Here is a 57,671-nt window from a genome sequence, read left to right as displayed (position 1 = left end):
GCAGGGCAGGGTCCCCTGTCTCTTCGTGCATGGCGTCGGCGACATCGCACAGCACGTCCAGGCCGATGAAATCCGATAGGGCGAGTGGCCCGAGGGGCAGGCCGCAACCCAGCACCATGGCGTCGTCGACGACCTGTGCAGAGGCGTATCCGGCGTCGAGCATTCGCGCGGCGGAGAGCAGGTAGGGAATGAGCAGGGCGTTGACGACGAAGCCGGGGCGGTCCCCGACCACGAACGCCCGCTTCCCGAGGACGTCCTGCACGAACCGCTCGATCGAGGCTGTCACGCCCAACGCCGTGGCGTCGGTGGGGATGACTTCGACCAGCGGCATCTTCGGTACGGGGTTGAAGAAGTGCAGGCCGAGGAAGCGTGCGGGATCGGCTAGTGACGACGCGAGTTGCGTGATGGGAATTGATGATGTGTTGGTCGCAATGACGGTGGAAGCGGAGGTATGTTCCTCGATCGTGCGCAATACTGTGCTTTTGAGCCTGGCGCTCTCGGGGACGGCCTCAATCAGTAGGTCGCACTTTGTCAGGCCGGTAATGTCATCGACAGTTCGCAGCCGCTCGCCGACCGGCCCCAGTGCTGAGAGGATGCGTTCCTCGGCGGCCGTCCGGGTGGCCGCCGAAGTGTCGCACAGTATGACGGTGCAGCCGCCACGCAGGGCGCTTTCGGCGATGCCGCGGCCCATGGTGCCGGCGCCGACGATTCCGATCCTTGAGAAGTCTGCGGGGAAAGAGTGCGGGTTCATGCTTCGTACCTCCGGATGAGGGCGGCCAGGGCCTGACCGCCGCCGATGCATAGGGTGATGACCGCGTATTCGTGGTCGCGGCGGATCAGATCTTTGGCTGCGCGCAGCGTGAGGATGGCGCCGGTGGCCCCGACGGGGTGGCCCAGGGCGATCGCTCCGCCGTAGGGGTTGGTGCGTTCGGGATCCAGCTTTGCGTCCCGGATGACGGCTATCGCCTGGGCGGCGAAGGCCTCGTTGAGTTCGATAACGCCGACGTCCGAGGGGTTCATGCCGGTTTCCTCGAACAGCCGCTCCAGCGCCAGGGTGGGTGCGTACCCCATGAGGTCCGGTTCCATCGCGGCCACAACCATGTGCTCCAGGGTGGCCAGAGCGCCGAGGCCGCGCTTGCGGACCGTGGACTGCCGGGCCAGGACCAGGGCGGCAGCGCCGTCATTGATGCCTGAGGCGTTGCCGGCGGTCACAGAGCCTCCGTCCTCAAAGACCGGGGACAGCCGGGCCAGCTGGTCCACTGTGGTGCCTGGGCGCGGGTGCTCGTCAGCCGAGACGATAATGGCCCGCCGGCCGGGGACCTCCACCGGGACGATCTCCTCGGTGAACGCCGCGCGCGCCGCGGGCAGGGTGGCCCGCCGCTGGCTTTCCGCGGCGAACTCGTCCTGCTCCTGACGGGACACCGAGTACTTGTTCGCGACGTTCTCGGCGGTGCACCCCATGTGCCGGCCGGAGAAAGGGTCGGTGAGCATCGCGACGGTCCCGTCGATCAGTTCCCGGTGTCCAAGACGCTGGTTGCCGCGGGCGGCGAAGTCCAAAAACGGCATGCGGGACATTGACTCATTGCCGCCGGCGACCACGAAATCGGGACCCCCCCAGCGCAACTGTTGGGCAGCGGACCACACAGCCTGAAGACCGCTGCCGCACAGGCGGTTGACGTTAACGGCCGGGGTCGATTCGGGCAGCCCTGCGGCGAGGGCCACCCGCCGGGCATTGTAGGCGTCCGGACCGACCTGCCCGACCTGTCCCATTACCACCTCATCGACGTCGGTTCCTGCGATGCCGGAGCGGCGCAGGGCCTCTCGGAGCGCGGCGGCGCCGAGTTCGTGGGCGGGCAGGGATTTCAGAGCACCGGCGTAGGATCCGACGGGCGTTCTTGCGCCGTCGAGAATGACGATCTTGTCTTCGGGCATGGGGCAATCCTCCTTGGAATGCCTAGAGGGTGGGGATGCAGGTCATGTGCCGGCAGGAGAAGGCGGCTACCGCTGGTGTGTGTACTTGTCAGCCTGTTCCAGCAGCAGAGGGACGCCAGCCTCCAGGGACGGGCCGAAGACTTCATCGCCGGGGCGTTCTCCCTTGAGCCAGCGGGTGTAGATGGCCTCGCAGAAGATCGCGGACTTCCATAGCGCCAGCGCTTGGTACCAGGGCAGCGCCTCCATGCTCAGTCCGCTCTGCTGCGCGTAACGGTCTACGATCTGTTCCCGGGTCCAGTATCCGGGGCCCCGGGTAACCGGGGTGAGTTCCATGATCGTGGGGGTGCTGCCGTGGCATGCGTAGGTGGCCGTCAGGTAGCCGAGGTCGGCCAGCGGGTCGCCCAGTGTGGCCATCTCCCAGTCCAGGATCCCCACTACGGAGGCGGGCGCGCGGTGGGCGAACATCAGGTTGCCCATGCGGTAGTCGCCGTGGACCATAGATACCGCCTGGGTGTCCGGCAGGTTCCTCTCCAGCCAACCCGCCAGTTTCCCGACCTGGGGCAGATGGCGCGTCGTATTGGTGTCCCACAGGCCGGCGAATCGCTTGACCTGCCGTTCGAGGTACCCCTCGGGCCGGCCCAGGGAGGCGAGGTTTCCCTGGGTGACGTCCACCCGGTGGAGCTGGGTGAGGGTGTCCACCACGGCCCGGCTGGTGGCGTCCCGCTGCTCGAGGGATCCGAGCTTGGTGGGCACCGAGTCAGTCATGACGGCACCGTCCAGGTAGGACATGACATAGAAGGGCACCCCGAGCAGAGACTCGTCTTCGCACACCGCCAGGATCTCGGGTACGGGGACTCCCTCGGCATGCAGCAGCTGCTGGATCCGCGCTTCCCGGACCATGTCATGCGTGGAGTGCGGCAACGGTGGACGGGGCCCCCGCCGGAGGACAAAGATGTCCTCGCCGCGACAGATCCGGTAGGTGATGTTCGACTGCCCGTCCCCGATCCGCTCCCATGCCAAGGGCCCGGAACCGAGGCCGTGATCGTCGAGGAACGCCCTCACCGTGTCCAGGATGAGCAGCGGCGGGCTGGTCAGAGAGCGGGCCTCCTCGGGAGTGGTGACGACCTCCACGCCGTCGGGCTTCCTCTGCGTCTGCGTGTTCATCGGCCCCCGGACTCCCCACGGATCACGGCATCGCCCAGATAAGGCTCCCCGGCCTCCACGGCCTTCCGCCGCCGGGAGGAAGCGCGGCGGGCGATGGCCCATTTGTGGGTCTCATTCGACCCGTCATAGATCCGGAAGGGCCGGACTTCGTTGAGGTACTGGGCCAGGGGCAGCCCGTCCGAGACGCCGTCCCCGCCGCAGATCTGGATGCAGCGGTCGATGACCCGGAACACAGCCTCTGAACAGTGCACCTTGGCGATCGAGGACAGGGCGGAGCCCGTTTTCGGATCGGTCGCCAGAAGCTCGGCGGTCTTGGTGATGATCGCGTCCGAGGTCTCGATGTCGATCTCGCACTGAGCGATGAGCTCCTGCGCCAGGCCGAGGTTCTTCACAGGGGCGCCGAAGATCTCGCGCCGCTCGGCGCGGTCCAGGGCAATGTCTAGGGAGCGGCGGGCCAGCCCGAGCCAGCGCATGCAGTGGGTGAGGCGGGCGGGGCCGAGTCGGATCTGGGCGTATTTGAAGCCGAGGCCGATCTCGCCCAGGACCGCGTCGGCGGGGACGGTGCAGTCCTCGAAGTAGACGTGCGGATGGCCGCCGTCGATCGTCCGGTCGACGGTGTGGATGGATTCCCCCACCCGTACACCAGGGTGGTCCATGTCCAGAAGGAACATAGTTGCCCCAGCGGGGGCGGTTTCGGTCGCCTCGGTCCGTGCCATGACGATGCAGAACCCGGCGCCGATCGCACCGCTGATGAACCGCTTGTGGCCGTTGATGACCCACTGCTCTCCGGCCAGGTGCGCGGTGGTGAGCAGGGCGTCGGGGTCCGAGCCCGCGCCGGGGTGCGGCTCGGTCATCCCAAAGCAGGACCGGGTCTCTCCGGAAGCCAGCGGGGCGAGGAAACGCTGCTTTTGCTCCTCGGTGGCGATGAGCTCGAGCATATGCATGTTGCCCTCGTCCGGGGCCATGCAGTTCAGCGCCGAGGGCCCGATAGGCGAGTAGCCGGCCTCCTGGAAGATCGGGGACCACCACTGGATCGGAATTCCCTGCCCGCCGTATCCGGACGGGACGTGGGGGGCAAAGACTCCGGCGTCCTTGGCGGCCTGTTGGAGACGGTGACGCGTGGCCTGGTCCAGACGCTGGCCCGGCGCCGGTTCGGCGGGGATGACGGTGTCACGTATGAAGGTCCGGGTGCGTCGCCGTAGTTCCTCCAGGGAGTCGAGGGTGTGCGTGGTCTCGGGAAGAGTTGTCGTCATCAGTGCTGTGTCCTTTCGGGGTGCGGTCAGGCCCTGCCGCCAGCGGCCGCCAAGCCGCCGTCGAGGGTTAGGACCTGGCCGGTCACCCACGCAGAGTCGGGGGAGGCGAGATAGGTTACGGCCGAGGCGATGTCCTCCGGCGTGCCGAGGCGTCCGAGCGGGTAGTCGCGGGTTACTTCGTCTTCTTTGCCCTCGTAGAGGGCCTGCGCGAACTTGGTCTTGACGACGGCCGGGGCGACAGCGTTGACTCGGATCTCGGGGCCGAGCTCGACGGCGAGGGTGCGGGTCAGGTGGGAGACGGCAGCCTTGCTGATGCCGTACAGGCCGATGCCGGGTGAGGGTGTGTCTCCGGTGACCGAGGACAGGTTGATAACCGTCCCGCTTCGGCCGCGGAAGTCGAGGCCGCAGTGGCGCACGGCGTCCTGGACCCAGGCCAGCGTCCCGAAGACGTTGACCTCGAAGACCTTCCGGGCTGCGTCCAGATCGAGTTCGGCGAGGGGACCGTAGACGGGGTTGATGCCGGCGTTGTTGACCAGGATGTCCAGGCCGCCGAACGTTTTTGCCACAGTGTCGAGCACCTCCAGCCGGTGCTCCGGGTCATCGGAGCGGCCTGCGACGGCGATGACGGAACCCTCGGGCAAACCGGCTGCGGCTTCCTTGAGCGGCTCGGGGCGCCGGGCCGTGATGCAGACCCGGGCCCCGTGGGCCGCCAGGTCCCGGGCGATGGCGAGACCGATGCCTCGGCTGGCGCCGGTAATGATTGCGGTCTTTCCGTTGAGTCCTCGATCAGTGCTCACATCTCATCCCTTCAGGGGGTTCTCACGCAGGGCCCGGCGGCGGATCTTGCCGGTCTGCGTCTTGGGCATTTCGTCGATGACGTGGACGATGCGTGGGTACTTGTAGGCGGCCAGCCGCTGCCTGGTGAAGTCAATGACCTCATCCTCGTTCAGGGTCCGTCCGGCCTTGAGCGAGACGTAGGCGACCACGGTTTCGCCGCGGTATGGATCGGGCTGACCCACGACGGCCGCCTCATATACAGCCGGGTGCTCATACAGGACGTCCTCGACCTCCCGGGGCCACACCTTGTAGCCCGAGACGTTGATCTGGTCCTTGAGCCGATCAACGATGTAGACCCATCCGTCCTCATCCATCACGGCGACATCCCCGGTGCGCAGCCGGCCGCCGGGCAGTGCATGGGCGGTGGCCTCCGGGTTCTTCCAGTAGCCCGGGACGATCTGAGGGCCGGAGAGCTCGAGCTCCCCGTGGACGCCGGGGGGCAGCGGATTGCCGTCGGCGTCGATGATCCGAGCCTCGATGTTGGGTAGGGGCAGCCCGATGGACAGGCTGCCGCTGCTCGGATCGACTGGTGCCTGCACGCCCGGTGGCACGGCGATCACAGCCGAGGTGGTCTCGGTCATGCCGTAAATGTTGTGGATGTACTTCCCGAACCGCTCCCGAAAGCTCTCGACCGTAGCCGGTGGAATGGGAGCACCACCGGAGTACAGGGCCTTCGCGGACATGAAGTGTTCGGCCGCCGCACCTTCGACCTGGTAGATGGCGTTGAACACCGTGATGGATCCCGTGGTACAGGTGATGCGGTGCTCGACGAAGGCGTCGATGACCACGGCCGGATCGGTGCGATTGACGAAAACCAGGCTCATGTCGTGGAGCAGAGGCGTGGCAGCATCGATCACTGCTCCGGTGATATGGAAGAGCGGGGCTACCGCCAGGACAGAATCCCCGGGTTCCAGACCCATCCAGGCCGCGCAGATGGTGGCAACGTTGAGGACGTTGCCGTGGGTGTTCATCGCGCCTTTGGGCGGGCCCGTGGTGCCCGACGTGTAGGTGAGCAGGGCAACGTCATCGAGGTTCAGCTTGCGTTCCTGCGCTGCCTGGTCCTCAAACTCCTGGATCAGCTGGGACATGTCGCCGTGGGGAGACGGCTCCTCCCGAACCGTGCTGCGGAAGACGCGGGGGTCGTTGCGGGTCTGGTACTCGAGCCCTGAGGTGGTCACGATCCATTCGACGGAACTGCCTTCAACCGTCTCGGCCGTCGCCGCATAGAGCTTATCCTCGGCGATGATCCCACGGGCACCCGAGTCGTCAACCAGATGACGTAGCTCCCGCCCCCTGTACATCGGGTTCAGCAGGACCGCGATCGCCCCCAGCTTCCACAGCGCCAGAAGGGAGATCGCGTATTGCGGAATGTTCTGCATCTGGATCCCGATGCGGTCACCGTGACCTACTCCGCGAGCCTCCAAAGCGGCAGCGAAAGCGGTGGAGAGTTCGTCCACCTGCCGGGCAGTGAGAGCACCGTCGAAGTACACGACCGCATCTCGGTCCGGATTCGCCTGGACCCGGCTCCTCCACGCCTCAACCAGGGATCCGGCAGGGACGGGGAGGCGGGCGAAGAGACCGGGGGGATAGGAGCTGATCCATCGCGGAGTGTCCGAGGTGCCCACTGCGTGCTCACTTCCTTTGTCGAACGGATTCATCCGGTGAGATGGTGGCCGACCGAGCGATCGCTCGGTAGGATTAGTATCAAGTGGGCCACAGAAGCTGTCAAGGGTCTACGATTTCCCTATCCGACATGAGGCAGGCAAAGGTGTCATGACGAGTACTCCTCAGAAAATCGACTCCGCCGGGGTTTCGGGTCCGGATCCCAATGCGGCCTCGCTCTCCCGCGGCACCGGGAGTTCGTCTTGGCGGTACTATCCCCAGGGAGACTTGCCCCCGATGCTGGGCAGTGCGCTCGAATGCTTCATGGAGCAGGGCTATCACGGCACGACCATCCGCCAAGTGGCCGCCCGGACCGGCCTGTCCGTTCCGGGCCTCTATCACCACTACCCGTCCAAGCACGCCTTGCTGGTGGCCCTCATGTCGCACGCCATGTCCGATCTGTGGATCCGGAGCCATCAGGCTCTCGCCGAGGCGGGAACCTCCGTTTCCTGCCAGTTCGACCTTCTCGTCGAATGTCTGGTCCTGTTCCACGCCCGGCGTCGGGAGCTTGCCTTTATCGCCTACAGCGAGATTCGAAGCCTGGACGACACCGCCCGTGCCCAGCACATCGCAGCCCGTGACCGCCAGCAACGGCTCATGGACTCGATCGTCCACCGGGGCACCGAGACCGGGATCTTCAACACCCGCTACCCCCGGGAGGCGAGCACCGCCGTGATCACGATGTGCACCGGCGTCGCCCAATGGTTCCAGCCGGAAGGGCCACTGACACCGGAGGAGCTGGTCGAACGCTACCGCGAGATCACGGTCATGGCTGTGGGGCGATCGGCGACGGCCTGACCGATGCAGGGGTCGGGGCCAGGGCGCGAGCGTCGCCGAGTTCTTCCTGGCCGGCAGCGCCGTCGCCGGCGCCCCGGCCGTCACCCATCCTGCCTGTACCGCCGTCCCTGACGGACAGAATCGCGCATCGACTACGCCTACCTGTCTGGTCAAGGCTATCCGGGACTGGGGCATGGCCGACATGATCAGTCCCGGATGGAAACTGGGAACTGGACTATCGGCAGCCAGTAAACGGCCAACGCTTAAGGCTCGTACCTTCGTCAACTGCCGTTGAGGCAACGAAAATTGTGCGGCGGCTGGACGATTGGTCGTTCATATCCTTCCGCGGAAGTGGTGCGTGTCACATAGACCCTTGACAGCTTCTGTGGCCCGCTTGATACTGGTCCTACCGAGCGATCGCTCGGTCGGCCGCCCTCTCTCAGGATGAATTCGTTCGACAAAGGAAGCGAGCACGCAGTGGACACCTCGGTCACTCCGCGATGGGTAAGTTCCTATCCGCCCGGTCACTGTACGTATTTGAGAAATTGCAGCCTGCTGTACTGGCTGATCTTGCAATCCTAGGTCAGCCCCTTGAGACAAAATGTTCAGCAGGTGGAGAGGTGAAGTATGAGATTCGCTCAGAATGATCAATGGTGGGACCGATTCAGCTGCGGCGAGATCGCTATCCAGCGTTGCTCCGATTGCGATCAGTATCAGCATCCCAGCGGTATCATTTGTCGAGCCTGTAAGACAGTCGGATCCATGTCGGAGAAACACTCGGAAGGTATTGGGAAAATAGAGGCTTTGACGCGTCTGCATTCCACCCCATATGAAGAATTCCAGAAGAACATCCCATTCGACATCTGCGTGATTCGACTGGACGAAGGGCCACTGGTCCACGTTGCGGCCCTTATCGCTGAAGGGGAAACCGTCCGCATCGGAGATCGCTATGCCATGGCTGGCGTGGTCGACGCGGACTCCGATTTGCCTCTGGTGCGTCTTCTCGCAGTCGAAGGCGGTGAACAGAGTGCCCAAAGCTAGACCTCAGATCGTGGGCATCGGCGAAACAGCCGTCGGCAAACATCCTGGTGAAACAACTATGACTTTAGGGGCGACTGTCACCGAGCGGGCCTTGCGTGATGCCGGCCTGGGCTGGGACGACGTCGACGGCCTGATCGTGCTCACCCCGATGGTGGGAGCCTTCCCTCGCCACGGATTGGCGGTGGCGGAGTATCTGGGGATTTCGGAACAGTTGAAGCTGGCCGATGCCAAGGCCCTGGGTGGCGCCTCTCCCTTGGCTGCACTTGCGGACGCCTCCCGGGCGATCAATGCCGGCGACTGCGAAACTGTGCTGATCATCGGTGCCGACGTTCCGCGTACCGGGCAAGACCGGCGGCGCAGCGTCCGCTATTTTGCCGAACAACGGCATCCGGACTGGGAGCAGCCCATTGGGTTGACCAACGTAGGAGCATATGGGCTTCTAGCCAGCAAATACCTTGCCGATTTTGAGATGGACGCGGATGTGCTCCTGGAATTCCCCGAACTACTACGACATCATGCGATGGCTACGGAAACAGCCGCCTATCGGGAACCATTGACGCGCGAAGATCTGATGGAGTCTCGCCAGGTGGCCGGGCCCCTCCGGTTGCTGGAGTGCAGTCCGGTGTCGGATGGCGGGGCGGCTCTGGTGGTGTCCAGCGCCGGGGGTGCCCGAGTGGGGATCGAGGTGGCCGGCTACGGCTTCGCCACGAACTACGACAGTATCTCGTACTCGGCGTTCGACCGTTCCTCGCCCCTTCGGAGAAGCCTCGAAGCCGCGCGCTCAATGGCGGGCTTCGGCATCGAGGATCTGGATCTCGCCATGGTCTATGACAGCTACTCAGTCGCCCTTGCCCTTCAGCTTGAGGGACTGGGCATCAGCCTTCCCGGCACCAGTACGCAGGACGCGAAGAGCGGTCGCTTCAACATTGACGGCGAGCTTCCCCTCAACCCGCACGGCGGGTTGCTTTCCCATGGCCACTGCGGCGGCGCGGCGGGCATGCATCACGTGGTCGAGCTGGTCAAACAACTTCGGGGTACCGCGGACAACCAGGTCAGCCTCTCGACAGGCCAGGCCCTGTGCCAAGTAGAAGGCGGAATTCTTTCCGCAAATATCACGGCTCTCTTCAGACGAACTGACCTCAATTAAATATCCCGTCCAAGAAATGAAGGATCACCGGATGAAGAATCGCATAAAAATCTCATTAATTGCCCTTTCCAGCGTCGGGTTGCTGGCCCTGACGTCCTGCGCGGGGTCGGGAAATGCAGCAGAGCACTTCCCGACCGGCAAGGTACGTCTGATTGTGCCCTATTCCGCAGGTGGATCATCTGACTATGTCTCCCGCTCAATCGCTCCGTACTTCGAGGATGAACTGGGCGTTCCTGTGGTCGTGGAGAACATGCCGGGTGCCAGTGGCGCGCTGGGGCAGCGCGAGATGATGGGAGAGGCCCCGGACGGTCAGACGCTTCAGCTCGTAGCCTCGACTTCCATGGCCGTGGTGCCCCAGGCGGAGGATGTGGGTTACACCCTGGACGACGTCAGCATGGTCGGTTCGGTTACCGAGTATCCCTACGTTCTCGCCGGCAACGTGGACTCCGAGTTTCCGGACGGCGAGGCCTTCTTCAACGAGGCGAGGGACGGCGAGGTCCGGGTCGGTGTGCCCGGTGCCCAGTCACAGGGTGCCATCGAGTTGCGGCGCCTCATTGACGACCACGGCCTGAACATCACAGTGGTTCCCTATGACGGTAATGCCGATGCCACGACGGCACTCCTCGGAAACAACATCGATGCCGTCTTCATCGTGGCCGCGAACGACATCCGAACCTTCTTTGATTCCGGGGACTTCAAGCCCCTAGCAGTCGACGCGCCCAACCGAGCGGCTTTCCTGGAGAGCACCCCGACCATCGAGGAACTAGGCTTCGAAGGTATCAACCTTGGCACCTCGTACTATGGGCTGGGTCTCCACAGTGAGACCCCCGAGGACATCCGGGCGCGCTACGAAGAGGTGCTTAAGGGGGCGCTGGAGGATCCCAAGGTGCGCGAATTGCTCGGTGAGGAGTATATCGCCGATGAGTTCGTCGACGGCGCCGCCCTGAAGGCCAACTTCGAGGAACAGAGCGAAGCTTATGCACCCTATGTTGGTGGACAGTGAGCACCGTTATGGATGCCGAGTCCACTTCTAATGACATGGACGTTGCGGTGGCCGGCAGATCGTCACGCTTTTTCAAGGCCGGCATGCTCTTCCTCCGGCAGGGAGGGCGGCTGGGACCGCTCATCGTCGCCTTGGTCTGTGCAGCTTTCCTGACGGAGGCGATCAAGCTCCCCTTCGGCTCGTTGAGTGAGCCGGGGCCGGGACTGTGGCCGACGACCGTTCTCCTCATCACCTTGGTGCTCTGTGCCCTCGCCGCGGTGTTTGTCAGAGACTCACCCAAGCTCACCCGATGGTCCAGTGCGGTGCGGGCGGGAACCTATGTCCTGCTGCTGGTGCTGTTCTGGCCCCTCTACGACCTATTGGGTTTCATTCCGGCGGCCACCATCCTGTGTCTGGTCCTCTTCAGGTCTGTCGGCAAGGAAAGGTGGCTCACCTCGATTCTGGTCGCGGTCATCGGATCCATCGCTGTCTACCTGCTCTTCGGTGTTCTCCTGGAGATGCGTATCACCCCTGTCATCGGACTGTGATCCGCATAGGACTGCTTTTGAGAGGAGAATCCAGTGGAGATTCTTGAAGGGCTGGGCAACGGCTTCCTCGTTGCCTTCGATCCAATCAACCTGCTCTACGTCACGCTCGGCGTGATATTGGGTACGGTCATCGGTCTGCTGCCGGGCCTCGGGCCAACAGCGGGAATTGCGGTTCTGCTGCCCCTGACCTTCACCATGGACCCGGCCTCTGCCATCATCATGATGGCCGGCATCTACTACGGCTCCATGTACGGTGGACGAATTCCGTCAATCCTGCTGAACATCCCCGGAGATGCGGCGGCAGTCATGACAACCTTGGACGGGTACCCGATGCGCCAGCAAGGCAAGGCCGGCCGAGCTCTGGGAATCACGGCCATCGGCTCCTTCATCGGCGGCACCATCGCCATCGTCGGCCTCACCTTGTTCGCCCCGCTCGTGGCACAGTTCGCAGTGCGCATCGGATCACCGGAGATGTTCCTGCTGGGCATGATCGGACTGATGATGGTGACCTTCCTCGGCTCCGGGTCTAAGCTGAAGGCCCTGACCATGGCCGGACTAGGACTGGTGCTGGCATCAGTCGGCTACGACGCCATCACGGGAACCCCTCGCCTGACCTTCGGATCTCTGGACATGTCCTCCGGCATCAGCATCATTCCCCTAGCCGTCGGCCTCTTCGGATTCTCCGAGATCTTCATGTCAGTCGACCGGGGGCTCCAGGCAGGTCTGAAGAACACCAAGCTCGGACGGAACCTACCGACCAAGGGCGACTGGCTGGAGTCCCGGACGGCCATCCTGCGGTCTTCGGTGATCGGGTTCTTCATCGGCATCCTCCCGGGCGGCGGTGGTGCATTGTCTTCGATCGTCGCCTACGGTGTCCAGAAGAAGGCCTCCAAGCACCCGGAACGATTCGGCAAGGGCGCAGTCGACGGTCTCGCCGCAACGGAAACCGCAGACAACGCATCATCGAACGCGGCCTTCGTCCCCCTTCTCACCTTGGGTCTTCCCCCCAACTCGGTCCTGGCCGTCATGTTCGGAGCACTGCTCCTGCACAACGTGACCCCGGGCCCGCGGCTAATCACCGAGCACCCGGACATCTTCTGGGGCGTCATCGCCTCGATGTACATCGGCAACATCATGCTGCTGGTCCTCAATCTACCCCTGATCGGCGTGTTCCTACAGATCCTCCGAGTGCGCACCAGCATCCTGCTGCCGATCGTCATCATCATCGCCATCTGCGGCGTCTACAGCGCCAACAACAGCATGTTCGACGTTGCCTTGGCTGTGGCCTTCGGCATTCTCGGCTATGTGCTCAAGAAATTCCGATTCGATGTGACCCCGTTGATCCTCGCGTTCATCCTGGGACCGATCATCGAATCCGAGTTCCGCCGGACGATGGTGATCTCCAGCGGATCGGTCGGCATCTTCGTGGACCGGCCCATCTCCCTCACCCTGTTGATTGTCATCGTCGCCGTCATCGGGATCCTGATCTGGATGCGTCTGAGGAAACAGGCCCTGCTCAAGCGAGAGGCGTTCAAAATCGGCGGTCCCGGGATCGAAAGCGCAGCCCACTTTGGGCAGGATGGCGAGCCGGGACCCGCACACGGGGACGAAGGATTCGGCCCTGAGGGCGAGGGAATCTCAGCAGCATCCCCGGCCCCTGACGGAGCGAAGAACGAGCGCAGCAGGCAACACACCACCACAGAGGGCTAAAGGACGCAGGCCGCCCTGCCACCTTAGCAACCCAACAGAAGGACCAGGAATCGTGGATCTACTCGAGTTTTCCGATGCCATCACCCAACCCCGGAGCGTGGCCGTCTACGGGGCCTCGGATGCCCCGAACAAGATCGGGGGGCGGCCCATTGCCTACATGCTGAAGCATGGCTTCGAGGGCAGGATCATCCCGATCAACCCGAAGCGGACCGTGATCCAGGGGCTGGAGTGCTTCCCCACACTGGCGGCCGCCGGGGGGCAGGCCGATGCGGCCATCGTCATCGTCCCTGGGCAACTGGCCTTGCAAGCCGTCAAAGAGGCGGCGACCTCGGGAGTCAAGGTGTGCGTCATCATCTCGTCGGGCTTCGGCGAAGGCGGGGACGCCGAAGGCCGCATCATTCTGGATGAGATGCTCGCGGTCAGCCGCCAGCACGGAATGCGCTTGGTCGGGCCCAACGCACAGGGGCTGGCCAGTTTCCACACCGGATCCATCCTGACGTTCTCCACGCTGATCGGGGTGTACCCCCCAAAAGACGGCCCCGTGTCCATCGTCAGCCAAAGCGGAGCGATGGCTTCGGTCCCCTACGGGATGCTCCGAGAACGAGGGATCGGCGTTCGCTATTCCCACGCCACGGGAAATGACGGCGACCTTGACCTCGCCGATGTCGCGCTGATGACTCTGGCAGATCCAGAAGTGCGGGTCCTGATCCTCTACATCGAGAACATCCCCTCCACCGGTCGACTGCGCGAGGTCGCGAAACAGGCCGCAGCCCAGGGCGTCCCCGTCTTCGTTCTCTACGGTGGGCGGTCGGACGCCGGTCAGCGGGCCGCGCTGTCCCACACCGGGGCGATGGCCTCCGAGTCCCGGACGGTGGAGGCATTCTTCCGACGGCACGCCATGCACCTGGCGGACAGCCTCGAGGAAATTGTCGATTCTGTACCGCTGTGGCTTAAGAACGCCCGACCGGAAAACGCCGGCCTGGGGATTCTCAGCAGCTCCGGCGCATCGTGCGTGCTGGTGTCTGACTCCAGCGCAACGTTCGACCTAGACGTCCCCCAACTAGACCACACCACCCAATCGGTGCTGACCGAGGTCCTCCCGGACTTCGCAGCAACAGCTAATCCCGTGGACATAACGTCCGCATTACTATCGACGCCGGCCCTGCTCGGGCAATCCGCTGACCTCATGGCCGCGGACGAATCCATCGGGTCACTCATCGTCGCCCTCCCGGTCACGGGACCCGGCTACGCAGTCGACCGGTTCGCCGTTGACATCGCCAAGACTCAACGGGATAGCGGCAAGCCTGTCGTTGCCGTCCTGCCCAATCGGCATAGCCGCGAACTCTTCGATGCCCAAGGTGTTGTTACCTTCGAGGAGACCCATCGGGCCGTTCGCGCACTGGGCGGTCTGGTTAACCATTCCCGGGCCATGGCCCGGTTCGCCAATGAGGTCCGCAGTGAGGATCCCTCCGCTGCATTGCCGGCATCCGTGCAGGCACCGGGGAGCGACTCTACGGTGTCCCTGCTGAACGAGGTAGACAGCCTCGCCATCCTCAGTCGCTACGGCGTACATTTCGCGCCTCATTCCTTTGTCCGGAACCGCTCGGCCATCACCGAAGAGCTAATAGCCGGTTTCCCGGGAAAGGCGGTCCTAAAGGGCGTGACCGGTGCCGTTTCCCACAAGAGCGAGTACGGATTGGTCCACACCTCCCTAACAGGCCTCGCCGAAATCACCGCAGCTGCAGCGGCCGTGGAGGAGTCCGCAGCGGCACATGGCATCCCGCTGGACGGGTTCGTCCTGTACGAACAGGTGGCCTCGTCCTTGGAGATGATCATCGGCGGCAGGAACGACTCCACCTTTGGTCCCGTACTCATGGTTGGTATGGGTGGAAAGCTTGCCGAAGTCGACCCCGACGTGGTTGTCCTCGTCCCCCCGCTGAGCATCGACTACGTGGTCGGCGAACTCTCTCGCCTTCGCGCCCACAGACTGCTGCTGGGATACCGGGACATTCCACCAGCCAATCTACGCGCTCTCGCGGAGTCCCTGCTCGGCATGATGGCGTTCATGGAGGACAACCCTGGCCAGGTCGAGTCCGTTGAGGTAAACCCCGTGCTGTTTGACGGGGATCGGTGCGTGGGGGTCGATGCCCTAATCAACGCATATCCATCCTTCACCCCGGTATCCGCGCACCCTAGGCGGGGGACCCTTGTTGTCGGCTAGGGCAACGGTGGCTGGCGTCCACGTCACCCCGTTCGGCAGGCACCTGGCGAAGACCAGCCAGGATCTCCAGGTGGAGGCGGCTTTGGGCGCCATGGATGCGGCTGGTCTGCGGCCAGATGCCGTTGACGGCGTCATCGTGGGGTACTCCACCGTGGCACCCCACTTGATGCCGGCCAACACCCTGAGCGAACGGCTCGGGATCCGTCCCGCTGCCGCCTTCGGCATGAACGTCGGCGGGGCCACGGGGCTGGCCATGGTCGCACAGGGCGTGGCCCTCATTGCGAGCGGTCAGGCCTCGACGGTGCTGGTGGCCGCCGGGGAGAATCGGGCCACCGGCCTGTCGCGCGCGGAGTCGACCCAAGTGTTGGCCCAGGTGGCCCATCCGGACTACGAAGTGCCACTGGGCGGCTCGGTGCCTGCCTACTATGCGCTGCTGGCGTCTTACTACGACCAGACATACGGTCTCCCGGAGGGGAACAGATCCGCTCTGTCTGTCCAGATGAGACGACACGCCGCCGCAACACCCGGTGCTCACTTTTCGAAGCCGATCACGGAAGATGACGTCCTGTCCTCCAAGGTGATCGCCTCTCCGCTGCGCCTATTGGAATGCTGCCCCGTTTCCGACGGTGGAGCGGCAGTGGTCCTGCGAGCCGTGGAGGATGAGGACATCCGGGATGGCGCCGTGGCGATCACGGGGATCGGACAGGCGCATCTGCACCAGCACTTGTCCGAGCTGGACTTGGCCAACAACGGCGCCCAGATGGCCTGCTCGCGTGCGCTGAACCAGGCCGGAATGGCCTTAGGGGACGTGGACGTCTTTGCGATCTATGATAGCTTCACAATCACCTTGGCCATGATCCTGGAAGAGATCGGCCTCGTCCCGCCCGGAAAGTCCGGGGAATGGGCGGCGGCCGGCACCTTCGATGTCACGGGGGAACTGCCGCTCAACACTCACGGCGGACTGCTGTCCTACGGACATTCAGGGGTATCCGGTGGGCTGGCACACTTTTGCGAAGTATCCCACCAGCTTGGCGGCCGGGCCGACGGACGCCAGGTGCAGGATGCGCGGCGGGGTTATGTCCATGCCGACGGCGGCGTCCTGTCCGCACATGTAGCCGCCACGCTGGAACGACTGGGGGATTGACCATGACCAGAAGTGATTGGACGGCCGGGAATTCCCGGATCGAGGTCTTCACCTGTTCATCCTGCGGATGGTCCGGCCATCTGCCACGGGAATCCTGCCCTCGATGCCACACGGATGCCCTGGTGCCGACGGCTGCACCGACTGACGGTGTCTGCATAGCGGTGAGCGAGATCCCGGCCGCCTATTCCCCTGCCGGGATGGACACCAGGTTGGCCCTGGTGCGGCTGGGTGAGGTTATGGTTCTCCTGCAAGCGGCCGCGGACATACGCCCAAGGGACAGGATCATGACAGTCTTCCGCGGGACCGGCATTGATGAACGGTTGGTCCCGGTGGCCGTATCGGCTTGCTAGTGTCCTGCACCGGTAATTCGTGACCTAATATCTCAGAGGATGGCAGATGGGACCGGTCTGAACTCGTCGACGGTCGGGCGGATCTGGAAGACGCTCGGCCTCAAACCGCACCGCGCGGATCGGTTCAAGCTCTCCAACGCCCTGTTGTTCGTGGAGAAGGCCTATGACATCGTCGGCCGCTACCTGGACCCGCCGGAGTCCACGGTCGTGCTAGGCGCGGACGAGAAGTTCCAGATGCAGGCGCTATCGAGGTCCCAGCCAGTGTTCCCGATGCTGCCGGGCACGCCGGGCAACGTAGACGGGCCGGTTGGTGACCTGCCCCGTCTCGTACCTTCTCGTGGATCGCCTCGATGAACGCACCCCGGGTAGACCCGATCCAGGGGCCTGTTCTGCCACTCGGTCATCTCAGCGACGACCTTCTCGGTGATCCGGCGCTAATATACCGGTGTTCTTGCGGCGTTATTTGTCAGGGTCGTCAGGCTCTGCTGAGCCAGGTGTTGCGCGATCGGCGTCCAGTCCGATGCCTACATAGTCGGTTTCCGGCGCAGTGCTGGCACGGCGGTTTCGTTAGAGCGTTCGCTGGACGATGCGGTACACAGTGCTCCGGGCGACCTTGAAGAGCTCGGCAATCTCGGCGGTGGTGTGTTGTCCTCCCTTATACAGGGAGACAAGGTGGGCTTCCTGGCTCTTGGAGAGTTTGGGTTGCTTCCCGCGGAGCCGGCCTTTGGCCTTCGCGACCTGCATGCCTTCACGGGTGCGGGACCGTATGAGGTCAGATTCGAATTCGGCGACCATGGCCAGGACGTTGAAGAGCAGGCGGCCGACGGGGTCCGTGGGGTCGTGAACGGACGCGCCGATGCTTAGCTTCACTTTCTTCTTGGTGAGTTCTTCGACAATGTCGCGGGCGTCGGGCAGGGAGCGGGCGAGCCGGTCGAGTTTGGTGATGACCAGGGTGTCGCCGTCGCGGACGGCGGCGAGGGCTTCGCGCAGGCCGGGCCGGTCCCTGTTCCTGCCGGTCAGTCCCTGGTCGACGAAGATCTTGTCTTCGGGGACACCGAGGGCGGCGAGACCGGTCCTTTGGGCGGTCAGGTCTGCTCATTGGTTGAGACGCGGGCGTAACCGACAATGTGTGCTGGCATTGGGATAACAGTAGCGGTAGAGCGACCTAAGCGGGACAATTTTGCGGGCGGGGTATACGCGAATGGACGAAATCAGCATCTGTATGAGATTTTTCGCGGCGGGGGAGCGGTGATCGAGTGTCGCCGTGGAGGACCGGCTTACGGGGCAAGGGATTTTGAAGGCCACTAAGACTTCCTTGAGAGCAATGCTGGCGCCAGTGCCGGATCCAGACCGAGGAGGGGATGAGGTCCGGATCCGGCACCGGCTGCCGGTAGTAACCCGCGAAACGGATGACTGGCGCAGCAGGCAGGAGTGGAAAGTGCAGGCACTGCCTTTGGCGGAGGCATCCATCTCTGACGGCGCTGTTCCACGCGCGGTCAGGTCTCTATGCGGTGTGTGACAGGGGCGGTATTCCTTAGAGCTTTTCCGGATCTTCCCGTTCATAGGGGTCAGGCCCTGGTGTCGTGTGACCAGCTGGAGCCGATCAAAAACCAGCACCACCAGATGCTGTTTGCGAGGGCGCCGCCGGCCCGCTGGCGACCGGGCTGACCGTCGCAGTCGTCGAGGCTTCCGGCACATCGAAGGTTCGTCGGAACTCGAGGAGCTGCCGGTCGCGCCACTCGACGCGTGCCTGCCACTTGTCCTCCGGCAGCACCTCGCGGCGCTGGCGGGCGGCCTCGGCCACGAGCTCCGGGGTCCAGTGATCGTTCTGCCCACGCTCGGCGCCCATGCGCGCGTACGCAGGTCCCATCTTCTCGGCGTGCGATGCGATACCGCCGCGCGTGTTTAGGTCGGCCGTCTCGAAGGGCCCGATGAATGCCCAGCGACGTCCGAGCCCTTGGCGCATCACGGTGTCGATGTCCTCGACGCTCGCGACGCCGTCGCGCAACAGGCAGTACGCCTCGCGCAATACCGCGCCCTGCAAGCGGTTGAAGACGAAGCCCTCGACCTCCTTGCGTACGAGGATGGGGACGAGGCCGGCGTCGCGGTACCGCTCGATTGCGGTCTCCACGATCTCCGGACGGGTGGCCCCGGTCGGCACGACCTCGATCACCGGGATAAGGTGCGGGGGGTTGCCGGGGTGCCCGACGATCACTTGGTCCGCGCGGGGTAGGCCCTCGGCGATGAGTGACGGCACGATCGCCGAGCTCGAGCTAGCGAGTACTGCCTCGTCGGTGACCGCGTCAGCAATCTGCGCGAACAGTTCGCGCTTTAGCTCGAGCCGCTCGGGCGCGCACTCCTGCACGAGCGCCGCGCCCTTCACGGCCGTGGCGGTTACGGACTCGAAGGACACCCGTGCGAGAACGGCATCGGAGTCATCCTTTAGCAGACCGCTGCCGTATAGCAGCTCCAAGCGCTTGCGCAGCTCGGCAGCGGCGCGGTCCCTCGCCTCGGGGATCGGGTCGCACAAGCGAACCTCAGCGCCGCCCGAGGCGAACAGTACGGTGAACGCGACGCCGATTGATCCGGCGCCGAGGACCGCGATGCTGCCGGCGGTCACGAGGCGGGCCAGTAGGAGCGATCACCGTGATACGCCCGGCGGAGCACCTCGAGCGCGTCCGCCTGCGACATCTCGCGCGGGTTGTTCGCAAGGAGCCGCGTCGACAGCATCGCCTGCTCGGCGATGAACTCGAGATCGACCTCGTCTACTCCAAGCTCCTTGAGGTCGCCTGGCACGCCGACCGCCTCGAGGAGCGCGTCGATGCGCTCGATGCCGGCCTGGGCATGCGCTAGCTCGTCGTCCGCCATGTCCGCGACGCCCAGTAGGCGGCCGAGCTCTGCGAAGACCGAGATGCGCGCCGACAAATTGTACCGCATGACGTAGGGGAGCAGGGCGCCCACACCGAACCCGTGCGGGGTGTGAGTGAGGCCGCCGATTGGGCTCTGCAGTGCGTGGGCCGAAGCGGTGCCCGCCGTATTGATTGCCATACCTGCGCAATAGGCTGCGAGCATCGTGTCGGTTCGCGCAGCGAGATCGCTCGGGTCAGCGACTACGCGTTCGAGCGAGGAATTGAGCAGGACGAGCCCATGGCGCGCAAAGATGTCCGCCAATAGATTCTTACCGACATACAGGTGCTTCCCCATGTCCTCCAGCGTCGGATTCTTCGCGATGGCGGTGAAGGATTCGATGAGGTGCGACAGGGCGTCGGCACCGGTCGCAGCGGTGAGCCCGGGGGGAGCCGTCAACGTGAACTCTGGGTCAATCACGGTTGCGACAGGCTCGAGAAATGGACTCGCGACTCCTACCTTGACACCTCGTTCGGTATCGAACACGACGCCGATGCAGGTAACTTCAGCACCCGTACCTGCCGTTGTAGGCACTGTAATGATGGGTAAAGCTGACCCCGGTGCAAGGTTCTCTCCGTAGTAGTCGCGCACGTCACCACCCTGTGCAAGCGTGAGCGCCGTGACCTTCGCCATGTCGAGGCAGCTGCCGCCGCCGAGGCCGACAACAACATCGATCTGGACATCGCCGAAGCGCTCAACCGCTCGTTGGATGTTCTCGCGGGGCAGTTCGGCATCGACCTCGCCGTATACGTGCACCTCAAGCTCGTGGGACTCGAAGGCCGCGACGAGTTCGGTGAATTCGGGCGTGGTCGTCATCCGCGCATCGGTCACGATAAGCACTCGCTTGCCGTGACGGGCGGCAAGGCTCGGGAGGTGCTGTCTCTGCCTGGGGCCGAATATGACGGTTCCGGGCTGCCGGAACAGACCCAAATGGATTTCATTGCGGTTTTCCTCGATCACAGGAGGGCTCCCTTCTCGTCAATGCTGAGTGCCATGTAATGGGGCTCAAGAAACTCGTGGATGCCATTCTGGCCGGCCTCACGACCGATACCCGACATCTTGGTGCCTCCAAACGGTGCGGCGGGGTCGGCCATGATTCCACGGTTGATGCCGACCATGCCGAACTCGAGACGCTCGCCGATCGTGATGGCCCGTGAGACGTCGCGGGTGAATAGGTACGCGGCGAGACCGTAGGTGGTGTCGTTGGCGAACTCGAGGGCCTGCGCCGTCGATTCGACCGTGTAGAGCGCGGCGACCGGGGCAAACATCTCTTCGTTGCAGAAATCGAAGCGGTCATTGCGGAGGTTCATAACGGTCGGCTCGAAGAAGTAGCCCTGGCCCTCAATCTCCTTGCCGCCGAGCAACACGTCGGCACCCGCGTCGACGAACTGTTCGATGAGAGCGCCCACGCGCTTGCGCTGGCGATCGGAGATCACCGGGCCCACGTCGACGCTCAGGTCGAAGCCGTCACCCACCTTGAGCTGCTTCGCCGCGGCGACGAACTTTTCGGTGAACTCATCTGCGATGCTTCGGTGGAGGATGATGCGGTTGGCAGCGACACAGGCCTGACCTGCGTTGCGGAACTTGCAGGCGATAGCCTCGCGGACCGCCAGATCCACGTCGGCATCGTCGAGCACGATGAACGGGCCGTCGCCCCCGAGCTCCATCGAGGCGTTGACGACGCCGGGGGCAGCTTGAGTGAGCAACTGGGAGCCGACGCCTGTGGAACCGGTGAAGCTTACCTTGCGGAGCTTCGGGTCTTTCATAATCGCCTCGGAGACGGGACCGGTCTCTTTCGTGTGGATGAGGTTCACGACGCCGGCGGGAAAGCCGGCATCATGCAGCACCTGGGCAAAAAGAGCCTGAGTGAGGGGAGTGTCGCGGGCTGTCTTCATGACGACCGTGCAGCCCGCACCCAGTGCGGCGCCGGCCTTGCGCGCCGACATAAGCAGCGGGAAGTTCCACGGCGTGACTAGGTAGGCGGGGCCCACGGGGCGGTGACCGACAACGATGCGATAACCACCGTTAGAGCTCTCGGCATAAGTGCCGTGCAGGTGCGCGACCTGTTCGGCGAACCACAGGAAGAACGCCGCCGAGAGCGCGAACTCGCCGCGGGACTCCCCAAGGGGCTTGCCGCTCTCAAGGGTCATTGTTTCGACGAACGCGCCCTCGCGCTCGAGCATCAGGCGATGGGAACGATGCATAAGGTCGGCGCGGGCTCGCGGCGACCAAGCGGTCCACTCTTCTTGGGCACGTGCCGCCGCGTCCATTGCGAGCTTGGCGTGTTCGACTTTTCCGCTGGTCATCTCGGTAATGACCGTGCCGTCGGCCGGATTGGTGACCTCGTATTTGTCTTCTGTGCGAACCCACTCGCCCCCGATGAGCAGGTCGAGTGGGATCTCGTGTCCGCGAAGAGTCGCGCTTCGTCCTGCCATGACACTTCTCCTTTGCATCCTAAGTAGTTGTCCGCTGTCCGGGACGGGGATTAGCGTAACATCATCTTCTCGTATTACAAGATCGATAGAGTGACACCCTGCAAGCCATATGCGCCCATATCGTAAGCACTCGGTCAATTGGCTATGGTCTGAATCACAGGGTTGCGGAAAGGTGAGTAAGACCATATTATCGTCTTACGGAATTAGGGTGCGCCCATTTTGGGCCAGTGGATAGGGAGTTAGGTATGAGCACCAGCTTTGTCAAAACGCACGCCGAAGTCGATGCGATCAAGAAGATCGTCTACCCGACCCACTACGAATATCGAAGTGCGAACGTGGTGTTCGAGACCACCACAGACTTCATTAGGGAAGTTCTACCTCCTTGCTTTGACCTCGTTGATGGCCCACCGCTTGCTCAGGCTTCGGTGGCCGAATGGTCCAGTGTCCGCTCCACCTTCCAAGTGGCAATTGTCGACATTCCGGCCCGTCATGGTGACTTCGTGGGCAGCTACCATCTCACCCACCTCATGACCGGAGACATGCCGGTGATTGTGGGTCGTGAGATGTGGGGTGAGGCAAAGAAGATCGGCGACCTCGAGCTTGAGGTTGCTGACAACCACGTATATGGTGCAGGTTCACGTAAAGGCGTCAAGTTGATCGAGCTTGAGGTTGATATGGACGGGACCGATGCTGGTCCATCCGTGGTGCCGGGTCGTCGCCTCGAATTGAAGGCCTTCGCCGCGGCCGACGGTCAGGGATTGGAATACGATCCGCTCGTCGTCCGGATGCTCACGCCTGAGTACATCGACCAGAACTTCCCAGGCAAGGGTAAGCTCACTCTGCGGAGCAGTGACTTTGATCCGACCGGCTCCATCCCGGTCGTGGGCATCCATGGCGCGAACTATGAGATTGGTACGACGACCTGGGGCGTTGACTCGACGGTTTTAGCCGGAGGCAACCGCGACGATTACTTCCCGTACGTACTTGGCCGTTCATACGATCTCGACGGTACGCAGGAGCTGAACAACTCGATTGCCGCCGAGCGCGGTCTCGATCCCTCGCGTCTGCCCGCGAACTGATTAGTGGACATTATGGATACGCGGGCGGCAGGAGCTGCTCCTAATGCCCGCGTGTCCGTGCGCGGGGCCACAGGCGGCGGAAGTGCAGAGGGCTCGATGTCCCAGTTGATCAATGCGGGCATTACGTCTGAGAGAACCGAGCAGATCACGGTCTCGGCGTGGACTCGAAAATTGGCGGGCGCTATGGCTGCTCACGCAGGCGGTGGTGCCCATCTGCGCCGAAGCAAGTTGGGCGCAATTGTGAAAATCAGTTCAATAAAGGGGCTCGGTTCCGCGCTGGAACACGCAGCGTTATTGCGCGACGAAGGCCGGAGTGCATGGGCTCTCGTCGTCGACGGTGGGCGGACGGTTTGCCTTTCGACCCCAGGACCCCGTGGCCCCGCATGCAGCGACACTGCGTGAATGCGCGTCCTGGGAAATCGGCTTCATGTCTCCACCGGTGGTATTAAGGAAAGCATTAAGAATTTCAATATTGTGATCAAAGGAGATCTCGTGGCAAAGCTGAAGAAGAGAAACCAATTGTTCGCGGCTGGTCTGGGGCTGAGTCTGGGGCTGTCGCTTGTTGCCTGCGGTTCCGGCGCGCCGGCGGCGGAGTCAGGTGAATCAGGCTCATCAAAGGTCTTGCAGGTCGGGTACATTCCGACATTGATGCCGTTTGGGGGCAAAGACGGCGACAAGGCGATCGGCATGGATCCGAGCATTATGGAGGCCCTGGCAGAAGAGACTGGTCACGAAGTAAAGTTTGTTGAGTTGGGCTACGACGGAATGGTTCCGGCCCTCAATTCGGGACGCATTGACGTTGCATTCCAAGGCGGGTTCTCGGAGAGCGAAGAGCGCAGAGCGCAGATGCATCTGGTCGACTACTACAACGCGAACTTCGGTTGGCTGGTTCTCAAGGGCAATCCGGCAGGGTTGGGCGACAAGGACACACTGTGCGGTAAGAACGTCGGTACTTACGGAAGTTCCCCTGTCTATATGAAGGCAATGGACGAAGTAAAACAGGCATGCGCCGATGCCGGGAAGCCGGAGCTGAAGGTCGACTCGTTCTCCGACCAGGCAGCAGGAGAGAATGCTGTAAGGTCCGGACGAATCGATGGCTTCGGTGACGCTCTTGCCGCCATGGCTTACACAGCTCGGATGAATCCAGACTTTGACGCCGTTCAGTCTGACGCCGTTCCCACGGCTCCATACGCATTTGGGATTGCCAAAGATAACCCCGAGCTGGCGAAGGAACTCGCAACCGCACTGGAGAAGATCAGAGCCTCCGGCAAGCAGAAAGAGCTCTGGCAGGAATTCGGATTCACGGATGCCGACTATCTGGACGAGATCACGATCAACGAGAAGCCGATCGATGAGTTCACTCAGTGAGGATGCCCCTTTAATGACACCCCAAGTTGACACGTCAGTGACTGGGCACCCCAGTCCCAACCGGGGAGGGGGGCGTCCGGATGCCGTCGGCGACCCGGAGCTTACTGTGGCTCGTAGGTACCACGTAGGGCGATGGGTCGTCGGCATAATCCTCATCTATGTCGTTGCGCAACTGATCAAGTCGGTGTCCGCAACACCCAACATTCAATGGTCGACGGTGGGGGAGTACATCTTCGATCCGACAATCCTGAATGGTCTCAAGAACACCGTCGTGTTGACCGTTGCGGCTATGGCGCTAGCTATTGTCCTTGGCGTGACGTTGGCTGCCATGCGCCTCTCCAAGAATCCGGTCGCTCGAGCCGCTGCTTTTGGCTATGTCTGGTTCATGCGATCTGTGCCAGTGCTGCTGCAGCTTATCCTCTGGTTCAATTTGGCGTTGATTTTTCCGACAATCAACCTGGGAATTCCAGGCACCGGATTGACGGTGGTTCTCGGTGAAACAAATGATGTCATCACACCTTTCATTGCTGCTCTCTTCGGCCTAGGGCTAGCCGAAGCGGCATACTATTCGGAAATCGTTCGCGGTGGGCTGATCGGTATCGATAACGGACAGAAGGAGGCGGCGAGTGCTCTCGGCATGACCCCGCTTCGAACCTTTGCGACCGTCGTGCTTCCCCAGGCAATGCGTATGATTATCCCGCCCACCGGGAACACCCTTATTGGGATGCTCAAATACACGTCACTCGCATCGGTGATTTCCTACACCGAGCTGATGAGCGCAGCTGCGCGCGTGTACTCGGTGAACGGGAGGACTATCGAACTGTTGATCGTCATCAGTCTTTGGTACATCGTTGCCACGACGATTCTCAGCATTGGGCAGTACTTCATCGAGCGCAAGCTTGGGCGGGGCTTTGGAACAACCCATACACCTCCCCGGAGTCTTGCTTCGATCTTCAAGGGAGCCTGGACGATTCAAAGGAGGCGTCAAAATGACGAACACTAGATTGCCGATGGTTCATATCAAGGGCGTGAAGAAGACCTTTGGCGCGTTTCAGGCACTCCGCGGGGTGGACTTCGAGGTCGCAGCAGGTGAAGTGGTCTGCATTCTCGGACCGTCAGGCTCGGGGAAGAGCACCATCCTGCGGTGCATGAATCACCTTGAGAAGATCGACAGCGGCGTGTTGCAGATAGACGGCGAGTACGTGGGGTATCGGCGAAAGGGCACAAGACTGCACGAACTCGGCGCTCGCGCAGTTGCGAAACAGCGTACTGAGGTTGGAATGGTTTTCCAACGATTCAACCTCTTCCCGCACATGACCATTTCGGAGAACGTTTCTGTGGCTCTGAGAAAAGTGCGGAACGTGAAGCGACGCGACGCAGAGGCGCAGGCGCTTGAACAGCTCGAGCGAGTCGGGCTGTCCGCAAAAGCCAACAACTACCCAGCGCAGCTTTCAGGCGGTCAGCAGCAGCGGGTGGCAATCGCGCGTGCGCTTGCGATGGGACCCAAGCTCATGCTTTTTGATGAGCCAACATCGGCACTCGACCCGGAATTGGTCGCGGAAGTCCTCCAAGTAATGAAGAGGCTCGCCAAGGAAGGCATGACAATGGTTTGTGTCACGCATGAAATCGGTTTTGCGCGCGACGTGGCGGACCGGGTCGTGTTCATGGATGACGGGCTTGTGGTTGAAGAAGGCACCGCGGCCGACGTCCTCGACAATCCGCAGCAAGACCGAACCAAGACGTTCCTCTCTCATCTGCGTTAGTTCGACAACTCACGCGTTGCCAGGTTCTCCGGGTGATCCATGCCTGGAGCCTCTGCGAACGTCGCAGCGGGGTGGTGCCGGGCAGGTGGAGAGCCATTAAACCGTGTGCCCGGCACGCTTCCACCGGCCTTTCGATGACCAGCCGTTCGGCCGGCAGGATCGCGGATTCGTCCGCGGAATGTTGCGGTTGGCAGGGCGCAGGCGCAGGGCAGCGAACCGTCGGGTCATGGCCGCGCTCGGGTGCCGGGCGGTCCTTGTGCCTTGGCGCCAGATGGTTTCGGTGAACGAGTCCGGGTGAGCCATGCCCAGATCCTTCGCCGAGGCGGGCCTCCTGGTAGCGGACGGTGCGCGGGCCGGGAGGCCGAGCCCGGTTTAGTCCATCACGGCCGGCCAGCAGACTCGGGACGGACGCAGGCACCAGCATTACCACGGCCACGTATGGGATGCCGCGTGCGGTGAGGGCTGACCGGAACGCGGTGAACTGCCCGTAGCCCGCATCGAAAAGCAGCCGCGGTGGGACCGGGCCCTGGGGGCCGGTTCATCGGTCTCCTCCAGAGCGGGTTCCCACTTGGACCGGTGTCGCACGGTGTCCGGGATCTGCCCTCTGGCCCGCCGGGCAGCGGCGGCCGCTGCCTCCTCGTTGGTCGAGGCGCCGGTGTCGTCCCATGTCTCGGGCAGGAACAGGCGCCAGTGCAGCGGGCACGAGGCGGCATCGGCACCGCGCTGGCACTGACGCCGATCGGGCAGTTGCCGATCCTGCCCTAGGGTGCCGAATACCAGGTCCACGGCCTTGGCGACCAGGCCAGGGTGGGGCGGCGCCTGAACGAGGAGGAGAAGAACCGATGCAGTTGCGGGTAGTCCTGCCCGAGCCGGGCCGCCCGCTGCATCGACTTCCACCTGCCCCTCCAGCGTCAGTCCTGCAGATACAGACTCCCTTGGCCCCGCTGGACCTTCCGCGGCAGGGCCGCGAACACCTCCTGCACGTACTCCCTGAGCAAGTCCCGGACGCCGGCAAGCTCGTCGGAACGCATCCCTAAACCAGCGCGGCCCGAACCGACGCCAACAGACCTAACCAAGCACGACTAGTAGGTCGCGCGCCCGCCACTAATGTCGTAAACAGCCCCCGTGGAGAAGCTCATTCGGTCGGAGGCGAGCCAGGCGACGAGCTCGGCGACTTCCACAGCTTGTCCGATTCGCTTCATCGGGATCATCGTGAGCATGTACTCTATGGCCTCTTCAGACTCACCGTCGTTCATGGGTGAGGCAAACAGCCCTGGTGCGACGGCGTTCACCAGGATGCCGTTCGTGGCGAGCTCCTTGCCAAGCGCCTTGGTGAGCCCGATCACGGCCGCTTTGGATGCGTAATAGGGGGCCATCATCGGGTTGCCCTCTTTCCCAGCAACGCTGGCGATGTTGATGATGCGCCCCATCCGCACTCCAGCATGCACGGCACGAAAGCCATGCAGGTGTTGAAGGTGCCTGTCACGTTCACGGCGAAGATCTGCTCCCATTCTCGTAGCTCGAGCTCCCAGAGCGGCCGATCTGTCGGCCCCCGAGGCCAGCGCTGTTGATGAGGATGTCGGCTGGGCCGATCCGCTTCATGGCAGACATGACGGTGTCGTGATCGGTGATGTCGAGAACGACGTCCGCATTCGCGGAAATGTCGATTGTGACGACTTCGACACCGTCCTCTTCGAGCCGGCGGGCGCATTCCGCGCCAAGCCCGCTTGCTCCCCCAGCAACTACGGCTCTTCTCTGCATGAAACTGCCCCTTTCGTAGACATATATCGGGCGAAACTAACGGCTGCCAAAGTGTCTCCGATAGGCCAGAGTTTCGTCCGATCTGCGCGCGCTGAAAACGCTTCAGTCTGGCCTCGACGCCCCGAGTCCGTGGCTAAAGTGGGCGCGATGGCTGCGGGGAGCCGGGGAACTTGCGCAGAGGCCACCGGCTCGGTACTCGTACCAGGCCTCGGGCGCGAGACGCTCATTGTCGTCTTCGAGATCATGCCCGAAGAACAGTTGCACGCCGCAAGAGCGTTCGATCTCTCCTCCAGCTTCCGCCAGTACTCGACGACAAGATCTGGCGTCTGAACGACCCCTGGGAGGCGGCTGCCCTATGGGTCATAGATGACCTTGAAGGGATTAGCATCGAGGGGCATAGAAGCGGCGCGCCGCGTAGTTGCCGGCACCCTGGAAAGAGTAAAGCCTCCTCGTTGTTGCTCTTTCCTCAGACCCCGCCGGGATTGCTGCCAAGGTGATAGCCGCCGTCCACATCGAGTGCGACTCCGGTAATGAATTCGGCCTCATCGGAGATAAAGTACAAAATGGCGCCAACGACGTCGGATTCCTGCCCGTACCGTCCCAGCGGGAAGCTCCGAGCAGCGTCCTTGAGCAGGTCCTCACTGCTCCTGCCGGACACTTCGGACCTGAGCTTGAGCATCCGCTGGCCCATCACTGTGGTGGGCGTGGTCGAGGGGCAGACGCAGTTTACCGTGGTCTTCGAGGGAGCAAGCTCGATGGCAATCGACTCACAGAGTCCGACTAGTCCAAACTTGGAGGCACAATATGCCTGCATCAACGGGAAGCCGCGTTTGCCGGCGTCAGAAGCAATGGCGACGATGCGACCGCGGCCGCTTTCGACCAGCGAGGGGGCTGCGGCTTGACTGACGAGGAACGAGCCCTTGAGATTCACGTTGAGCGTGACGTCCCAATCCTCTTCCGTGACCTCGATAAATTGTTTGTTGTGGGTGATCCCAGCGCACAGAACAAGGGTGTCCAATCCGCCAAGCTGATCAATGGAGCTCGCGACCGCGGACTTGACTGCAGCCGAGTCGGTGATGTCCGTCTGGATCGGCGTCAGCCGAGGATCTGACTGCACTTCCTCGCTGATGTTCTTATCTAGGACCGCAACCTGTACCCCACGGTCGGCTAGTGCCCGCGCGGTAGCAAGACCCAAGCCAGCGGCGCCGCCGGTAACGAGAGCACATCGACTCGGCTCAACGCTCACAAGGTAACCTCATCTCCATTGATTCAAGGGCGGTCGTCGTGTGGTACGAGATGGTAATACGACCATACGATATGACGTGACTAGCGGTCAAATATTGGGTACCCACACGCCGATTTTTTCCTTCTGGGGTTGCTAGAGGCGCACGATCGAAATCGGGTGTGAGCTACTGTAGTATGACGATAATATGATAATCCTCTGTTGTTCGAGGATTCAGTTTGAAGTGTCGAATTGGAAAGGTTGGATCATAAACATGGCGGTGGATTACTTCTCGCTGGCGGGCAAGCATGCGCTGGTCACTGGCGCTGGTCGAGGAATTGGTCGAGCTATTGCCGAGAGTCTGGTGGCAGCGGGCGCGGCGGTGACTCTCGTCGCACGAAGTGAGACGCAATTGAAGGAGGCGGCCGCAGCGATCGAGGGAACGGCTCATGTTCTCCCGTTTGATCTTGGTGATTCTTCGCGGATCACTGAATTCGTAGACCTTGCTGAAGAGAACGGTGCGATTGACATAGTCGTTCATGCTGCGGGGACGCAGCACCGAGAGGCTGCTGTCACCTTCCCTGAGGAGGCATGGCATCGAGTGATCGCGGTTAACCTGACTGCACCCTTCCTGTTGAGCCAGGAGATCGGACGTCGACAGCTTGAGCGAGGGCACAACGCCAGCCACATCTTTGTTGCTTCGCTTACTTCTGTCCTCGGCCTGCCCAATCTCGTCGCGTACAATGCTGCGAAATCGGGGCTGATGGGTATCGTGCGCGCTCTGAGTCGGGAGTGGTCCGGCTCGGGACTTCGGATCAATGCCGTTTCTCCGGGGTATGTCGAGACAGCGATGACGGCTGAACTTTTCGCGGACGAGAAGCGCCGGGCGGAACTGCTTTCGCGTATTCCTATGGGGAAGTTCGGCACGCCCGAGGAGCTGGGCCCCCCAACAGTATTCCTTGCGTCGGAGGCTGCTCGATATGTAACCGGGCAGTTGCTCATCGTCGACGGTGGCTGGGCCGCTGCGTGAGAACGATCTCCCACGGTGAGATCGAGGGGCTTGCAGGTCTCGCGCTGCGAGAGGTCAGGAAACCTGAAATCGGAAGTGGCGATGCCCTGGTCGCGGTATCTGCGGCAGGGATCAACCGTCACGATTACTTTACGGCTCTTCAAAGGTCAGGGGGCCGACCCCTCACTCTTGGATCGGATGCGGTCGGTCGCGTCGAATCACTAGGGGGAGGGGCTCTAAGCCCGCTGCTCGGCCGCACCGTACTTATCAATCCGTCGCTCGGGTGGGTGAAAACCGACAGTCCACCTGACCCCAGACCCAACATCCTTGGTGGGGTGCAAGATGGCACCTTCGCCGATTACGTGGCGATTCCGGTGGAGCAGCTGCACCCGGTGCCGTCGCATCTGTCGGCAGTGGAAGCCGCAGGACTGGGTCTCGCCGGTTTGACCGTGTTCCGGGCGCTATTTACCCGGGCGCGGCTGCAGCCAGGCGAGCACGTGCTCATCACCGGAGCGGGGGGTGGCGCTGCCCTGCTGGCGATCCAGATGGCCCGGGCCGCTGGTGCCGAAGTCACAGTCACCTCTCGTAGCGAAGAGACTATCGAGCGGGCACGGAATCTCGGGGCCCACCACGGCATATTCGGGGATCGCGTCCGCATGCGTGAATTAGCGAGGCCGGCAGATGTCGTGATCGAAAGCGTCGGACGTCAGATGATCGGACCGGCCCTCGAATCAGTCAGAGCGGGTGGGCGAATCGTCGTCTTCGGTGCGACAACGGGGGCGGAGGTTGAGGTCTCGTTGCGAGAGATCTTCTTCCGTCAGATCTCGATTTTCGGCACCGCCATGGGAAGTGGGCCCGAGTTCGCGCACATGCTGCAGTTCGTGACTCAGCATGCTATCCGGCCGATCATCGATCGTGTGGCTTCGTTGGAGGATGGCGCAGAGGCCGTGCGATCAATGGGAAATCGCACTGGTCAGTTTGGAAAATGGGTGCTCGACGTCGCTCTTGGGGACACCGTATAATATGGTATTATATGAGCTTAATTCTCGTCCGCTTGTCAGGAGTGTTGTGAATCCGCCCCTTATTCTGCAAGAAGCCGCGCCCCTTCGCCGGCAAGTTGTCGACGTCATCCGTAAGGAGATCGCCGACGACGTTCTCCATCCTGGGGAGCGATTGCAAGAAACTCGGCTGTGTGAGAGGTACGGAGTGTCTCGTACCGTAATTCGCGAAGCTCTCCGGCAACTGGAGTCAGAGAAGCTCGTCACGATGATCCCGAATCGGGGGCCGATTGTCACCGTTCTGACAGTCGAGGATATTCGCCAGCTCTATCAGGTGCGTGCGGCGTTGGAGGGGCTCATGGGAGAGCTCTTCGCTCAGTACGCCAGCGAGGAGGAAGCCTCTGAGCTCATCGCGCACGTTGACAGGATGGAAGCGGAATACCTGAACGGGACATTGGAGACCCGTGAAGAGTCGAAGCAGCGGTTCTACGACCTTCTCGTGAGGGGTGCACACAACGAAGTGCTGGCATCGAACCTGAGTACCATTCACACTCGCATCGGCATCCTCAAGCACTACGCCTTCATCAATCCAGAGCGCGTAAAGATGTCATACGAAGACGTGTGCAAGATCCGAGACGCTGCGGCCGTACAAAGGGATTCAGTAGAGGCACGGCTGGTATGCGAAGGGCATATTAAGCGCGCCGCTGAGCTGGCGATCGTCGAATATGCGAAGAGGGTCCAGACTGCTGATAAATGAGAGACCGATTCTACCGCCGCGCTAGCTGTACAAAGTCCCGACCGCTGCTGATTGGGCAGAGTGTGGTCTGCCCAGAAAGTGGGTTTGGAACAGTATGGCAAGCATCGGGCACGCCTGGGGCAGCAACACCTTGGCCAGAACGCAGGTTTGCAGCGGAAGACGCTGAAGACCGTTGGTTGCAAGCGGACCGACCACGCCTGCCTGCTGACACTGCCATGCAGGTGAAGTTGCTCACCGGACACGGCGAATCAACCACTCCTCCAGGTATGGGATCGCCGCACCGGCAGGAGTGCATCCCCAGCGGCCACTGGGCCCCCTCAGTGGGGGATGTTTAGCGGCGGCAGGGGGTGTTCGACATGCACCGTCTTGTCATGCTCGCCCCTGGCGGGCGGCTGCCAGGTACGGCGCTGTTCGGCTCTTCTGCGAACGCGCCACCGCGGCGGGTGTTCCGGCAGCAATGATCCTGCCGCCGGCGTCACCGCCGCCCGGCCCGAGGTCAATCACCCAGTCCGCTGCCGCCACCACATCCATCACATGTTCGACCACGATGACGGTATTGCCGGTAGCAACGAGCCGGTGCAGTTGCGCCATCAGCAACCGAACGTCTGCAGGGTGCAATCCTGTGGTGGGCTCATCCAGCAAATACAGTGTGTGGCCACGCTGGGCGCGTTGCAGTTCGGTGGCCAGCTTGATGCGCTGGGCCTCGCCGCCGGAGAGCTCGGTGGCGGGCTGGCCCAGCCTCAGGTACCCCAATCCCACCTCGCGCAGGGCCCGGAGGCTGCGCGCGGCGGCGGGGACGCTGGCGAGAAACTCGGCGGCGGCGTCCACCGTCATGCCTAGCACTTCGGCGATGTTCTGACCGTGGTAGGTGACCTCAAGCGTTTCGGGGTTGAACCGCGAGCCGTGACATTCCGGGCAAGGCCCGTAGCTGCCGGGCAGGAACAGCAGTTCCACAGCCACGAACCCTTCCCCCTGGCAGATTTCACAGCGGCCGCCGGGAACATTGAAGGAGAACCGTCCGGCACCGAAGTCCCGGGCACGCGCCTGGTCCGTGGCCGCAAATTCCTTCCTGACTGCATCAAAGAGCCCGGTGTAGGTGGCGAGGTTGGAGCGCGGAGTGCGGCCGATCGGCTTCTGATCGACCTTCACCAACCGATCCAGCTGATCCACCCCGGAGATGGGACCCAAGCTCAACGACCCTGCGGGGACACCGGCTGCGACGCCCGGGCCGTCCGGTGCCGGCTTGTCCGCAGCGGCGGCTGCTGGATTCAGCCGGGCGCCCACCGCCTCGGCGAGAACCTGACTGACCAGGGTCGACTTGCCTGAACCGGACACGCCGGTGACTGCGGTCAGCACCCCCAGCGGGAAATCGGCGTCGAGCCCGCGCAAGTTATGCCGGCTGATGTCCCGCAGCCTCAGCCAGCCCGTCGCTTCGCGGCGAGTGTCGCCACCAGGACCACCGCCGGGTGCACTATCAATCAGCGAACCGCCTTCGGCTGTTTCAACAGAACCAGCGGAACCCTCTGGGAACAAGAACGGTCGGGTCAAGGAAGCCTGGACCTCGGCGATGCCGGCCACCGGGCCGCTGTAAAGCACCTCGCCTCCTCCTTCCCCGGCCCGCGGGCCCACATCCACCAGCCAATCGGCTCGGCGTACCACATCCATGTTGTGCTCCACCACGAACACGGAGTTGCCGGAAGACTTGAGTTGGTCCAACACCGCGAGCAGGGGTTCGGCGTCGGCCGGGTGCAGGCCCGCCGAGGGCTCGTCGAGAACGTAAATCACGCCGAACAGCCCGGAGCGGAGCTGGGTGGCGATCCGGAGGCGCTGCATCTCCCCGGGGGAGAGCGTGGGTGTGGAGCGACCCAGGGCGAGGTAGCCCAGCCCCAGGTTTAGGAGCACTGTGACCCGCAGCAACAGATCCCGGGTAATGGCAACGGCCACCTCGTTGCCCTCGCCGGAGGACTGCTGGCGCGAGGCGGTCTCAGGGGCAATGAGCTCCGTGGTGGGCCGGATTACTTCGGCCAGCTCGCTCATCGGCAGTGCGTTGAGCTCGGCGATGGTCTTCCCGGCGAAGGTCACGGCCAGGGCCTCCGTTCTGAGCCCGCTGCCGTCGCACCGTGGGCACGGTCCGCTCTGCATGAAGCGCAGCACGCGCTCACGCATAGCGGTGCTCTTGGAGTCGGCCAGGGTGTGCAGCACATAGCTCCGGGCGCTCCAGAAGCGGCCCTTATACGGTTTCTCGACGCGGTCTCGCTCAGGCGTCACTTCCACCACGGGCTGCTCTTCAGTGAAAAGGATCCAGTTGCGGTCCTTCTTCGGCAGCTTCCGCCAGGGCGTGTCGACGTCGTACCCCAAGTGTATGAGGATGTCGCGCAGGTTCTTGCCCTGCCAGGCACCGGGCCAGGCGGCGATGGCCCCGTCGCGGATGCTCAGTAAGGGGTCGGGGACCAGGGAAGCTTCAGTGACGGTGTGGACGATGCCCAAGCCGTGGCATTCCGGGCAGGCCCCTGCGGCAGTGTTCGGGGAGAAGGCATCCGAGTCCAGTTGGCTAGCGCCCGCCGGATAGCTGCCGGCACGCGAAAAGAGCATGCGCAGCGAGTTGGACAACGTCGTGACGGTACCGACGGTGGAACGAGTTGTGGCCGCGCCACGGCGCTGTTGAAGCGCGACGGCGGGAGGCAACCCCGTGATCTTCTCCACCTTCGGGTTGTGCCCCTGTTGAATGAGCCGGCGGGCGTACGGCGCGACGGATTCGAAGTACCGGCGCTGGGCTTCGGCATAAATGGTTCCAAAAGCCAGAGACGACTTGCCGGAGCCGGATACACCGGTGAACGCCACGATGGCATCGCGAGGCACATCAACATCAACGTCGCGCAGATTGTTTTCCCGAGCTCCGCGCACCCGGACAAAGCCGTCTGTGGAGGAATCGAGAGCCAGCGTAGACAGCGCGGGAGCCGGCAGTTCAGAAGCAGTCAGTTCACTTCCCATCGGTTCGACTCTATCAGCGGCCCCGCTTCGGAGTTGCCGCGGGTTGGAGGACCGGCGGCAGAGACACACTAGGTCTCCGGGACCGGCTTATATCGTTGCTGATCCGCCCTCCGGAGCCCATTGGTGTGGGCGCTGAGGCGTTTGGTTTCCGGCAACCGGCACGGCCGAGGTCTACGCCGTCGTGATCTTCCTGGCATCCACCGAGTGTCCATCTGCGTTGACGCCACACCCCGGCGCAGTGGATGCGTTGTATTTGAGTGAGGGTGACCCTTCACGCAAGACAAACTATGCGCTCGCTCGTCGGAGGGAGCTCCGTCCCTCGCCGCGAGGCGATAGTGCAGACCTGTACGGGACTGTGTCACACGGCGGCCGGACACGTCACGGGGCAGGGCCTACTGGACGCTCCGCGAGGTGCATGCATTTGCTCGGGTCAGGGGCGGGTATGTCCGGTGAGGGTCCCTCGGTCGAACTGATCTGAGCGTAATTTAAGTGTCCGGCCGACATTCCGGGCGAGGTAGCGTTTGCTGCGGCGGCGTCGGCCTGGTGGTTCACGCCATCGGGCATCCGCTATCGGAACGGACAGGAACGCACGAGATTGGCCGGCCCTGCCTATGACTCTTTGATCTGAGATTCATGGTGGAACAGCCAGCAGCGCCCCCATCAGGCTTTGCCGGATCGTTGGGGTCCCGCTGGCCCAGCGCCGCGGGACCGAGGCCCCTCTGTGGCCATCTCGTAGCGTCAGCACCACGCGCCCGCGCACTCCTCCGGCTTCCAAACGCCGGTGAGCGTCCAGAGCCTGTTTCATCGGCAGCTCCTGTGCGACGCGCAGGCTCAGCAGGCCTTCTTCGACCTGAAGGCCAAGAGTGTGCAGTTTCGCTGAGTCGTTAACGCTTGCGTTTCCAGCAGTGCGTCCGGAACTGGAAGCTATTGAGGTTGAAGTCCCCGCTTCGAAGAGTCGGAACGTAGTCTGCGGCGAAGCGACTTCCTCCGCCCCTCACTCCCAATCGGGCAGTGGCTTCACGTCTGCGTAGCGGGAACGACCACGGCCCATGGCTACCGGTCCTGCTTCGAGGAGTCTCCGTGACGTGGCTGCTCACGTACCGGTACAGCGCGAACCGCGACCAGCCATGCTTTGGCGGCGCGCTAGATCGTCGAATCATCGGCGACTCCCACTGGCCAGCGCGGTGGCGACTCTGAGTGGAAGACTCTTTTCGAAGGCTGGGATCACGACTCCCTCTACGACCCGCCACTGTATGGGATTGCAGTCTCAATTACGCATATGTTGGCATGCGTGGTCGCGACCCGTCCTCTTGGTTCGTCCCCTTCACCGGTCGCGTGGGCAACCCCTACACCGCCGATGTGCAAGAGCTGACAGACTAGTCGTTGCCACGACGTGCACAAGTTCGGACGTGGAGCTTCCGTGCCGTTGTACGCAAAGACCTGCTCGACGGGACCGCCAGAAGGTGTACCGTGGCGCCGTGAAACCCGACCCCGGCGCGGCGCCGGAACCTCCAAGGGACGTCATTTTTCTCGTCCTGACTACGCCGTACGCTGTGCACCCCAAATTGGTATTGAAGCGTCCCCGGACTTTAGAACACGACTTCCCGGGGATTTGCGGCAATATTAGACGATATTTGGCCGTCTAACTCGCCGCTAATCACCTGCTTGCTCGTTCAGGAAAATGGGCTGTGCCACTGCACCGTTATGTGAAATTTCCTTAATGTGCTTTCTCCTGCTGCCGGATTTTGATGCGCCGCGCCGCATCGCGGTTCACTGAGCCCTCCTCAGGACAGGCCGCCGTGGATTTCTAAGGGACCGATCATTCCCGCAGAGCAAAAAAGTCGGCATCGTCCACTTCCGGCAATAACCCGGCAGCGGCCTCCGCATACTCTGCGCGGGGACGGATGGAGCATTCTCGGGACACATGGCCGTCAGGCAGATTGAAACTTTTGAGCAGGTAGCCCCGACCGTTGAAGCGGTGCGGTTCACCGGCCACAACGGCGAGGAGTTGGCCCGTTGGTGCCGCGGCAAGCTTTGCGGCATGATGCTGGTGCCGACCCCGCCCAACATTATCATTCAGGCGCGGGACGGAGAGATCGACGTCTACCTCAACGACTGGGTCGTCCGCCGCGCAGACGGCCGCTTCGTGAGCTACAGCCAGGACGAAATGGACAAGCTCCTGAAGAAGCGGACCAATGGCTGAGGGCACGCAGGAGTTCTTCCTCAGCATTGGGGCCAGCTACCGCTGCAAGACCACCGGCATCGTCTTCGTGATGGAAGGGCTGCGGTCCAAGCGCCGCGTCTGCCTGATCCATGACGCCAAAGGGCCGAACCGCGAGACACGCGACTACGTGCCGGTGGACGACCTGAAGGCCGATTACGAGTACGTCGGCTGCGACCACGTGGACCACTGCTGCACCCGGCACCGGGTGCATGTCACCCCGCACCGCGGTTGCATGATGCGCTAGGTGCCGCGGACGATCACTTCGATATGAAGCGGCGCGCAGAACCGGACCAGCCAGTCCAGGCCTTCTTCGGTGTCGAAGACGCGAGCGAACCCTGGGTCGATCTTCACGGCGTCCGCCGCCCGGTCGCCGAAAAGCACGTAGGCCGGCCCTGAGTTGCAGAGCCTGCTGGTCCAGATGCACCCGTCGAAGCCGGCGCGGTGCGCGGCCTCGGCCCAGAGGACCGTCTCCCCGTATGAGGTGGGCTTGGATCCGGTGAGCTCGTCCGCCTCGACCTGCAGCGCCTTCAGGCCCGTGCCCCGAAAGGATGCCAGGTTCAGGTCGCGGGTCACCTCCAGCCTTCCCATGACCCGGTTGCGGTAGGCGCTGGGCCGGAGGATGCCGCCCTTCTGTGGCATCTCGTGCAGCAGCGACTCGCACACCGTGACGTCCTCATGTTCGGCCGCGTACAGTACCGGCACCGTGGGGGACCCGAAGAAGGCGAAGCGGGTTGCCCCGCCTCCGCCGGGGTTGAAGGAATCTGTGCGGAACTTGCTGTCGTGGACCCGGTAGATCATGGTTCCCGCTTTCAAGACCTCGGGCTTGGCGGTGAACGGGTTCGGCGGCGGCGCTACCAATCAACAGACTCGCTGCTGCGCAGCTTGGCGACAAGGTCGCTGTCCCGCAGGTGGTCGACGGGCCGGTCGTCTTCGAAGTAGCCCGAAGGCGCCATCAGCCAGTACACGAGGTCTTCACTGTCCAGACCCAGCTCGGTGGCGGCACTGATCAACTCCGGGATGACGGGCAGGACCTTCCCTGCCTTCCGGTCGAACTGGAAGCCTGGGTAGACGAAAGGCTGTCCGCGCTGCACCCCGATGATTTTCCCGTCCTTCCGGAGGCTCCCGGCGTAGCCACGGTTGGTCTTTGCTGCGCCCAGGAGCACGGCCACGTCGGAGCCCGAGAACAAGCCCCAGTCGCGGGCGATCTCCCGCCACAGGTTCTCTGTCGCCTGTACGGCGGCGGCGATGGAGGGCATGACGGGGTCTTCCAGGGCCGCGACTGCCGGCCCGAGGGAAGCGATGCTCGCCTGTATCCGCTGCATCGACTCGATAGCCTGGGAGATTTCCTCCATGTGCTCCGGGCCCGGAAGGTCCCCGAGTGCGGGCAAAATCCTGGCCGCCCATTCCTGCACAAGGGATGACGGCATCGTGGAGACAGCCGCCACAAGCGCAGCGCGCGCTTCTTCCACGTCAGGCTTTTCCGGCGCCGTGGTTTTTTCAATCTGCAATCGAACCACTTCCTCTAACGGTTCTCACATCTTCATCCTAGTGTGTGAACCGTGAGGAGGATAGGCCTGATGCCTGTGGAGAAGACGCTTGGGCTGAGTCGGCCCTAAAGATCGCGGGCCAGCATCGCTAACGCGCCGCCGACCCCTGCCGAGAACGCATAGGAGGAGTGCAGACATTGTTCGACTCAAGCTTCACCGCGGCGCAGCACTTGCTGCCGCATCACAGTGCCGGTCTCCGCCGGCCGGAACCGAAAGGTCCCCATGAAGAAGACGGCACCGCTGACCCTCGCTCTGGCTGCACTGCTCCTGGCCGGCTGCTCCGCACCGGCAGGTGAGCCGGCAGCGGCCGGGCCGGCCACCGAAACGCAGGCCACGGACCGTTCAACCAGCAGGGGATAAACGGCCTGATGTACTCGAGCAAGTTCAATGTCGATTACCGGGTCGATGACGCCACCGCCACAGACTCCGCCAACGGCAGCCCCCTCGACGACAAGGTCAAGGATGGTGCCGGGGAGAACATCCTCAAAGTCAAGGGCACCATGCAGACCGTTGTTTCCAAGAGTGAGGACGGCTCCTGGCAGATCGTAGGCATTGAGACCGACTACCGCTACGACACCAGCGACTTCGTGAAGAAGGGATGATCCGTGCAGTCGGGTGCAACGGCTGATCCTGAAGACGGAGGCGCTGCCAGTTCGGAGCAGGGTGCCTTGGAGCAGTTCCTCGACGAGTCCCGCCGTGCCGTGTCCACCCAGGAGCACAAGGAAGCGCTGAGCGCGCTGGAACCGAGCTTCACCTTCTGACCGGGCAAGGCCGGCGCCTGATCCGGACACATGGGACCCATGTTTGAGAAATTCGACTCCCGCGCCAAGGCCCTGCTAGAAGTCCACCAAGGACGGGTGGTCGCCGAGGAAACGCCGGGCTGGACCTACTGGTTCGTCGACGGCGAGCCCACCGAGACCCTGCACCGGTGGCTGCAGGCCGAGGGTTACATCGAGTTCGCACCATGCACTACCGGGCGCCAGCCGGTGACCCTGACCCGCAAGGGCGAGCTGGCCGTCACTGCGACCTTCGGGATCCTGGCCGAGGCCGACCGGGTGATCCCCGCGGAGCCCGTAGCCGATGAGGCGACCGCCGCGATCCTCGATGCGATGGCCATGTTCAATGGGGTCGAGGAAGGTGACGAGGACGAAGAGCCGGCCACCGCCCGGCCTCTTCCCGGTCCGGGAGATTTCTCGTTCGCCTCCGCCGGCGACGACCGGAGAAGAAACTGTGGAGGTCGAATACTACGGACTGGGACCGATCGAGCTGGACTTCCTGAACGGCGAGGACTCCCGTGCCGTGGTCGCCAAGCATGGCTACAAGCTGGTCGGCGACGTGCAGGGAGAACTCGACCCCGTGAAGCCGCTCAATGTGCCGGACCGGGTCTGGCTAGTGGATCCTGCTTTCGGTGGCCGGCTCGCGGTCCTTTACGACGACATCTCCTACACTTACGACCCGTCCGAGGGCTTCATCGAGGCGCTCAAAGTGATGGACGCCCATTCGACTGCGGAGGGCCAGCGCCTGTTCACCCAGCCGGACTGGGAGGAACGGGGTTTCGACGGCAGCGACATCCGTCCCGGCCACCCGTTGTTCGAGGCCGCGTACGACTTCGCTGCCGGCCGGTACGTCGAGCCATGAGCAACCGGGAAAAGCGCCGGCCTGGCGCTAAGCCAGATGATGCGGTGTTCGGGCAGCACGCCGTAAGGCTGATCGACTTCCTGGACGAGCACCGCAGGCTTCCGACGACCAAAAAGTCCGAGTATGAACGAAAGCTGAGGTGGTGGTTCAACGGGGCCGTTCGCCAGTACAAGCAGGGGGAGCTGACACCTGCCCGGAAGCAGGTCGTGGAGAAGATCCTGAGCGCCATCGACGGCAAAGCCCTATCAATGGCGACGGCCGCCATCGTCACCTTTCATGAACGCCACCGCAGGATGCCGGACCATCGGGTGCCGGAAGAGTTTGCCGTCTACCAGCGGATCATCCGTGTCCGCCGTCTCCATCAAAACGGTGAGCTCTCCGCCAAGGACGTCAAGGCGCTCGAAGCCATTTCCGGCCTGCTGGAGCCGGCCCGAAAAGATCCCGGCCGCCAGCTGAAGCGGCTGCAGGAGTGGTGCCGGGACAACGGACGCCTGCCTCGGCACACCGTCCGCAAAGCCACGCCAAGCAATGCCGATCGTGATGAGCAGGAGATGGGCCAGTGGATGTACCGGGCCGTGAACCGCCGCCCCGGAGCCAGGGAGACTCCCGCGACGATGTCTGTTCGCCGGGCCGTGCTGGATCTGCGCAGGCAGTACCCGTCCTTCTCCAAGGCAGCGGCCTGAAGCCTACAGCCCGACGCCGGATTCGCGGCGCTGGGTTTCCGCGAAGCGGCCGATCCGGTCCCTGCCCTGGACTCCTCCGGAGGTGCCGGCCTTGAACGCTGCCTGTCGGGCCTGGGCAACTTTCCGCTCGGCATCCATCTGCGCCTGGAACACCTGGGCGGAAATCTCCTGCAGCTTCTTGTCCGTGATCCGGTTGCCTTTGCTGTCGGTGTAGGGCCTGCACACTGATGGGGCCATCTGGGCGCCAATCGGGCCGAAGGCGCTCTGGTCGACGCTCCCGAGTCCTTCGTGGGCGCGGTTCTCATCGTTGCCGGTGATGACGCCGCCGGTGCCGCGGGTCCACTTCACCTTGTCCAGGGCGCTGAAGAAGACTTCGCCCATTGGGTGGGCTCGGGCGTGGTCGACCGAATGGTTGTTGCCGGGCACATCCCAGGTGACCGAGGAGTCCTCGCGGTTGAACACGACGCCGGCGTCGCCGCCGACGTCGAAGGAGAGTGAGCGGTTGGTCGGGAACTTGACGTCGGACTTCAGCACGCGCGCGGGCTTTTCCTGGCGCCAGCGCGGCACGATCAGATCCTGGGCCTGGCTGATGACCGCTCCGGCCTTCGGGTCGAGTTCCGTGATGCTGCTCCACCCGCCCCACATGCTCCGCACCGGCTTCTCGGCTTTCCGGTACCTGTCGTCGATGAAGTCTTCGACGGCCTTCCGGTAGGCCTCCATGTCGGTGGCCTGCTTGCGGGTCAGTCCCTTCCAGAACTCCTGGGTCAGGTCGAAGGCCTCCTGCTTGATGGCGGTGTCTGCGTCCTGCATGGACTGGCGCACGCGCGCGAACTCGGCGGTGGGCAGCTTGATCGTGCCGCTCTGCCACTGGCTGGTCGACATGGGTTCCCTTTCGGTCGTCTGCCTGTATGTGCGCGGCCCTGCGGTGTGTCCGGCGGTTGATTGGAGGGCTTCTGCCGTACACATGGAGGGACATGTTGAAAAAGAAGACTCTCGCAGCCGCCGGCCTGGCGCTGGCCGTCCTGCTTTCCGCCTGCACCTCGACCGCCGAAGCGGAACAGCCCCTGGTAGCTCCGACCATCGAGGAGACCGGCAGCCCCGAGCCGTCCCTGGTCCCGGAGACCACGAAGGCTGCCCCGAAGACGGAGAAGCCGAAGAAGACCGAGGCCCCGAAGGCCAAGGAGAAGCCGGCCAAGCCGAAGCCGGCAGCTGCCGGCACCGCTCTCGCCCAGCTGGACACCATCGCGATCAAGGGACGGGCCCCGAAGACCGGGTACGACCGGGACCAGTTCGGCAAGGGCTGGAAAGACCCGGACCGCAACGGCTGCGACGCCCGCAACGACATCCTCCAGCGCGACCTGACCGGCGAGGCGCTCAAGGCCGGCGGCTGCGTTGTGCTCTCCGGTACGCTGGCCGATCCGTTCACCGCCACGACCATCAACTTCGTCCGCGGCAACGCCACCAGCACCGCGGTGCAGATCGACCACGTCGTCGCCCTCTCGGACGCCTGGCAGAAGGGTGCCCAGCAGCTGGCCCCGAACCAGCGTGAAGCGTTCGCCAACGAACCGTTGAACCTGCTCGCCGTCGACGGGCCCACCAACGGATCCAAGTCGGACTCGGATGCCGCGTCCTGGCTGCCGCCGAACAAGGCGTTCCGCTGCGAGTACGTCGCACTGCAGACGGCGGTGAAAGCCAAGTACGGGCTCTGGATGACCAAGGCCGAGGCGGGCGCAATCCGCAACGTCCTCACCAGCTCGTGCCCGGACCAGCCGGTCCCGGCCGACAACGGGGGAGTGAAGGTGCCCGTGGCCGCCAAGCCCGCGCCCAAACCGAAGCCGAAGCCCGCGCCGGCCCCCAAGCCGGCTCCCGTTCAGCAGGCGCCGGCCGGCGGGAACGTGTTCTACCAGAACTGCACCGCCGTGAAGGCCGCCGGTGCGGCACCGATCCATGCCGGCGACCCCGGCTGGGAACCCAAGTTCGACCGCGACGGCGACGGTATCGGCTGCGAGTCCTGAGCAGGTCCGGGCACAGGGAAGGCCCCGGCAATTTGCCGGGGCCTTCTGCAGCTTGAAGCACCTGAGATGGTCAGGGAATTTCGGCAGTCGCCAGTTTTCCCCATACCAACCTGAGCTTGGTGCTTCCATCCTTCTTATAAGTCGCCACGGAGAGCACATCGAACTCTCGTGAGAGCAGCATGCTGGTGCTGGACCGGTCCTCCCAGAGGCGGCCGAGGGCGTATTTCGCGTCGTAGAAACCGGAATATTCAAACCCAAGACCACTCACAGCAGAAAGGTTTTTGCCCAACCCCGGGTACTTCGCTTTGTTGAAGTTGCTCTTCGCGTACAGAAGCATCCGTCTATCCAGCTCAGCGTCCCTCTTCATTGCCGGCAGGCCCTTGGCCGCGCGCTTGGCGTTGATCTGCTTGAAGAAGTATTTACTATCCGCGGAGTCGAGCGAGTAGGGCGGCGCTGCGACGGAGACCTTGAACGTATGGGTTTTCGTGGCGGTTTTGGTGACCTTCTTGCCGCGAAGCTTGTAGCTGTACTTGACGGTGGTCTTCAGCTTGTGGGTGCCGACCTTGACCGAGACAGATTTGGCAGCCTTGGTCAGAGCCTTGCCCTTGCTGTTGACCAACTGCACTTTCGCGCTGGTGACGGTAACACCCTTGGCCTTCTTGTAGGAGGGCTTCACCGTGTATTTGGCTGTTTTCGACTTGACGGTCTTGGTCTTCTGGACTTTGATCGTCAGCTTCGCCGGCGCCTTCACGGCGGCCGGAGCGATAACCGTTACGGCAGCGGGAACAGCGGCCGGGGCTGCCGAGGCGGCCGGGATGCCGGCAGCGGACAGACCAAGGATCAGACCGGCCGACAGCAGAATTCGGGGAATGCGTTTCACGGTACCTCCGGTGCTCGGGTGATGATGACTTTGGCTTTGCTTGTGCTTTGCTTCTGTTAGCCAGCTAGTGGCCGCCCGACTCCCGCTTACGGGCAGGGTCCGGGGACGGTGGTCGTGCCGCCCATTCCGTTTGGCAGATGGCAAACACCGTTGGACCTGGTATCGGAGATAACACCACCACCGCGACCGCCGCGCGGAGGAGCGGGAGGCCGGTGGATGGCAACCTCCTTGGAAACAACCGACCGCGTCACGTAACCGGACTTCTTTCCGGTCACCCGAACACTGATCTTCTTGCCCTCATACTTCGAAGCCACCTTGTATGAGGACTTGGTGGCGCCCTTGATGGACTTGCCGTTGGCGTACCACCGGTAGGAGAACTTGGTCCCGGAGGTCCAGATGCCCTTGTTGACCGAGAGCGTCTTGCCTACCTTGGGGGTACCCTTGATCGCGGGAGTCTTCGCGGAGAGGACCCGCAAGACCTTGTCCGTCTTGGCCGTGGTTACCGCGGTGGCGGTGTGACCGGGCTTGGTGCCCTTCACGGTGACGGAGATCCGGCTGCCGGCCTCGGAGTTGCTCAGCTTGAAGGTGCGGCCGTTTGCACCCTTGATGGCCTTGCCGTCCTTCAACCACTGGTAGGACACGGCGGTGCCGCTCGTCCACCCGCCCTTCGAGACGGACAGCGTCTTGCCGACCACGGCAGGTCCCGAGAGCTTCGGCTTGATCGTGTTGACGACCTTCGGCAGCACGACGGCCGGGGTGGCGGCCGAGGTGACGGAGGTTGTCTTGTGCCCCGCCTTGGCGGCGGTGACCTTCACAGAGATGGTCTTGCCCGTGTCAGCTGAGGTGAGCTGGAAAGTAGGGGCCATGGCCCCGGTGATGGCCACCCCATTGCGCAGCCACTGGTATGTGATTGTGGAACTGTAGGTCCAAGTGCCCGGCCTGGCGCTCAGGATCCCACCGACGACAGCGGCTCCCTTGATGGAAGGCTTCTCGCTGTTGACGATGTTCGGGATGACCACCGGCTCGGGAGTCAGGCACTCCTCATGCCACGGGTCCCACTTGTCGCCGGCGTTGCAGGTCAGCGAGTCCGGGTCCATATAAACCCAGGGGCCGTAGGCCCTGGTCTCCTGGACCAACGACCCCCACTTTGCAGTCACGGCGACGGAGATGCGCTTCTGGTAGTCATCCTTGACGGTGCGGTATGTCAGGGAGGTGGCGCCCGGAATCGGGGCGTCGTTCCGCATCCACCGGACGCTGAGCGCAGCGTCGGAAGGCTCCCATACCCCGGTGGTGGCCACCAAGTCCCGGCCCACAGCCGCCGGACCGCTGATCTTGGGGCTGGTGATGGTTGTCAGGGTCTGCTCCATCCCGATCCGGCGTTCGCTGACTGCCGAAGCGGAGCGGAAGCCGGCCTTGGACCCGGTGACGCTAACGGTGATGGCGCTGTTCACATCGGCGTTGCCGACCGTGTAGGTCTTGGCGGTGGCGCCGGTGATCGGGTAGCCGTCACGCAGCCACTGGTAGGAGAACGCGACGTCAGCCGGCCAGGTGCCGGGGGCCGCGGTCAGGGTGCGGCCAACGACGGCCGAAGCCCCTTCAATGACAGGTGTGCCCGGCGCCATCTGGGCGAGCTTGGAGTAGGCGATGACGTCGGTTGCCAGGTCGAAGACGTCAGTACGGGGCACAGGGTAGCCGCCGAAGAAAGTGCCGACACCCCAAATAGTGGGGCCGTTGTTGACCAGCCCGAGGCCGATGATCTCCATTTCGGGATCAATGAGGGCGGCAAAGTGCGGAGGTGACTGAATCCAGTCGTCGACCACTCCGTACTGGTTCCCGGCGAAGCTGCTGCCGGCGTTCTCCTTGGCAGTTCCAGCGCCGATGACGCGCGGGTCAACGCTGAAGGTCAGGTTGTGGTCGTTGCGTTCATTAGCAGCATTGTGGCGGGCCTGCTCCTGCGCCAGCTCCGACGCTGCGAGCCCCAGCCGGACCGGACCGGCGCCGTTCTGTGCCCGGACCTGATTGATGTATTTGAGCATCGTCTGGTACATGGACGGGCCGGCTTCCCATTCGGGCAACGAGGACGTTGATGCGGTGGAGGCGCTGCCGACGGCCGGGGCAGCAGCCGCGGCGGGTGCCAGGCCGGCGGTCAGGCCCAGGGTAAGCAGCCCGGCCAGCACCGTTGCCGAAACCCGCCGCCAGCTGGCGGTCCTTTTCGGGTTCACTCGTTCGCTCATCGTTTTCTCCCCGGCCGGCTTCCCGGTCCATCGCGGTCGGCGCCGCAAATGCTGCACCTGTTCGGGAACATGTGTGCGGCAGCCCCCAACTCTCCACACGCGCTAGGAACGGGGCGATGAAGCGTCAAGCTCATAATAAACGGTTAACCGCCTGCAACCACGCGATGGCCGGGATCGGCCATGACAGCGGGGGAGTAAGGTGCCGGTGGCGGCGACGGAGTCGGCTGCGAGAGCTAAGGCAAGGGCGTTACCTAGAAGTGATCCCGGCGCAATAGTTTGTCTTCGTTCCGACCGAGCTTGGCCCGGAAAGGGGGACGACGGGGCGCCGTGCAAGGATGAGGCCCATGAAAAAGCTCATTCCTCTTGCCCTTGCTGCCGCCCTCGCTTTGACGGGGTGCGGTGAAGCAGACAATGCACCGGCCGGCAACGCCGCACCCAAAGCCACCAAAGAAGCAGCAGCCCCCGCGCCGGCGGAGGAGACTCCTGAGGCGCCGGACCTGACAGGAGAGTGGAAGCAGAGCAACTCCAAGAGCGAGGATGCGTACCAGCAGGCCACCATCGACGAAGACGCCATGACCGTCGAGTGGGTCGCGGACGGCGGTGACACGACCTCGACCTACTGGGTTGGAACCTTTGAAGCGCCGGAGAACGCAGACGAGCCGTACACCTGGACTTCAAAGCGGGACGCCGCCGCCACCGACAATGCGCTCATGGCATCAACGGACGACACGAAGGAGTTTTCGTACGAAGACGGGGTCATCAGCTACAAAGTCACGGCGCTCGGGACCACGACAAAGGTCAAGCTGGAGAAGAACTGACACCAACCCCAGGAAGGACCCGGCTCAGTGCCGGGTCCTTCCTTCTTCTCACGGGCACTGGGGTGTATCCGGCAGAATGGGCCTCATGTGCGGCAGATACGTGATGTCCAAGGCCACCGGTGACCTCCTCAGCCATTTCGATGCCAAGGAGGTGGAGGGCTGTGGCTCCCACACAGGACGTGCCGATCATCGCCGAGCGGCTGGACGAGGGCAGTATCGACCGGCATCTGCTGGTAGCCCGCTGGGGCCTGGTGCCGTCCTGGGCGAAAGACATCAAGATCGGCAACAAGATGATCAACGCCCGCAGCGAGACTATCCTGGAGAAGCCGTCATTTCGGAAGGCGGCCGTCAAGCGCAGGGCAATCCTGCCGGCCGACGGCTACTTCGAGTGGCAGAAAACCGAGGACGGGAAGAAGATCCCGCACTACCTGTACTCTGAGCACGAGCCGATGCTCGGGTTCGCCGGCCTGTACGAGTTCTAGGCTGATCCGTCCCTGCCCGAGGATGACCCGGGTCGGTGGCTGCTCAGCTGCACGGTGCTGACAACCACCGCCCAGGACGCCCTGGGCCACGTCCACGACCGCTCCCCGGTGATCATCCCGCCGGACCGCTTTGCGGAGTGGCTGGATCCGGACCTGACCGACAAGGACGACGTCCGGCACCTGCTCGACTCGCTGCCAGAGCCGACGCTGACCCCGAGGATTGTCAGCACGAGGGTGGACAGTGTGCGCAACAACGGGCCCGAGCTCATCGAACCGGCGGCCTGACGACAACACAGCCGGAGGCCGGCTGGCGCTGGCCTGGCTTACGGAGTTTCGGCAGGCATCAACTTTCCCCATACCAACCGAAGCTTCGTGCTTCCATCCTTTTTATACGTGGCCACGGAGAGCACGTCGAACTCTCTTGAGAGCAGCATGCTGGTGCTGTATCGGTCTTCCCAGAGACGGCCGAGGGCGTATTTCGCGTCATAGAAACCGGAGTATTCAAACCCATGTCCACTCACAGCAGTAAGGTTGTTGCCCAGCCCTGGGTGCAACGCTTTGTTGAAGTTGCTTCCCGCGTACCGAAGCATGCTTTTATCCAGCTCGGCATCCCTCTTCAGCGCCGGCAAACCCTTGGCTGCACGTTTGGCGTTGATTTGCTTAAAGAAGTATTTGCTCTCCGCTGAGTCGAGCGAATAAGCCGGCGCGGCGACAGGCACCTTGAATGTCTGGGTCCGGGTGGCGGTTTTGGAGACCTTCTTGCCGCGCACCTTGTAGGTGTGCTTGACGGTCGTTTTCAGTTTGTGGGTGCCGGGCTTGACCGAGAGGGTTTTGGCCGCCTTGGTTAGCGCTTTGCCTTTGCTGTTGACCAACTGCACCGTGGCGCTGGTAACAGTGACTCCGGCGGCCTTTTTGTAGGAGGGCTTCACCAGGTAGTTGGCCGTTTTCGACTTGACGGTCTTGTTTTTGTGGACATTGATGGTGAGCTTCGCCGGCGCCTTCTTTGCCGCGGCACCAGGAGTGGGCCTCGGAGCTGGCCGGCCGGCCGCTGGACCTGGCCGACACGGAAGACAACGTCACGGCCGGGGTGGCCATCATCCGGCACCTGCTCTCCATCAGCCCCGACCTGGAAACCGCGATCGGCTCCTACTACGAGGGCTTCCACGGGGTGACCTCCGACGGCCCGCTGCCCGAAACGGTGGTCGACACGGAAATTGTGAAACAGCGGATGGCCAAATTCAGGTCCTGAGTCCCGCTGCCTGCTGAACCTACCCCGGAGACGAAAAAAGCCCCTTCAGGGGCTCACATGCTACGCTCCGGCCCGGCTGCCTTCGGGTTCGTACCTCACCCGCCTCCGCTTCGCTACGGGCCGTTCCCGAGCGTAGCATGTGTTGTCAAATCGGCAAAATTGAAGCATACCGTTTGGCGACCTCCTGCACACCCAACTACACACCCGCAAAAAGGGTAAAAGCCCTAGTCAGGGGCACATTGCGCACCAAATCGAACTTTTCGACCGGAAACACATAATTATATAGAGGGAGGTAACAGCAATCCGTGAGGGATGGTCCGTTGCAGGCTCTATATGTGTATGAGGGTGAAATGGGTGTGCAGAGGTAGACAGAGGCCCCCTATATACATACTTCTCTCTCTTAAACGTTGAGAGAGAGGGATATATAGGGGGCCCCTCTATCCTCTGGCCCTACACACCTCTGGGTGTGCAGTGGGTGTGCAGGGTACACACCCCGCCCGAAAGCCCAGAATGCCGATCAGTCGAAGATTTCGCTGGTCTTGGCTGCAATCTCCTGCAGCCGGAGCCATCCGCGGACAGCCGCCCGCTCCTGGGCAGGGTCGATCCCGATGCCGTCCCGGCGCAGCAACTGGACCAGGGTGGCGTCCACGACGTCGGTGCGCAGATCAACGATCGCCTAGGGCGAGACCCTCAGCGACTCGGGAACGCGGGCGCGCCTGGCGAGGCCTCCGGTGACCATCCGGCCGATGATCACGAACCCGAAGAGGACACTGAGGGTGACATGGAGTTCGGCGCCGGCAGGGGCATTCCGATGGCCAGGACGGCGATGCCGAGCCCGTAGGCCACGAGGGCGCAATCGCCGGGAAAAAGTTCTTCGAGGTTCCCGGTGTTACGCGCGACTTCAAGCGTGCCTTGAAGTGCAGGTTGCGTGCGGTCTTCCGCCAGGCGTTAGGGCTGGAGCCCAGCTGCCAGTCGGCAGTGCTTCGGCTTCGGCCAGATGCCCGAGATGGGCTGCTGCGCAGCCCTTCAACGGCAGAGCGCTGCCGGAAGCAGATGCGGCAGGTCCTCCTCGGAGCTTTTGGGACCGGACGGGGCTTTCGAGATTGCGGCTTTCCTGCAGGTCCCACCCAAGACGGGGCGCCAGGCGTCCCTGAGAGCCACTTAGAACGATTCACCGGTTGCCGGAGGTCTGGGAGATTTTAGGCGCTCTGAGGGCATCCTGGCGCCTTTTCTCCTAGCGGTGACGGATCCGGAGCTGGCCGGACACCCAATCAGCATGATCAAACGTGAAGACCTGGACATGGAACCGAGTTATGTGGGGATAAATCCCTCGACTAGGAACAAGTGCACGGGGTGCTCGACTTGGATGCAGCGCATCTGCACAGGCTCGCCCACCTCGATGGACTCGATGTAGTTCCACTGCTGGGTTGGCCGCAGCTGCTTGGGCAGCCGTTCCAGTTTCCTAGGCAGGCGAAAGACCGGCAAATCGGTTGTGAATTTCATCCGGTACCGGGTACCGGTCGTGCGCTGGCGCTGGTTGCCGGGGTTTTCGGGGTCATCCTCCGTGATCTTTGCAGGATCGGCCCGTTGCTTCACCCGGATGCCAAGTGACCGGACAAGTTCCAGCACTCCGTCGGCTAGCGGCTTGTGGCACAGGTCGATCTCGCAGGTGCCGTTGGCATTAGCCGTGCCGTCGGTGTCCATGAGCCCCTGCAGGAGTGCCAGTCGCTGCTTATAGGAGGCTCGCAGGTACACTGCCGGAATGTGCTTGTTCTTCAGGACACTTGCTGCTCTGAGGTCCTTGACGAGTCCGACGATCAGGTGGCTCCTGCCGTCTGCGTAGTGGTTGACGGAATATCCGGCAGCCTCGATCTGATCGGTAATTTCAGGATCGATGCCGGTGAATCCGCCACCGCTGGTGTGTCCGTCTCCAAGCCAGGCGCCCATGACGTATGGGTCCACCACCAGTTCGGCTTCCTGCCCTCCGAGGGGGTCAGCCAGACGGACCGCGTAGTTCAGGCTCTGCCGGCTTTTCGTCTCCCGGATGTACGAGCGTGCCATCTCCGCGGTGGTAAGGATCGTCTCCAGTGGCGGGGCCTCGCGTCCGGAATCGGAGCGCCTCGCTTGGTACGTCAACCTGTCGGCCAACATCGTGAGCACCTCATCCACCGGGTAAACGTTTGTGGAAAATGTGGTGAAGGCATCCCTGCTTGCAGGCTTTAAGCGGCGCAGGATCAGCTTTGCTGCTTCCCGTTCTGCCCTGCTGGAAGGTCGCCCGAGGATGGTGTCCGCCATCTCGCGCATGGTCATCCACCCAAGCAGCCCCAAGCCCGCAACATCGGAAGGGGGAAAGGTGGTGCCCGCGAACGAAACCATGCCGCCTGCGCGTGCCTTAGACCGAGACAGCCACTTCTCCACCGGAGCCATGTCGAACTGCTTCGACTTCTTCCTTGAAGGCAGGGCGACGGTATCGGCGAGGTGGCGGATGGGCAGGTCCATCTGGTGCAAGGAGAGCTCGTTGTAACCGGCGAGTCTCGCAATGTCGGCCAATGGAGCGCTGGTGCCCGGCCCTATTTCTGCAGCGAGTTCACGCAGGCTCCGTGCCTGAGCAGACCGCTCGGCTTCTCGGGCCGCTCTTGCTCCTGCCTTGCGGGACCCCCAGGCTGCCCGGCCGTCAGCGGTGGAAACCTTCCAGAGGTGGTCAGGGCCGGCCACGATGGTTTGGCCATCGCCGAAGCGTACCTTGTGGCCGGGCGTGGAGTGCCAATCGGAGAACCTGGCGATGCGCGTGGCGGTCCCGTCGCCAGCGTAGACGAGGTCTCCGGCTGCCAGTTCTTCATTGCGTGCCCAGCCGTCAAGAAATCGTTCCGAAACCGGCACAGGCATAATGGTTGAACGTTCTAGCAGTTTGCCTTCGCCGGAGGCTCCCGCAATCATCAGATGAGGATTTAAGCAAAAGTGGTGCTCGACCGGTTCGTCTTCGGCGCCCGTCGCAAACGGGATGATCTCGGATCCGGCGTTGCAGTCCATCTCGTAGTCGGCCTTTCCAGCATCTGGGCGACTGGGAGGCGAGAATCCGGAGCCTGTTGGCTGCGCTCTTCACCCGACTGGCTTCGGCCCAGCGTTGCTGGAGTTTGACTTTAGCCTGCCGCGCACGGATGTGAACTAGGGTGCATCTCAGTCCGCCCGGCAGAAGGAAGTCCAGGACGGCGACCTGTGGGTCCTTCGGCAGGCTAACAGCGGCCAGATTCATCGGAAGCCGCCGTTGGCCTGACCCAACCGAAAAGAGAGAGATGAACCGTTGTGGAGCATCGCGAGACCATGAAGGCGCACGAGATCCAGACAGAGGCGCTGAGCGCAGCACAGGTGCAAGCAGTGCGACAGACCGAACTGCTCGGCGAAATGAAGCGCTTGGCGACCTGCATGCCTTCGCGGGTGCGGGGGCGGATGAGGTCGGATTCAAATACGGCCACCATGGCCAAGACGTTGAAGAGCAGTCGGCCGACCGGATCGGTCGGGTCGAGGGCTGCCAAAGAGCTAACGCTGACCGTTGAGCCGGAGGTATTGCACCAAGAGGTTCTTTCTATTGCGCAAAGCCATAAGAGGTTCTCGCGGGCCAAGGAGGTTCCCGGTGGCATGGACATCTATGCCGGGTTCAACTTCTGGTCCTGGGGCGAGGTTATAGAAATCAGAATCTACGAGACCAGCAAATGGACGAAAATTTTTGCCTCCTGCCGTCCACGTTTACCAACGACTCTCATCGATTATGGACAAGGCGCGCGTGACCTGAGCTTGTTCATGGACCTTCTGCAGGAACGTACTGGATCGGGACAGCCGGGTCACGGCAACTAGGCCATGCCGTCGCGGCCATTAACAGGCCGTACAGAAATGCCGGTCAGCTTCGCTTTCCGAGACCTGGCAGGCCGGCCGAGTAAATGCCGTGGATCTTGGTCGTCCGGTTTGCGTATTTACCGAGGGACGCATAGCCGGATCTGTCCTTGAAAATCCAGTCGGGTGCGACGTTCCGTGCGGTTTGCCGCATGAGGGCCAGTTCCCGTTTCGGTCCCTCGGGATCCTTTAGGTCAGCCTCGACGGCTTCAACGAATATTCTTGCCAGGTCCCAGAAGGCTTTGCCGACCGGGCGTGACAGCAGGATAAGGATCAGCGTCTGCCGGTAGTGCTCGATCCTTTCACGGCGGTCTTCAGGGAGGGCACCGCCTGAGGTAATCAGCTGTATCTGCTCGCTGGAAGGTGTGACAAAGCGGCGAGAGTTTTCGTGCAGGAACTGCATGGTGTTCCACAGGCGGCCGAGGATAACGTCGAATTCCCTCCGGTCGGCGTCATCGAGCGCTGCTTGGGCTATGACCTGCTTGGTTTCGCTCAGTCTTTGCAGCTCGGATTCGACCCGCCGGGCAGGCACAGCCTGGTACTCCCTTATCTGGGTGAGGATGCCTCTGCCCGTCGCCTGGTGCGCTTCCACGCGGTCGTTAAGTGGATCCCAGATCGCATAGGACTCTTCCCAGTCGGAATCAGACACGGACTTCCCCTTCGTCGGCCGGCCACCCTCGTTCCCCAAATGCTATGCGGGAACCATGGCGCCGAGCCGCAGATGCACCGTGGCGACAGTGCGCACGTCTCGTCAGGGCTTACCTCGCGGCTCCGTCGACGTCGCTAGGCCCCTACATGCAGAGGCGTGCCAAGTCCGAGCTGGAAGCTCGCGTGAAAATGAAGCTCACGCTCAGGCAAATGAACAGCGCGGCGAAGATGCCAGGCGGGAGCGAACCCTCGCCGGCAAGGCCCGTAGATCCCTACGCCGCTTCCGCAAGCAGGCCACCGGAAAGGACTGACGCGCTGGGCTCAAGATCGGGGTTTGTCGCTCTCCCGTGTTTTGTGACTGAACCAGCGGCGACTGTACCGGATGGCCGCTCCCGCGAGGAGAGCCGCAAGCAGGTGCCACAAGCTAAATCCGAGGAAAAGGTATGTGCATAGGCCGAGGAGTACGAAAGCTGCAGGGTAAATCGATAAGAGTATCCGGCCTCGCCTATCATCGCGCTGGTCTGCGGCATCCAAGGCAAAGCCCCACAGCATCCCAAAGGCAACTGACACCAGAAGCTGAATCATTTCCATCGAAGACATTGCCTGGTCCTCTCAAGCGATGGAGCTCCGGCATGTTCCGCCAACGATAGCCTCTCCGGTGTTTCGCACAAGGGCTGCCCGATGAGAAAGCCCTTGCCCGTTTTTCTCATTTGGATGATAGATTGAGAAAATCAGCAACGGAGAATAACATTTAGCCGGAGGCCAGCATGCAGCAGCCATGTCAGCCCAAGGGCGTCAAGGGCGCGGGCGAGTACGCCGAATGGCAGCGGGCTGAGTCAGGCGTTTCGTTGGGCGCCACGCCGTCCTGGCCGGCCATCAGCTACGAGGAACACCCTTGGGGTGCCGAGCCTGAGCCCGGAGCATCCAGGCGGGCGCGGCTGACCGCGCGCGGCCCGTACCAGGCAGCTGTCGTTGAACCGATCGCCGGCCTGGACCCGCAGGTGGACTCCGCCACCCAGGCGCTGGTCGAAGCAGCCACCGTGGACATGGTCCGCTTCGACAGCCTCTTCGGTGACGGCGCCTCCCAGTTCGCTTCGCTGCTGCTGCGCAGCGAGTCTGCCTCCAGCTCAGAGATCGAGAACCTGAACGCCGGCGCCCGGAAGATCGCGCTGGCCCATCTGGGTGACACCTCGAGCACGAACGCGAGCCTGATCGACGCGAACACCCGCGCCATGCAGGCAGCCATCGACCTGTCCGAAGACCTGACGGTCGACAACATCGCCGACATGCAGGAGGCACTGCTGAAAGACTCGAACCCGGACTGGGCCGGACGGTACCGCGACTCCCAGGTGTGGATCCGCGGCAACTCACCGCACAGCGCCGAGTTCGTCCCGCCGCACCATGACCGGGTGCCGAAGGCGATGGAAGACCTGGTCGCCTTCATGCAGCGCGACGACATCCCGGCGCTAACCCAGGCCGCGATCGCCCATGCCCAGTTCGAGACCATCCACCCGTTCGCCGACGGCAACGGCCGTACCGGGCGCGCCATCGTCAGCGCACTGCTGCGCTCCAAGGGCGTCACCGAGAAGGTCACAGTGCCGGTCTCTTCGGGGCTGCTGGTGGACACCAACGCCTACTTCGCGACCCTGACCAAGTACCGCGAGGGCGAGATCAAGCCGATCATCGAGCTGTTCGCCGAGTCGACCTTCCGGGCTGTCGACAACGGCCGCCAGCTGGTTGACGACATCAGCCGGATCCGCGCGGGATGGGAGGGCGAGAAGGGGCTGACGGGATCCGCGCGTGCGGCCCTAGATGTGCTGGTGCGCGAGCCAGCGGTCTCGACCGAGCTGCTGCACGAGGAGGCAGGCATCACCCTGCCGAGCACCTACCGTGCGGTGGAGCGGCTGGTTAAGGCGGGCATCCTGAAGCCGGCCGGCAAGGTGCAGGGCCGCTCGGTGTGGATCGCCCCGGAGATCTTCGAGGCGCTGGATGCCTTTGCTGTCCGGGCCGGTCGGCGGGAAAACTCCGAGCGGCGCTCTCAGAGAGTTGTCAGCCGATCCTGAAATTGGCAATAAGGAAAACACGCCCTAGGGCTGACGTCAGACTTGAATTCGTCAGGATCCGGAGGCGGTACGAGGGTTAGGCGGGGCTCAAGAGCCTTAGCTCAGTGCGGACGGCCCCGTTGGGTCCGCAGATTCGCCGCAGTTGCCCGCCACGTCGTGGCATCAATCACGCCCGGCGTTCGGCCGTACTCGCCTATCTAGAGGGCTTCGTGGCGGCATTATTTCAGTTCCAGAGTGGTAATTCGCGCCAATCTTCAGGGAAGCCCATTAGATCGTAAGCGTTTATGCCGCTAATTTTCGAGGCCTTCTTTGCTACCTCTTTGAATTGCAGAGGCCATCTCGTCTCGCGATGGATTGCTGTGGACAGCATTCCGACGAGCCCGGCAAGGAAGTACACGCGTGAGTTGCTGACGCTTTGGAGGTGTTTAAGCTCATCTCGCGGGACCATGTTATATGGCGGCTTGGGAGGAATAGTCGCTGTCTCCCGGTTCCAAACCCTGTTGTGATGGGCGCAGTTATTCCGTAATACGTTGAGGGCTTTGAGCCATGAGTGGAGCAACCGGTCATCCTTCACGCCTAGACTCCGGGCGATTTTCAGGCGGTCCGTTGGGCTCAGAAGGCTGAAAAGCCTGACGAGAGACCCGAAATCCATGAACTCCGTAGCGACCCAAATCGGGAAGCTGGAGCCGTAGTTCAATATAAAATGTTTGACGTAGTCTTCTTCCCTCGCTTCCGAGGCAAGCTTCTTGTATCGCTTAGTCCATGCCACGAACGCCGTTGCGCCTGGATCGTCGTTGGAAGGCCTGTTGCAAGCGACGCTGCACAGCGCATGCCCATCTTCGTGGCCCCAAGGGTTAGATTTGCCCAAGGCGTAGCCGATCTGGACCCTCATGCCTACTTCTACTTCGTGTAGTCCTTTGCTGAGGACGACACGCAAGTCGTGATCGAAATCATGTAGCGCCACTGCTGCTTCGAAGCTGGCCCCCGAAATGAAGGCGTCGCCACGCACGGCTCGGTCGGCTTCGTTCGAAGCTTTCGTGTCAATTAGACGAAAAGGATAGGTGTAAGCAGAGAGCCGGTAATAGCCGATTCGCTTGAGGTGCCGTATCGCTGCAGTTCGGTCTGCATTTGCCAAGCCCTTCTCGATCAATTTATCGAGTTGTTTCTCGAACGTAAGGTGCGGCTTTGTGTAGGCGGGCATGAGGGGAGCATAGTCGACAGGTGCTATGCAGTTAAAATGAAAACCGGCCCATAGAAGACGGTGACTCGAAAGTCGGTGCCATCTAGAGGGACCGGTGTTGATGAGTCGACCTTACAGGTTCCAAGACGAAACACCAAGCGCGGGGGATGGTGGGGGGAGTGCCGGACTACTCGGGAGTCCGTGCTGCCGGTGGCCGAAAAAGTCCGGCGATCCGGTGGTGCCCAGTCCCTATCGAGACCAGATGCGCCACCAACGTCGTGCGGTTTGCCGCTTGAAGCCGGGCTGTCAGGAGGTCCAAGAATAAACCAAGAATTGCCGGGAACCGGCGGGTAGAATCAGGACGTTCACAAGCATAGTTCTGCCTAGTCACAGGCTGTTTCAGGAAGCCCAGGGAACTCCCGGGAACCGCTGATCGTAAACAGGGGGTCGCCGGTTCGAATCCGGCAGGGGGCTCCGCGAACCCCTCTCTGACTAGGCAAAACGTTAGTCCAGAGGGGTTTCTTTGTGTCTGGGTTAGCGACATTCAAGGTAACTGTGCGCTCCGCGCCAGGGGAGCGCGACCACAGCGCGGGCTCATGCCGTCGTCAGATTCATGTGCTACCAGTCGCCTTGGTAGCGCTGTCCATGAGGGCCTGTAGCCGCTCTTCGAAGGTCTCCTGAGCGCCGAAGAAAACGTGGTCGGTGAGCAGCGGCCAAAGGCCCGAAGTTGAACTAGCCATTTTTGACTTGACCCGTGACCGACCAGCTGACCAGTAGTTGCCAACGTTTCAAGCAGGCAGATGCTTATCTGACCGCGCCACTAGTCGCATTGAGGCACAATTAGCGACGGGCGGACGATATCTGGCTAAAGAGTCAACGCACCGGGCTTCTTCGAGACCCTTCTCGCGTATCCGATAGCTGAACTTTTGAAACTCCTCGGGCACCTCTGTCGCAGCTTCGGCGCCGCATCGGATGGCGCCGACCGACATATCGGCTTTGTATGTCTTGCTCAGCCATCGCTTGAAGTCATGAAGGCCTTTTGCTTTATCCAGTGACGGAGTTGC

The 57,671-nt window shown here is 62.7% G+C and carries 51 protein-coding genes and 4 pseudogenes (1 of these 55 cut by a window edge); 27 read left to right on the top strand and 28 right to left on the bottom strand.

All coding sequences use genetic code 11. The features are described 5' to 3' along the window. The 6 genes from AC5RVV_RS13300 to AC5RVV_RS13275 all read right to left on the bottom strand — a co-directional run. Positions 1-751: the 5' portion of a 3-hydroxyacyl-CoA dehydrogenase family protein gene (locus tag AC5RVV_RS13300; RefSeq protein ID WP_494001853.1), read on the bottom strand. 116 nt of this gene lie to the left of the window's left edge; 751 of the gene's 867 nt are visible here — the first part of the coding sequence; it begins with the start codon at positions 749-751; its stop codon lies beyond the left edge, outside the window. Beyond that, complete coding sequence (locus AC5RVV_RS13295) at positions 748-1,932, bottom strand: thiolase family protein (protein WP_494001852.1); 1,185 nt, start codon at positions 1,930-1,932, stop codon at positions 748-750. Before AC5RVV_RS13295 ends, AC5RVV_RS13300 begins: the two co-directional genes overlap by 4 nt. 66 nt (positions 1,933-1,998) lie before the next feature. Further along, positions 1,999-3,096 (bottom strand): phosphotransferase family protein, encoded by a 1,098-nt coding sequence (locus AC5RVV_RS13290; RefSeq protein ID WP_494001851.1) that lies wholly within the window; start codon positions 3,094-3,096, stop codon positions 1,999-2,001. After that, the gene (locus AC5RVV_RS13285; protein ID WP_494001850.1) at positions 3,093-4,349 is read right to left on the bottom strand and encodes an acyl-CoA dehydrogenase family protein; all 1,257 of its coding nucleotides are present in this window, start codon (positions 4,347-4,349) and stop codon (positions 3,093-3,095) included. The genes AC5RVV_RS13290 and AC5RVV_RS13285 overlap by 4 nt, the downstream gene beginning before the upstream one ends. Positions 4,350-4,375: 26 nt before the next feature. Continuing rightward, entirely contained in the window at positions 4,376-5,146 is a 771-nt protein-coding gene (locus AC5RVV_RS13280; protein WP_494001849.1) for an SDR family oxidoreductase, read from the bottom strand. Positions 5,147-5,149: 3 nt separating this feature from the next. Beyond that, entirely contained in the window at positions 5,150-6,811 is a 1,662-nt protein-coding gene (locus tag AC5RVV_RS13275) for a class I adenylate-forming enzyme family protein (RefSeq protein ID WP_494001848.1), read from the bottom strand. Between the two features lie 148 nt (positions 6,812-6,959). Between AC5RVV_RS13275 and AC5RVV_RS13270 the strand changes: the two genes are divergently transcribed. The 8 genes from AC5RVV_RS13270 (at position 6,960) to AC5RVV_RS13235 (ending at position 16,418) form a co-directional block, all read left to right on the top strand. Continuing rightward, positions 6,960-7,646, top strand: coding sequence for a TetR/AcrR family transcriptional regulator (locus AC5RVV_RS13270; RefSeq protein WP_494001847.1), 687 nt, complete (start codon positions 6,960-6,962; stop codon positions 7,644-7,646). A 741-nt stretch (positions 7,647-8,387) separates the two neighbouring features. Next, complete coding sequence (locus AC5RVV_RS13265; protein WP_494001846.1) at positions 8,388-8,666, top strand: PhlB family protein; 279 nt, start codon at positions 8,388-8,390, stop codon at positions 8,664-8,666. A gap of 10 nt (positions 8,667-8,676) precedes the next feature. Continuing rightward, positions 8,677-9,813: a thiolase family protein gene (locus AC5RVV_RS13260; protein WP_494001845.1), complete on the top strand. Its 1,137-nt coding sequence runs from the start codon at positions 8,677-8,679 to the stop codon at positions 9,811-9,813. 31 nt (positions 9,814-9,844) lie between these two features. Continuing rightward, complete coding sequence (locus AC5RVV_RS13255; RefSeq protein WP_494001844.1) at positions 9,845-10,816, top strand: tripartite tricarboxylate transporter substrate binding protein; 972 nt, start codon at positions 9,845-9,847, stop codon at positions 10,814-10,816. After that, on the top strand, positions 10,813-11,343 hold the full coding sequence (locus tag AC5RVV_RS13250) for a tripartite tricarboxylate transporter TctB family protein (protein ID WP_494001843.1): 531 nt from the start codon (positions 10,813-10,815) through the stop codon (positions 11,341-11,343). The genes AC5RVV_RS13255 and AC5RVV_RS13250 overlap by 4 nt, the downstream gene beginning before the upstream one ends. Before the next feature lie 33 nt (positions 11,344-11,376). Beyond that, entirely contained in the window at positions 11,377-13,053 is a 1,677-nt protein-coding gene (locus AC5RVV_RS13245; RefSeq protein WP_494001842.1) for a tripartite tricarboxylate transporter permease, read from the top strand. Positions 13,054-13,105: 52 nt separating this feature from the next. Beyond that, positions 13,106-15,274, top strand: coding sequence for an acetate--CoA ligase family protein (locus tag AC5RVV_RS13240; protein WP_494001841.1), 2,169 nt, complete (start codon positions 13,106-13,108; stop codon positions 15,272-15,274). 7 nt (positions 15,275-15,281) lie between these two features. Next, positions 15,282-16,418 (top strand): thiolase family protein, encoded by a 1,137-nt coding sequence (locus AC5RVV_RS13235; RefSeq protein ID WP_494001840.1) that lies wholly within the window; start codon positions 15,282-15,284, stop codon positions 16,416-16,418. A 638-nt stretch (positions 16,419-17,056) separates the two neighbouring features. Here AC5RVV_RS13235 and AC5RVV_RS13230 read toward each other — a convergent pair. The 5 genes and pseudogenes from AC5RVV_RS13230 to AC5RVV_RS13210 all read right to left on the bottom strand — a co-directional run. Continuing rightward, positions 17,057-17,199: pseudogene (locus tag AC5RVV_RS13230) on the bottom strand (transposase); the annotation flags it as partial. Between the two features lie 136 nt (positions 17,200-17,335). After that, positions 17,336-17,907, bottom strand: a pseudogene (locus AC5RVV_RS13225) (recombinase family protein). Positions 17,908-18,371: 464 nt separating this feature from the next. Continuing rightward, positions 18,372-19,388, bottom strand: coding sequence for a 3-hydroxyacyl-CoA dehydrogenase (locus AC5RVV_RS13220; protein WP_494001839.1), 1,017 nt, complete (start codon positions 19,386-19,388; stop codon positions 18,372-18,374). Then, positions 19,385-20,635: an iron-containing alcohol dehydrogenase gene (locus tag AC5RVV_RS13215; RefSeq protein WP_494001838.1), complete on the bottom strand. Its 1,251-nt coding sequence runs from the start codon at positions 20,633-20,635 to the stop codon at positions 19,385-19,387. Before AC5RVV_RS13215 ends, AC5RVV_RS13220 begins: the two co-directional genes overlap by 4 nt. Further along, positions 20,632-22,110, bottom strand: a complete 1,479-nt coding sequence (locus tag AC5RVV_RS13210) for an NAD-dependent succinate-semialdehyde dehydrogenase (RefSeq protein WP_494001837.1) — start codon at positions 22,108-22,110, stop codon at positions 20,632-20,634. Before AC5RVV_RS13210 ends, AC5RVV_RS13215 begins: the two co-directional genes overlap by 4 nt. A 245-nt stretch (positions 22,111-22,355) precedes the next feature. Between AC5RVV_RS13210 and AC5RVV_RS13205 the strand changes: the two genes are divergently transcribed. The 4 genes from AC5RVV_RS13205 (at position 22,356) to AC5RVV_RS13190 (ending at position 26,320) form a co-directional block, all read left to right on the top strand. Continuing rightward, positions 22,356-23,189, top strand: a complete 834-nt coding sequence (locus AC5RVV_RS13205; RefSeq protein ID WP_494001836.1) for an acetoacetate decarboxylase family protein — start codon at positions 22,356-22,358, stop codon at positions 23,187-23,189. Between the two features lie 402 nt (positions 23,190-23,591). Beyond that, complete coding sequence (locus tag AC5RVV_RS13200; protein WP_494001835.1) at positions 23,592-24,557, top strand: transporter substrate-binding domain-containing protein; 966 nt, start codon at positions 23,592-23,594, stop codon at positions 24,555-24,557. Positions 24,558-24,741: 184 nt separating this feature from the next. Next, the gene (locus tag AC5RVV_RS13195) at positions 24,742-25,560 is read left to right on the top strand and encodes an amino acid ABC transporter permease (protein WP_494001834.1); all 819 of its coding nucleotides are present in this window, start codon (positions 24,742-24,744) and stop codon (positions 25,558-25,560) included. Further along, positions 25,547-26,320 carry an amino acid ABC transporter ATP-binding protein gene (locus tag AC5RVV_RS13190; protein WP_494001833.1) on the top strand — a complete coding sequence of 258 codons (774 nt, stop codon included), beginning with the start codon at positions 25,547-25,549 and terminating at the stop codon, positions 26,318-26,320. Before AC5RVV_RS13195 ends, AC5RVV_RS13190 begins: the two co-directional genes overlap by 14 nt. Before the next feature lie 423 nt (positions 26,321-26,743). Here the strand turns inward: AC5RVV_RS13190 and AC5RVV_RS13185 are convergent, their stop codons facing one another. The 4 genes from AC5RVV_RS13185 to AC5RVV_RS13170 form a co-directional block, all read right to left on the bottom strand. Further along, entirely contained in the window at positions 26,744-27,106 is a 363-nt protein-coding gene (locus AC5RVV_RS13185; RefSeq protein WP_494001832.1) for a transposase, read from the bottom strand. 296 nt (positions 27,107-27,402) lie between these two features. Further along, the gene (locus AC5RVV_RS13180) at positions 27,403-27,750 is read right to left on the bottom strand and encodes an SDR family oxidoreductase (RefSeq protein WP_494001831.1); all 348 of its coding nucleotides are present in this window, start codon (positions 27,748-27,750) and stop codon (positions 27,403-27,405) included. 58 nt (positions 27,751-27,808) lie between these two features. Then, positions 27,809-28,081: an SDR family NAD(P)-dependent oxidoreductase gene (locus AC5RVV_RS13175; protein ID WP_494001830.1), complete on the bottom strand. Its 273-nt coding sequence runs from the start codon at positions 28,079-28,081 to the stop codon at positions 27,809-27,811. A gap of 466 nt (positions 28,082-28,547) precedes the next feature. Next, positions 28,548-29,327: an SDR family NAD(P)-dependent oxidoreductase gene (locus tag AC5RVV_RS13170; RefSeq protein WP_494001829.1), complete on the bottom strand. Its 780-nt coding sequence runs from the start codon at positions 29,325-29,327 to the stop codon at positions 28,548-28,550. Positions 29,328-29,577: 250 nt separating this feature from the next. On the opposite strand from AC5RVV_RS13170, the gene AC5RVV_RS13165 reads away from it, so the two are divergent. From AC5RVV_RS13165 to AC5RVV_RS13155, 3 genes are read left to right on the top strand one after another with little or no spacing between them, the layout of a single operon-like run. Then, positions 29,578-30,333 carry an SDR family NAD(P)-dependent oxidoreductase gene (locus AC5RVV_RS13165; protein ID WP_494001828.1) on the top strand — a complete coding sequence of 252 codons (756 nt, stop codon included), beginning with the start codon at positions 29,578-29,580 and terminating at the stop codon, positions 30,331-30,333. Next, the gene (locus tag AC5RVV_RS13160) at positions 30,330-31,334 is read left to right on the top strand and encodes a zinc-binding dehydrogenase (protein WP_494001827.1); all 1,005 of its coding nucleotides are present in this window, start codon (positions 30,330-30,332) and stop codon (positions 31,332-31,334) included. Before AC5RVV_RS13165 ends, AC5RVV_RS13160 begins: the two co-directional genes overlap by 4 nt. Before the next feature lie 46 nt (positions 31,335-31,380). Then, entirely contained in the window at positions 31,381-32,067 is a 687-nt protein-coding gene (locus AC5RVV_RS13155; RefSeq protein ID WP_494001826.1) for a GntR family transcriptional regulator, read from the top strand. Positions 32,068-32,436: 369 nt separating this feature from the next. Here AC5RVV_RS13155 and AC5RVV_RS13150 read toward each other — a convergent pair whose 3' ends face one another. Both AC5RVV_RS13150 and AC5RVV_RS13145 read right to left on the bottom strand, forming a co-directional pair. Continuing rightward, the gene (locus AC5RVV_RS13150) at positions 32,437-35,058 is read right to left on the bottom strand and encodes an excinuclease ABC subunit UvrA (protein ID WP_494001825.1); all 2,622 of its coding nucleotides are present in this window, start codon (positions 35,056-35,058) and stop codon (positions 32,437-32,439) included. A 631-nt stretch (positions 35,059-35,689) separates the two neighbouring features. Further along, positions 35,690-35,887, bottom strand: a complete 198-nt coding sequence (locus tag AC5RVV_RS13145; RefSeq protein ID WP_494001886.1) for a hypothetical protein — start codon at positions 35,885-35,887, stop codon at positions 35,690-35,692. Positions 35,888-36,982: 1,095 nt separating this feature from the next. Between AC5RVV_RS13145 and AC5RVV_RS13140 the strand changes: the two genes are divergently transcribed. Both AC5RVV_RS13140 and AC5RVV_RS13135 read left to right on the top strand, forming a co-directional pair. After that, positions 36,983-37,261: a hypothetical protein gene (locus AC5RVV_RS13140; RefSeq protein WP_494001824.1), complete on the top strand. Its 279-nt coding sequence runs from the start codon at positions 36,983-36,985 to the stop codon at positions 37,259-37,261. Further along, on the top strand, positions 37,254-37,526 hold the full coding sequence (locus AC5RVV_RS13135) for a hypothetical protein (protein ID WP_494001823.1): 273 nt from the start codon (positions 37,254-37,256) through the stop codon (positions 37,524-37,526). The genes AC5RVV_RS13140 and AC5RVV_RS13135 overlap by 8 nt, the downstream gene beginning before the upstream one ends. Here the strand turns inward: AC5RVV_RS13135 and AC5RVV_RS13130 are convergent. Together AC5RVV_RS13130 and AC5RVV_RS13125 are read right to left on the bottom strand one after the other, a co-directional pair. Further along, on the bottom strand, positions 37,523-38,140 hold the full coding sequence (locus tag AC5RVV_RS13130; protein ID WP_494001822.1) for an RES family NAD+ phosphorylase: 618 nt from the start codon (positions 38,138-38,140) through the stop codon (positions 37,523-37,525). The genes AC5RVV_RS13135 and AC5RVV_RS13130 overlap by 4 nt on opposite strands. Next, positions 38,134-38,790, bottom strand: a complete 657-nt coding sequence (locus tag AC5RVV_RS13125; protein WP_494001821.1) for a hypothetical protein — start codon at positions 38,788-38,790, stop codon at positions 38,134-38,136. The genes AC5RVV_RS13130 and AC5RVV_RS13125 overlap by 7 nt, the downstream gene beginning before the upstream one ends. A gap of 407 nt (positions 38,791-39,197) precedes the next feature. On the opposite strand from AC5RVV_RS13125, the gene AC5RVV_RS13120 reads away from it, so the two are divergent. The 4 genes from AC5RVV_RS13120 (at position 39,198) to AC5RVV_RS13105 (ending at position 41,150) form a co-directional block, all read left to right on the top strand. Then, a complete protein-coding gene (locus AC5RVV_RS13120; RefSeq protein WP_494001820.1) occupies positions 39,198-39,431 on the top strand; it encodes a hypothetical protein in 234 nt (77 codons plus the stop codon). Positions 39,432-39,434: 3 nt separating this feature from the next. Beyond that, on the top strand, positions 39,435-39,590 hold the full coding sequence (locus AC5RVV_RS13115; RefSeq protein WP_494001819.1) for a hypothetical protein: 156 nt from the start codon (positions 39,435-39,437) through the stop codon (positions 39,588-39,590). Positions 39,591-40,059: 469 nt separating this feature from the next. After that, complete coding sequence (locus AC5RVV_RS13110) at positions 40,060-40,467, top strand: hypothetical protein (protein ID WP_494001818.1); 408 nt, start codon at positions 40,060-40,062, stop codon at positions 40,465-40,467. Between the two features lie 44 nt (positions 40,468-40,511). Continuing rightward, positions 40,512-41,150 carry a hypothetical protein gene (locus AC5RVV_RS13105; protein WP_494001817.1) on the top strand — a complete coding sequence of 213 codons (639 nt, stop codon included), beginning with the start codon at positions 40,512-40,514 and terminating at the stop codon, positions 41,148-41,150. A 3-nt stretch (positions 41,151-41,153) separates the two neighbouring features. On the opposite strand, the gene AC5RVV_RS13100 is transcribed toward AC5RVV_RS13105, so the two are convergent. Continuing rightward, on the bottom strand, positions 41,154-42,032 hold the full coding sequence (locus AC5RVV_RS13100) for a hypothetical protein (protein ID WP_494001816.1): 879 nt from the start codon (positions 42,030-42,032) through the stop codon (positions 41,154-41,156). 92 nt (positions 42,033-42,124) lie between these two features. Here AC5RVV_RS13100 and AC5RVV_RS13095 point away from each other — a divergent pair, with 92 nt between their 5' ends. Then, a complete protein-coding gene (locus AC5RVV_RS13095) occupies positions 42,125-43,165 on the top strand; it encodes a GmrSD restriction endonuclease domain-containing protein (protein WP_494001815.1) in 1,041 nt (346 codons plus the stop codon). A 70-nt stretch (positions 43,166-43,235) separates the two neighbouring features. On the opposite strand, the gene AC5RVV_RS13090 is transcribed toward AC5RVV_RS13095, so the two are convergent. Beyond that, complete coding sequence (locus AC5RVV_RS13090; protein ID WP_494001814.1) at positions 43,236-44,045, bottom strand: hypothetical protein; 810 nt, start codon at positions 44,043-44,045, stop codon at positions 43,236-43,238. A gap of 86 nt (positions 44,046-44,131) precedes the next feature. Further along, the gene (locus tag AC5RVV_RS13085) at positions 44,132-46,279 is read right to left on the bottom strand and encodes a CAP domain-containing protein (RefSeq protein ID WP_494001813.1); all 2,148 of its coding nucleotides are present in this window, start codon (positions 46,277-46,279) and stop codon (positions 44,132-44,134) included. A gap of 344 nt (positions 46,280-46,623) precedes the next feature. Here AC5RVV_RS13085 and AC5RVV_RS13080 point away from each other — a divergent pair, with 344 nt between their 5' ends. Both AC5RVV_RS13080 and AC5RVV_RS13075 read left to right on the top strand, forming a co-directional pair. Beyond that, positions 46,624-47,097, top strand: a complete 474-nt coding sequence (locus AC5RVV_RS13080; RefSeq protein ID WP_494001812.1) for a hypothetical protein — start codon at positions 46,624-46,626, stop codon at positions 47,095-47,097. A gap of 103 nt (positions 47,098-47,200) precedes the next feature. After that, a pseudogene (locus tag AC5RVV_RS13075) lies at positions 47,201-47,864 on the top strand (SOS response-associated peptidase). Positions 47,865-47,902: 38 nt separating this feature from the next. On the opposite strand, the gene AC5RVV_RS13070 reads toward AC5RVV_RS13075, so the two are convergent. Then, positions 47,903-48,508 carry a CAP domain-containing protein gene (locus AC5RVV_RS13070; RefSeq protein WP_494001811.1) on the bottom strand — a complete coding sequence of 202 codons (606 nt, stop codon included), beginning with the start codon at positions 48,506-48,508 and terminating at the stop codon, positions 47,903-47,905. A 74-nt stretch (positions 48,509-48,582) separates the two neighbouring features. Between AC5RVV_RS13070 and AC5RVV_RS13065 the strand changes: the two genes are divergently transcribed. After that, positions 48,583-48,828: a lysozyme family protein gene (locus AC5RVV_RS13065; RefSeq protein ID WP_494001810.1), complete on the top strand. Its 246-nt coding sequence runs from the start codon at positions 48,583-48,585 to the stop codon at positions 48,826-48,828. Between the two features lie 517 nt (positions 48,829-49,345). Here AC5RVV_RS13065 and AC5RVV_RS13060 read toward each other — a convergent pair. The 3 genes and pseudogenes from AC5RVV_RS13060 to AC5RVV_RS13050 all read right to left on the bottom strand — a co-directional run. Next, complete coding sequence (locus AC5RVV_RS13060; protein WP_494001809.1) at positions 49,346-49,477, bottom strand: hypothetical protein; 132 nt, start codon at positions 49,475-49,477, stop codon at positions 49,346-49,348. 662 nt (positions 49,478-50,139) lie between these two features. Next, positions 50,140-51,858 carry a hypothetical protein gene (locus tag AC5RVV_RS13055; RefSeq protein ID WP_494001808.1) on the bottom strand — a complete coding sequence of 573 codons (1,719 nt, stop codon included), beginning with the start codon at positions 51,856-51,858 and terminating at the stop codon, positions 50,140-50,142. Between the two features lie 380 nt (positions 51,859-52,238). Further along, positions 52,239-52,349, bottom strand: a pseudogene (locus AC5RVV_RS13050) (recombinase family protein); the annotation flags it as partial. 115 nt (positions 52,350-52,464) lie between these two features. Between AC5RVV_RS13050 and AC5RVV_RS13045 the strand changes: the two are divergent. Beyond that, positions 52,465-52,680 (top strand): hypothetical protein, encoded by a 216-nt coding sequence (locus AC5RVV_RS13045; RefSeq protein ID WP_494001807.1) that lies wholly within the window; start codon positions 52,465-52,467, stop codon positions 52,678-52,680. A 43-nt stretch (positions 52,681-52,723) separates the two neighbouring features. Here AC5RVV_RS13045 and AC5RVV_RS13040 read toward each other — a convergent pair whose 3' ends face one another. Continuing rightward, complete coding sequence (locus AC5RVV_RS13040; RefSeq protein ID WP_494001806.1) at positions 52,724-53,365, bottom strand: hypothetical protein; 642 nt, start codon at positions 53,363-53,365, stop codon at positions 52,724-52,726. Positions 53,366-54,131: 766 nt separating this feature from the next. Between AC5RVV_RS13040 and AC5RVV_RS13035 the strand changes: the two genes are divergently transcribed. Continuing rightward, positions 54,132-55,427: a Fic family protein gene (locus AC5RVV_RS13035; protein WP_494001805.1), complete on the top strand. Its 1,296-nt coding sequence runs from the start codon at positions 54,132-54,134 to the stop codon at positions 55,425-55,427. 223 nt (positions 55,428-55,650) lie between these two features. On the opposite strand, the gene AC5RVV_RS13030 is transcribed toward AC5RVV_RS13035, so the two are convergent. Next, the gene (locus AC5RVV_RS13030; protein ID WP_494001804.1) at positions 55,651-56,628 is read right to left on the bottom strand and encodes an Abi family protein; all 978 of its coding nucleotides are present in this window, start codon (positions 56,626-56,628) and stop codon (positions 55,651-55,653) included. Positions 56,629-57,671 lie beyond the last annotated feature (1,043 nt).

Source organism: Arthrobacter sp. MDT2-34-1, from assembly GCF_059091365.1.
The sequence above is the reverse complement of the archived record's forward strand: the minus strand, read 5'-3'. Positions and strand labels throughout refer to the sequence as shown.

Excerpts from the sequence above, each read along its gene's own strand:
- AC5RVV_RS13295 (WP_494001852.1), bottom strand. The coding sequence starts at position 1,932 with ATGCCCGAAGACAAGATCGTCATTCTCGACGGCGCAAGAACGCCCGTC.
- AC5RVV_RS13290 (WP_494001851.1), bottom strand. The coding sequence starts at position 3,096 with ATGAACACGCAGACGCAGAGGAAGCCCGACGGCGTGGAGGTCGTCACC.
- AC5RVV_RS13285 (WP_494001850.1), bottom strand. The coding sequence starts at position 4,349 with ATGACGACAACTCTTCCCGAGACCACGCACACCCTCGACTCCCTGGAG.
- AC5RVV_RS13270 (WP_494001847.1), top strand. The coding sequence starts at position 6,960 with ATGACGAGTACTCCTCAGAAAATCGACTCCGCCGGGGTTTCGGGTCCG.
- AC5RVV_RS13265 (WP_494001846.1), top strand. The coding sequence starts at position 8,388 with ATGTCGGAGAAACACTCGGAAGGTATTGGGAAAATAGAGGCTTTGACG.
- AC5RVV_RS13255 (WP_494001844.1), top strand. The coding sequence starts at position 9,845 with ATGAAGAATCGCATAAAAATCTCATTAATTGCCCTTTCCAGCGTCGGG.
- AC5RVV_RS13210 (WP_494001837.1), bottom strand. The coding sequence starts at position 22,110 with ATGGCAGGACGAAGCGCGACTCTTCGCGGACACGAGATCCCACTCGAC.
- AC5RVV_RS13205 (WP_494001836.1), top strand. The coding sequence starts at position 22,356 with ATGAGCACCAGCTTTGTCAAAACGCACGCCGAAGTCGATGCGATCAAG.
- AC5RVV_RS13200 (WP_494001835.1), top strand. The coding sequence starts at position 23,592 with ATGCGCGTCCTGGGAAATCGGCTTCATGTCTCCACCGGTGGTATTAAG.
- AC5RVV_RS13190 (WP_494001833.1), top strand. The coding sequence starts at position 25,547 with ATGACGAACACTAGATTGCCGATGGTTCATATCAAGGGCGTGAAGAAG.
- AC5RVV_RS13180 (WP_494001831.1), bottom strand. The coding sequence starts at position 27,750 with ATGGGGCGCATCATCAACATCGCCAGCGTTGCTGGGAAAGAGGGCAAC.
- AC5RVV_RS13175 (WP_494001830.1), bottom strand. The coding sequence starts at position 28,081 with ATGCAGAGAAGAGCCGTAGTTGCTGGGGGAGCAAGCGGGCTTGGCGCG.
- AC5RVV_RS13165 (WP_494001828.1), top strand. The coding sequence starts at position 29,578 with ATGGCGGTGGATTACTTCTCGCTGGCGGGCAAGCATGCGCTGGTCACT.
- AC5RVV_RS13150 (WP_494001825.1), bottom strand. The coding sequence starts at position 35,058 with ATGGGAAGTGAACTGACTGCTTCTGAACTGCCGGCTCCCGCGCTGTCT.
- AC5RVV_RS13140 (WP_494001824.1), top strand. The coding sequence starts at position 36,983 with ATGGCCGTCAGGCAGATTGAAACTTTTGAGCAGGTAGCCCCGACCGTT.
- AC5RVV_RS13135 (WP_494001823.1), top strand. The coding sequence starts at position 37,254 with ATGGCTGAGGGCACGCAGGAGTTCTTCCTCAGCATTGGGGCCAGCTAC.
- AC5RVV_RS13120 (WP_494001820.1), top strand. The coding sequence starts at position 39,198 with ATGTACTCGAGCAAGTTCAATGTCGATTACCGGGTCGATGACGCCACC.
- AC5RVV_RS13100 (WP_494001816.1), bottom strand. The coding sequence starts at position 42,032 with ATGTCGACCAGCCAGTGGCAGAGCGGCACGATCAAGCTGCCCACCGCC.
- AC5RVV_RS13095 (WP_494001815.1), top strand. The coding sequence starts at position 42,125 with ATGTTGAAAAAGAAGACTCTCGCAGCCGCCGGCCTGGCGCTGGCCGTC.
- AC5RVV_RS13085 (WP_494001813.1), bottom strand. The coding sequence starts at position 46,279 with ATGAGCGAACGAGTGAACCCGAAAAGGACCGCCAGCTGGCGGCGGGTT.
- AC5RVV_RS13080 (WP_494001812.1), top strand. The coding sequence starts at position 46,624 with ATGAAAAAGCTCATTCCTCTTGCCCTTGCTGCCGCCCTCGCTTTGACG.
- AC5RVV_RS13055 (WP_494001808.1), bottom strand. The coding sequence starts at position 51,858 with ATGGACTGCAACGCCGGATCCGAGATCATCCCGTTTGCGACGGGCGCC.
- AC5RVV_RS13045 (WP_494001807.1), top strand. The coding sequence starts at position 52,465 with ATGGACATCTATGCCGGGTTCAACTTCTGGTCCTGGGGCGAGGTTATA.
- AC5RVV_RS13035 (WP_494001805.1), top strand. The coding sequence starts at position 54,132 with ATGCAGCAGCCATGTCAGCCCAAGGGCGTCAAGGGCGCGGGCGAGTAC.
- AC5RVV_RS13030 (WP_494001804.1), bottom strand. The coding sequence starts at position 56,628 with ATGCCCGCCTACACAAAGCCGCACCTTACGTTCGAGAAACAACTCGAT.